This is a genomic window from Dehalococcoidia bacterium (assembly GCA_022449765.1).
Lineage (GTDB): Bacteria > Chloroflexota > Dehalococcoidia > Lucifugimonadales > Australimonadaceae > UBA2963.
In genome coordinates, this window is sequence record JAKUPZ010000005.1 from 1 (window position 1) to 57,671 (window position 57,671).

Annotated in this window: 55 protein-coding genes, 1 tRNA gene and 1 other RNA gene (1 of these 57 running past the window's edge); 30 read left to right on the plus strand and 27 right to left on the minus strand. The window is 42.8% G+C overall.

The features are described from left to right. A partial coding sequence (locus tag MK127_03200; protein MCH2531806.1) for an aromatic ring-hydroxylating dioxygenase subunit alpha occupies nucleotides 1-170 on the minus strand: 170 nt, incomplete at its 3' end. Between the two features lie 102 nt (nucleotides 171-272). Here MK127_03200 and MK127_03205 point away from each other — a divergent pair. Next, nucleotides 273-1,202, plus strand: a complete 930-nt coding sequence (locus tag MK127_03205) for an alpha/beta hydrolase (GenBank protein ID MCH2531807.1) — start codon at nucleotides 273-275, stop codon at nucleotides 1,200-1,202. Continuing rightward, on the plus strand, nucleotides 1,202-2,464 hold the full coding sequence (locus tag MK127_03210; protein ID MCH2531808.1) for an MFS transporter: 1,263 nt from the start codon (nucleotides 1,202-1,204) through the stop codon (nucleotides 2,462-2,464). The genes MK127_03205 and MK127_03210 overlap by 1 nt, the downstream gene beginning before the upstream one ends. Before the next feature lie 52 nt (nucleotides 2,465-2,516). Here MK127_03210 and MK127_03215 read toward each other — a convergent pair whose 3' ends face one another. Continuing rightward, on the minus strand, nucleotides 2,517-3,827 hold the full coding sequence (locus MK127_03215; GenBank protein MCH2531809.1) for a Rieske 2Fe-2S domain-containing protein: 1,311 nt from the start codon (nucleotides 3,825-3,827) through the stop codon (nucleotides 2,517-2,519). Nucleotides 3,828-3,924: 97 nt separating this feature from the next. Here MK127_03215 and MK127_03220 point away from each other — a divergent pair, with 97 nt between their 5' ends. Together MK127_03220 and MK127_03225 are read left to right on the plus strand one after the other, a co-directional pair. Then, nucleotides 3,925-4,437 (plus strand): hypothetical protein, encoded by a 513-nt coding sequence (locus tag MK127_03220; GenBank protein ID MCH2531810.1) that lies wholly within the window; start codon nucleotides 3,925-3,927, stop codon nucleotides 4,435-4,437. Further along, nucleotides 4,424-4,984, plus strand: coding sequence for a thiamine pyrophosphate-dependent enzyme (locus tag MK127_03225; protein MCH2531811.1), 561 nt, complete (start codon nucleotides 4,424-4,426; stop codon nucleotides 4,982-4,984). Before MK127_03220 ends, MK127_03225 begins: the two co-directional genes overlap by 14 nt. Before the next feature lie 55 nt (nucleotides 4,985-5,039). Here MK127_03225 and MK127_03230 read toward each other — a convergent pair whose 3' ends face one another. Both MK127_03230 and MK127_03235 read right to left on the minus strand, forming a co-directional pair. Then, on the minus strand, nucleotides 5,040-6,050 hold the full coding sequence (locus tag MK127_03230) for a glutamine synthetase beta-grasp domain-containing protein (GenBank protein MCH2531812.1): 1,011 nt from the start codon (nucleotides 6,048-6,050) through the stop codon (nucleotides 5,040-5,042). Between the two features lie 33 nt (nucleotides 6,051-6,083). Beyond that, entirely contained in the window at nucleotides 6,084-6,563 is a 480-nt protein-coding gene (locus MK127_03235; protein ID MCH2531813.1) for a peptidylprolyl isomerase, read from the minus strand. A 296-nt stretch (nucleotides 6,564-6,859) separates the two neighbouring features. Here MK127_03235 and MK127_03240 point away from each other — a divergent pair, with 296 nt between their 5' ends. Then, nucleotides 6,860-7,780 carry an LLM class flavin-dependent oxidoreductase gene (locus MK127_03240; protein ID MCH2531814.1) on the plus strand — a complete coding sequence of 307 codons (921 nt, stop codon included), beginning with the start codon at nucleotides 6,860-6,862 and terminating at the stop codon, nucleotides 7,778-7,780. Between the two features lie 4 nt (nucleotides 7,781-7,784). Here the strand turns inward: MK127_03240 and MK127_03245 are convergent, their stop codons facing one another. Beyond that, on the minus strand, nucleotides 7,785-8,579 hold the full coding sequence (locus tag MK127_03245) for an amidohydrolase family protein (protein MCH2531815.1): 795 nt from the start codon (nucleotides 8,577-8,579) through the stop codon (nucleotides 7,785-7,787). 126 nt (nucleotides 8,580-8,705) lie between these two features. Here MK127_03245 and rpiB point away from each other — a divergent pair, with 126 nt between their 5' ends. From rpiB to MK127_03275, 6 genes are all read left to right on the plus strand, one after another. Further along, nucleotides 8,706-9,170, plus strand: coding sequence for a ribose 5-phosphate isomerase B (rpiB, locus tag MK127_03250; protein MCH2531816.1), 465 nt, complete (start codon nucleotides 8,706-8,708; stop codon nucleotides 9,168-9,170). Then, entirely contained in the window at nucleotides 9,170-10,261 is a 1,092-nt protein-coding gene (tal, locus tag MK127_03255) for a transaldolase (GenBank protein ID MCH2531817.1), read from the plus strand. Before rpiB ends, tal begins: the two co-directional genes overlap by 1 nt. 29 nt (nucleotides 10,262-10,290) lie before the next feature. Continuing rightward, nucleotides 10,291-11,205, plus strand: coding sequence for a decarboxylating 6-phosphogluconate dehydrogenase (gene gnd / locus MK127_03260; GenBank protein MCH2531818.1), 915 nt, complete (start codon nucleotides 10,291-10,293; stop codon nucleotides 11,203-11,205). A 61-nt stretch (nucleotides 11,206-11,266) separates the two neighbouring features. Further along, a complete protein-coding gene (gene glmS / locus MK127_03265) occupies nucleotides 11,267-13,114 on the plus strand; it encodes a glutamine--fructose-6-phosphate transaminase (isomerizing) (GenBank protein ID MCH2531819.1) in 1,848 nt (615 codons plus the stop codon). Nucleotides 13,115-13,332: 218 nt separating this feature from the next. After that, the gene (locus tag MK127_03270; protein ID MCH2531820.1) at nucleotides 13,333-13,707 is read left to right on the plus strand and encodes a hypothetical protein; all 375 of its coding nucleotides are present in this window, start codon (nucleotides 13,333-13,335) and stop codon (nucleotides 13,705-13,707) included. Between the two features lie 12 nt (nucleotides 13,708-13,719). Beyond that, on the plus strand, nucleotides 13,720-14,082 hold the full coding sequence (locus MK127_03275; protein MCH2531821.1) for a DsrE family protein: 363 nt from the start codon (nucleotides 13,720-13,722) through the stop codon (nucleotides 14,080-14,082). Between the two features lie 12 nt (nucleotides 14,083-14,094). Here the strand turns inward: MK127_03275 and lgt are convergent, their stop codons facing one another. Further along, nucleotides 14,095-14,991 (minus strand): prolipoprotein diacylglyceryl transferase, encoded by an 897-nt coding sequence (lgt, locus tag MK127_03280; GenBank protein ID MCH2531822.1) that lies wholly within the window; start codon nucleotides 14,989-14,991, stop codon nucleotides 14,095-14,097. Between the two features lie 105 nt (nucleotides 14,992-15,096). Beyond that, a complete protein-coding gene (locus tag MK127_03285) occupies nucleotides 15,097-15,240 on the minus strand; it encodes a DUF5679 domain-containing protein (GenBank protein ID MCH2531823.1) in 144 nt (47 codons plus the stop codon). 147 nt (nucleotides 15,241-15,387) lie between these two features. On the opposite strand from MK127_03285, the gene MK127_03290 reads away from it, so the two are divergent. Genes MK127_03290 through MK127_03300 form a run of 3 tightly spaced genes read left to right on the plus strand, consistent with a single transcriptional unit; the run spans nucleotide 15,388 to nucleotide 18,489 of the window. Further along, complete coding sequence (locus MK127_03290; protein MCH2531824.1) at nucleotides 15,388-15,924, plus strand: deoxyuridine 5'-triphosphate nucleotidohydrolase; 537 nt, start codon at nucleotides 15,388-15,390, stop codon at nucleotides 15,922-15,924. After that, nucleotides 15,921-17,054: an FAD-dependent oxidoreductase gene (locus MK127_03295; protein MCH2531825.1), complete on the plus strand. Its 1,134-nt coding sequence runs from the start codon at nucleotides 15,921-15,923 to the stop codon at nucleotides 17,052-17,054. The genes MK127_03290 and MK127_03295 overlap by 4 nt, the downstream gene beginning before the upstream one ends. A gap of 1 nt (nucleotide 17,055) precedes the next feature. Further along, on the plus strand, nucleotides 17,056-18,489 hold the full coding sequence (locus MK127_03300; GenBank protein ID MCH2531826.1) for an amidase: 1,434 nt from the start codon (nucleotides 17,056-17,058) through the stop codon (nucleotides 18,487-18,489). Between the two features lie 32 nt (nucleotides 18,490-18,521). On the opposite strand, the gene phoU is transcribed toward MK127_03300, so the two are convergent. From phoU to MK127_03325, 5 genes are all read right to left on the minus strand, one after another. Next, complete coding sequence (phoU, locus tag MK127_03305) at nucleotides 18,522-19,220, minus strand: phosphate signaling complex protein PhoU (GenBank protein MCH2531827.1); 699 nt, start codon at nucleotides 19,218-19,220, stop codon at nucleotides 18,522-18,524. A 2-nt stretch (nucleotides 19,221-19,222) separates the two neighbouring features. Continuing rightward, on the minus strand, nucleotides 19,223-20,011 hold the full coding sequence (gene pstB, locus MK127_03310) for a phosphate ABC transporter ATP-binding protein PstB (protein MCH2531828.1): 789 nt from the start codon (nucleotides 20,009-20,011) through the stop codon (nucleotides 19,223-19,225). Beyond that, a complete protein-coding gene (gene pstA, locus MK127_03315) occupies nucleotides 20,008-20,901 on the minus strand; it encodes a phosphate ABC transporter permease PstA (GenBank protein MCH2531829.1) in 894 nt (297 codons plus the stop codon). Before pstA ends, pstB begins: the two co-directional genes overlap by 4 nt. Beyond that, a complete protein-coding gene (gene pstC / locus MK127_03320; GenBank protein ID MCH2531830.1) occupies nucleotides 20,901-21,827 on the minus strand; it encodes a phosphate ABC transporter permease subunit PstC in 927 nt (308 codons plus the stop codon). The genes pstA and pstC overlap by 1 nt, the downstream gene beginning before the upstream one ends. A gap of 182 nt (nucleotides 21,828-22,009) precedes the next feature. Continuing rightward, nucleotides 22,010-22,978, minus strand: coding sequence for a PstS family phosphate ABC transporter substrate-binding protein (locus tag MK127_03325; protein MCH2531831.1), 969 nt, complete (start codon nucleotides 22,976-22,978; stop codon nucleotides 22,010-22,012). Between the two features lie 223 nt (nucleotides 22,979-23,201). Between MK127_03325 and MK127_03330 the strand changes: the two genes are divergently transcribed. Both MK127_03330 and MK127_03335 read left to right on the plus strand, forming a co-directional pair. After that, a complete protein-coding gene (locus tag MK127_03330; GenBank protein MCH2531832.1) occupies nucleotides 23,202-23,888 on the plus strand; it encodes an ABC transporter ATP-binding protein in 687 nt (228 codons plus the stop codon). A 25-nt stretch (nucleotides 23,889-23,913) separates the two neighbouring features. Then, nucleotides 23,914-27,018, plus strand: a complete 3,105-nt coding sequence (locus MK127_03335) for an FtsX-like permease family protein (protein MCH2531833.1) — start codon at nucleotides 23,914-23,916, stop codon at nucleotides 27,016-27,018. Nucleotides 27,019-27,048: 30 nt separating this feature from the next. On the opposite strand, the gene rnpB is transcribed toward MK127_03335, so the two are convergent. From rnpB to MK127_03375, 8 genes are all read right to left on the minus strand, one after another. Then, nucleotides 27,049-27,414, minus strand: an RNA gene (gene rnpB / locus MK127_03340) — RNase P RNA component class A. 19 nt (nucleotides 27,415-27,433) lie between these two features. Beyond that, a complete protein-coding gene (locus MK127_03345; protein MCH2531834.1) occupies nucleotides 27,434-28,810 on the minus strand; it encodes a recombinase family protein in 1,377 nt (458 codons plus the stop codon). 6 nt (nucleotides 28,811-28,816) lie between these two features. Continuing rightward, complete coding sequence (locus MK127_03350; protein MCH2531835.1) at nucleotides 28,817-29,515, minus strand: hypothetical protein; 699 nt, start codon at nucleotides 29,513-29,515, stop codon at nucleotides 28,817-28,819. A gap of 62 nt (nucleotides 29,516-29,577) precedes the next feature. Beyond that, nucleotides 29,578-30,228 (minus strand): lipoyl(octanoyl) transferase LipB, encoded by a 651-nt coding sequence (lipB, locus tag MK127_03355; protein MCH2531836.1) that lies wholly within the window; start codon nucleotides 30,226-30,228, stop codon nucleotides 29,578-29,580. 14 nt (nucleotides 30,229-30,242) lie between these two features. Beyond that, nucleotides 30,243-31,418 (minus strand): phosphoribosylaminoimidazolecarboxamide formyltransferase, encoded by a 1,176-nt coding sequence (locus tag MK127_03360; GenBank protein MCH2531837.1) that lies wholly within the window; start codon nucleotides 31,416-31,418, stop codon nucleotides 30,243-30,245. Between the two features lie 15 nt (nucleotides 31,419-31,433). After that, entirely contained in the window at nucleotides 31,434-32,726 is a 1,293-nt protein-coding gene (locus MK127_03365; GenBank protein MCH2531838.1) for a 2-oxo acid dehydrogenase subunit E2, read from the minus strand. A gap of 1 nt (nucleotide 32,727) precedes the next feature. Next, nucleotides 32,728-33,711 (minus strand): alpha-ketoacid dehydrogenase subunit beta, encoded by a 984-nt coding sequence (locus MK127_03370; protein MCH2531839.1) that lies wholly within the window; start codon nucleotides 33,709-33,711, stop codon nucleotides 32,728-32,730. Between the two features lie 2 nt (nucleotides 33,712-33,713). Beyond that, nucleotides 33,714-34,724, minus strand: coding sequence for a thiamine pyrophosphate-dependent dehydrogenase E1 component subunit alpha (locus MK127_03375; protein ID MCH2531840.1), 1,011 nt, complete (start codon nucleotides 34,722-34,724; stop codon nucleotides 33,714-33,716). Nucleotides 34,725-34,808: 84 nt separating this feature from the next. Here MK127_03375 and thiI point away from each other — a divergent pair, with 84 nt between their 5' ends. The 7 genes from thiI to MK127_03410 all read left to right on the plus strand — a co-directional run bounded on the left by thiI (nucleotide 34,809) and on the right by MK127_03410 (nucleotide 44,090). Then, nucleotides 34,809-35,984 carry a tRNA 4-thiouridine(8) synthase ThiI gene (gene thiI, locus MK127_03380; GenBank protein MCH2531841.1) on the plus strand — a complete coding sequence of 392 codons (1,176 nt, stop codon included), beginning with the start codon at nucleotides 34,809-34,811 and terminating at the stop codon, nucleotides 35,982-35,984. A gap of 66 nt (nucleotides 35,985-36,050) precedes the next feature. Then, nucleotides 36,051-36,839, plus strand: a complete 789-nt coding sequence (locus MK127_03385) for a class II aldolase/adducin family protein (GenBank protein MCH2531842.1) — start codon at nucleotides 36,051-36,053, stop codon at nucleotides 36,837-36,839. Between the two features lie 13 nt (nucleotides 36,840-36,852). Beyond that, on the plus strand, nucleotides 36,853-37,641 hold the full coding sequence (locus tag MK127_03390) for an enoyl-CoA hydratase-related protein (GenBank protein MCH2531843.1): 789 nt from the start codon (nucleotides 36,853-36,855) through the stop codon (nucleotides 37,639-37,641). Beyond that, nucleotides 37,641-38,825, plus strand: coding sequence for a CoA transferase (locus MK127_03395; protein ID MCH2531844.1), 1,185 nt, complete (start codon nucleotides 37,641-37,643; stop codon nucleotides 38,823-38,825). The genes MK127_03390 and MK127_03395 overlap by 1 nt, the downstream gene beginning before the upstream one ends. 59 nt (nucleotides 38,826-38,884) lie before the next feature. Further along, the gene (locus MK127_03400) at nucleotides 38,885-41,116 is read left to right on the plus strand and encodes a xanthine dehydrogenase family protein molybdopterin-binding subunit (GenBank protein MCH2531845.1); all 2,232 of its coding nucleotides are present in this window, start codon (nucleotides 38,885-38,887) and stop codon (nucleotides 41,114-41,116) included. Nucleotides 41,117-41,134: 18 nt separating this feature from the next. Next, complete coding sequence (locus MK127_03405) at nucleotides 41,135-42,766, plus strand: formate--tetrahydrofolate ligase (protein ID MCH2531846.1); 1,632 nt, start codon at nucleotides 41,135-41,137, stop codon at nucleotides 42,764-42,766. A 37-nt stretch (nucleotides 42,767-42,803) separates the two neighbouring features. After that, nucleotides 42,804-44,090, plus strand: a complete 1,287-nt coding sequence (locus MK127_03410) for a Rieske 2Fe-2S domain-containing protein (protein MCH2531847.1) — start codon at nucleotides 42,804-42,806, stop codon at nucleotides 44,088-44,090. Here MK127_03410 and typA read toward each other — a convergent pair. The 6 genes from typA to MK127_03440 all read right to left on the minus strand — a co-directional run bounded on the left by typA (nucleotide 44,083) and on the right by MK127_03440 (nucleotide 49,981). After that, complete coding sequence (gene typA, locus MK127_03415) at nucleotides 44,083-45,918, minus strand: translational GTPase TypA (GenBank protein MCH2531848.1); 1,836 nt, start codon at nucleotides 45,916-45,918, stop codon at nucleotides 44,083-44,085. The genes MK127_03410 and typA overlap by 8 nt on opposite strands. Nucleotides 45,919-45,994: 76 nt before the next feature. Continuing rightward, nucleotides 45,995-46,996 (minus strand): hypothetical protein, encoded by a 1,002-nt coding sequence (locus MK127_03420; GenBank protein MCH2531849.1) that lies wholly within the window; start codon nucleotides 46,994-46,996, stop codon nucleotides 45,995-45,997. A gap of 35 nt (nucleotides 46,997-47,031) precedes the next feature. Continuing rightward, a complete protein-coding gene (locus MK127_03425) occupies nucleotides 47,032-48,129 on the minus strand; it encodes an ornithine cyclodeaminase family protein (protein MCH2531850.1) in 1,098 nt (365 codons plus the stop codon). Nucleotides 48,130-48,142: 13 nt separating this feature from the next. After that, nucleotides 48,143-48,877, minus strand: coding sequence for a dienelactone hydrolase family protein (locus tag MK127_03430; protein MCH2531851.1), 735 nt, complete (start codon nucleotides 48,875-48,877; stop codon nucleotides 48,143-48,145). A gap of 35 nt (nucleotides 48,878-48,912) precedes the next feature. Next, nucleotides 48,913-48,989 (minus strand) — tRNA-Ile (locus tag MK127_03435). A gap of 35 nt (nucleotides 48,990-49,024) precedes the next feature. Next, nucleotides 49,025-49,981, minus strand: coding sequence for a hypothetical protein (locus MK127_03440; protein ID MCH2531852.1), 957 nt, complete (start codon nucleotides 49,979-49,981; stop codon nucleotides 49,025-49,027). A gap of 163 nt (nucleotides 49,982-50,144) precedes the next feature. On the opposite strand from MK127_03440, the gene MK127_03445 reads away from it, so the two are divergent. From MK127_03445 to MK127_03460, 4 genes are all read left to right on the plus strand, one after another. Continuing rightward, entirely contained in the window at nucleotides 50,145-51,557 is a 1,413-nt protein-coding gene (locus MK127_03445; GenBank protein MCH2531853.1) for a class II fumarate hydratase, read from the plus strand. Continuing rightward, a complete protein-coding gene (locus MK127_03450) occupies nucleotides 51,550-52,089 on the plus strand; it encodes a GyrI-like domain-containing protein (GenBank protein ID MCH2531854.1) in 540 nt (179 codons plus the stop codon). Before MK127_03445 ends, MK127_03450 begins: the two co-directional genes overlap by 8 nt. A 4-nt stretch (nucleotides 52,090-52,093) precedes the next feature. Continuing rightward, nucleotides 52,094-53,134 carry a polyprenyl synthetase family protein gene (locus MK127_03455; GenBank protein MCH2531855.1) on the plus strand — a complete coding sequence of 347 codons (1,041 nt, stop codon included), beginning with the start codon at nucleotides 52,094-52,096 and terminating at the stop codon, nucleotides 53,132-53,134. Between the two features lie 112 nt (nucleotides 53,135-53,246). Continuing rightward, nucleotides 53,247-53,693 carry a secondary thiamine-phosphate synthase enzyme YjbQ gene (locus MK127_03460; GenBank protein MCH2531856.1) on the plus strand — a complete coding sequence of 149 codons (447 nt, stop codon included), beginning with the start codon at nucleotides 53,247-53,249 and terminating at the stop codon, nucleotides 53,691-53,693. 22 nt (nucleotides 53,694-53,715) lie between these two features. On the opposite strand, the gene MK127_03465 is transcribed toward MK127_03460, so the two are convergent. Further along, on the minus strand, nucleotides 53,716-54,852 hold the full coding sequence (locus tag MK127_03465; GenBank protein MCH2531857.1) for an amidohydrolase family protein: 1,137 nt from the start codon (nucleotides 54,850-54,852) through the stop codon (nucleotides 53,716-53,718). Between the two features lie 167 nt (nucleotides 54,853-55,019). Between MK127_03465 and sufB the strand changes: the two genes are divergently transcribed. The 3 genes in view from sufB to sufD are tightly spaced (at most 9 nt apart) and all read left to right on the plus strand, a layout consistent with a single transcriptional unit that may run on beyond the window. Continuing rightward, complete coding sequence (gene sufB, locus MK127_03470) at nucleotides 55,020-56,471, plus strand: Fe-S cluster assembly protein SufB (protein MCH2531858.1); 1,452 nt, start codon at nucleotides 55,020-55,022, stop codon at nucleotides 56,469-56,471. Next, complete coding sequence (sufC, locus tag MK127_03475; GenBank protein ID MCH2531859.1) at nucleotides 56,471-57,223, plus strand: Fe-S cluster assembly ATPase SufC; 753 nt, start codon at nucleotides 56,471-56,473, stop codon at nucleotides 57,221-57,223. The genes sufB and sufC overlap by 1 nt, the downstream gene beginning before the upstream one ends. Before the next feature lie 9 nt (nucleotides 57,224-57,232). Then, nucleotides 57,233-57,671: the 5' end (the start) of a Fe-S cluster assembly protein SufD gene (gene sufD / locus MK127_03480; GenBank protein ID MCH2531860.1), read on the plus strand. It continues 920 nt past the right edge of the window; the window shows 439 of its 1,359 coding nt (coding positions 1-439); the start codon lies at nucleotides 57,233-57,235; its stop codon lies beyond the right edge, outside the window.

Below are 57,671 nucleotides of genomic sequence, written 5' to 3' on the forward strand. Positions count from 1 at the left end.
TTATCCTTGTACAAAACTAGGTCTTCTCCGAGAAGCCTGACAGGCTTCGTAGGTTTTTCATCTAGTTCTGCTGCCGCAGCAATGGGATGCCAGTAACGACGCATGAGTTCACCCATTGGTGTTCCGGCGCCAACCCGAGCTAATTTCTCGTTTTCCTGAATACTAAGCATGATTGCCTCCATGCATATTTCTTAACGAAACAGTATGCTCGTGGTATCAAACGGTCAAGTACCGCAAGCGTATAATTAGGTAGTCTTTTTAAGGAGTTCGCTATGCCTTTAGACCCACAAGCAAAATTTTCACTAGAGCAACGAAAAGCAGCAGGAGTGCCAGGGCAACACGAAGTAAGTCCTGAAGAAGCAAGAAGGATGCAAGAGGCTGCGCCTCGTAAACCAGGCCCAGAAATTGGAAGTACCCAAGATAAAGAAATACCAGGAACCCATGGTCCTATTCCAATACGAATTTATACACCTGAAGGAACTGGTCCTTTTCCTATAACCATGTGGTTTCATGGTGGAGGATGGGTCATTGGAAACATAGAAACTAATGATTCTACGTGCAGGGCATTAGCAAAATCAGCTAGCTCCATCATTATTTCAGTTGACTATAAGTTAGCACCTGAGCACAAATTCCCCATCCCTTTTGATGATTGCTATGAGGCAACGTGCTGGGCTTTCAAAAATGCAGAAAGTTTCAATGGAGACTCTAGTAACTTAGCCGTAGCTGGGGCAAGCGCTGGGGGTAATTTAGCTACCGCTGTATCATTGAAAGCTAGAGATCAAAATGGACCAGTAATTAAACAACAGACCTTAGTTTACCCGGTGACTGACTACGATTTTTCTTACGAATCATATAGTGAGTGCAAGGAAGGTTACGGCCTAGAGTATGCAACCATGGTCTATTTCTGGAATTCTTATCTCTCAACGGAGCAAGACCAAGAAAATCCTTACGCTGTACCAATGAAGGCAGGAAACTTAAGTAATCTCCCGCCTGCGTTTGTACTTACTGTCGAGTTTGACCCTCTCCGAGATGAAGGAGAGGCATATGCCAATGCATTAAAACAATCGAATGTGCCAACAAAACTCACTAGGTACGATGGCATGATCCATGCATTTTTCAATGCAGGTATACCGTTCGATCAAACATGGGATGCAATTGCCGAAGTATGTGAAGAACTCAAGAAGGCATTTGGGACAACTTAGTGAAGGAAAACCCCAAAGGAATTCCTAAATATTGGCCGATCCAAAAAATCCATTACGGATGGGCTATAGTCGTTGCCTCATTTTTGTCTACCTTCGCGGAGGTTCCTGGATTCGGACCAGTACTTGGTGTCTTCATAAAACCGATTCAAGATGAACTAGGATGGTCTAGAGCAACTATCTCAACAGGGTTTCTAATCGGTAGTGTCACTGGTGCCTTGGCCAGTAGCGTAACTGGAAGGTTAATAGATCGTTATGGCCCAAGAGTAATTGTCTCTATTGCAGGGTTAGTAATTGCCATAGCCCTGATAGGACTTTCTCTTATGCAAGAAATTTGGCAATTTTGGGCTTTCTTTGGATTAGCCCGAGGCTCAGCTATTGCGGGTGTAGAAATTGGCACATCTGTAGCTGTCGCACAATGGTTTATACGCCAAAGAGGAAGAGCGCTAGCATTAAAATCTGTAGGCCAAAGATCTGGCCAAGCAGTTATACCTATAGTCATTTTCTTGATAATGGCTTGGTCTGACTGGAGAACCGCTTATCTCGCTCTTTCTGCATTTGCAGTCATATCCATTACTATCCCTGCTTATGCATTACTAAGGTCAAAACCAGAGAAATACGGGCTACAGCCTGATGGAGTGGAACTCCAATCGGCAAAATCGGAAAGTGGCACTCATGAAATTGAAGAGTCATGGACCTTGGCAGAAGCACGGAAAACCAAAGCTTTTTGGATGATCACCATATTCCTAATGTGCACGCCCTTTGTACAAGGTGCAACCAATTTGCATATGGTTGCGAACTTCCAAGACAAAGGCCTTCCTGATATACAAGCCGTTTCTATTGCTTCTATTTTTGCTGCTACTTCAGCCCTATCAATCGTTCCTATAGGCTTTGTACTTGAAAAAGTACATGTACGGATAGGCGCTATTGTACAAGCGGTGCTAGTTCTGATATCGATGCTGCTTTTATTAGTTGCAGATAGCTACCCTACTGCAATTCTATGGGCATTAATTTTTGGCGTAGGCGCTGGCATGCGTAACGTGGTAGAAGTACTACTGGTAGCCAATTATTTTGGCCGAGAGTCATTAGGAACCATCAAAGGATTTACTGCACCTTTTAGGGCAGTCAGCCCAATAGGTCCTGTTTTAGCTGGATTCATCCGTGACAAAACAGGAAGTTATGACCTTGCGTTTATAATTTTCGCGTCCGTGGCAATTTTAATGCTGGTATTAATGCTTGGCGCGAAACAGCCTTCAAAAAAATGAAAATGGACTGAGCCTTTGGCTAAAAGCTCAGTCCATTTCAATTAACTATCGTTTACTGGTTTAACGAAGCGTGGGATTCAGTCCAAGGCTTAGCACCTACCCAGGTACTTAAAACTTTCTCAATGCTTTCAACCATTTCATTCGACTCTCCCTGCTGAAGAGGCATATAACGCGTTGCCCAAGAAACATCTGATAATGCCTGCCATCTCTCCAAAGGTAAATCAATCCGTTCATTAACCTTAGGATCTCGTACAACTCCCATTGGATCAGCACCATCTGCAACTATTTCAGCCTGCTCCTTGAGAACTTTCCTATAGAGAATTATTCCTCTGTCAGATTCTCCAAGTTTCTCTTTTTCTCTTTCTGCATTCGATCCTTGAGTAATCCATGCTACGAAATCTTGGTGGTTAACCAAGTCTGGTATCAATTCACCATTAGGCTCATATAAATTCACATACCAATATGGAATTCTTTCTTGAATAGGAGGCTGCGACCCTTCAGCTGCACGATAAAAAAACCATGTTATGTGCATGGTGTTTTCATCATCCACTGGAACCCGGTATTGTAAATTGCAATTCACAACGCTGCCCACAAACAATATATTGGGGAAAAGCACAGGATGGCCAACCGACCAATCATGGTCTTCTTCGGTAGTACCTTCAACCACGCGGCGCTTAATTAATCCGTAGTCAAAAATATCAAATCCAATTTTATGATGCTTTCGGGGCACAGTAGGAAAAGTGTCAGCTTCAGCAAGACCCAATTTCACGGCCTTGTCCTGTTGCTGGCGCACACCCCAATAACCATGTAACCACTCAAGGTGTACAGGATCCATCGAATTCTCCATACACTGAAGCCAATTCACAGGAAGATTAACTAGCCCTATATCACACCAACCATCTTCCCATGCGAAAGTCTCCCATTTTGGCAACAACGGCGCAGGCTGGGGGCCTAGGTAGGCAAATAATAATCCGCCAAGTTCTTCGACAGGATATCCTGCGATTTTGACTTTTTCTTTGAATCGACCATCAGGCCGCACAGTTTCCTCAAAAGGCTGTTCGATACACTGACCTGTCTCGTCCATCATCCAGCCGTGGTACATACATCGAAGGCCATTGTCTTCAGGTATCCCGTAGGAAAGATCAACGCGCCGGTGAGGGCAAAAGCGTTCAATCAAGCCAATCGTGCCGGATTTATCTTTGTAAAGGACTAAATCTTCACCCAATATCCTGACTGGCTTGGTAGCCTTATCATCAAGTTCTGCAGCAGCAGCAATTGGGTGCCAATAACGGCGCATAAGTTCACCCATAGGCGTCCCTGGCATGATGCTCGTAAGAGCTTTATTTTCTTCTTGCGTCAGCATAGCTGCCTCCTTGTACGTCGCCATTTTAATGCAACTAAACGTTGCATTTCATTATCGGGGCTTACTATATTCTACATATGTTCTTTATAATCAGCCCATGCACTGGTCAGACATTACCATTAGTTCACTCAGATCGCATAGTATTTTTCATGCTACTTATGTTCCTGACGCTATAAATTGGAACATTCTGTCTAAACTTGAAAATGATGCTGATTTTAAAGTTATACCTGCCACCCGAGAAGAAGAGGCGATTGGTATCGCAGCAGGAATATATGCTGGCGGCCAAAAGTCCGCAATGTTCATGCAAAGTAGCGGGTTTGGAAATACCGTTAACGCATTAGCCCAACTTCTTGTTGCTTACAGAATACCGGTACCTCTATTTATAGGAATGCGGGGTGGCCTGGGAGAATTCAATGAGGTTCAAGTTCCTTCTGCTCGGCCAATCCCAGCCATTCTGGAGACGCTGAATATCCAGTACTATGCTCCTCTTAATGAACAAGATGTCGAGCAATATGTTAATGGTGCAATTGAACTAAGCTACGCTAGCAGGATGCCCGTAGCAATTCTCTGGTACTCCCAACTTGTAGGAGCAAAACGTGCTACGTCGTGACGGCTTAAAAATTATTCAAGAGCAAATTACTAATGAACCAGTAATTGCAAATCTTGGCCCCTCCACGTTTGATCTTCATTCATCCGGTGATCGAGATGCGAATCTCTATACCTGGGGAGCAATGGGGCTGGTCTCTTCGATCGGCCTAGGGGTAGCCATATCAGCACCCCAAACTAAGGTAATAGTCACCGATGGAGATGGTTCCCTGCTGATGAATTTAGGTTCACTTGCAACTATTGCTCGGCAGTCTCCCAAAAATCTAATTCACATAGTCTGGGATAATCAAATGTGGTACGAGACGGGAGGACAAGCTACGCATACATCTACAGGTACCAGCTTAGCAGGTATCGCAAAGGCTTCTGGCATAAAAAATGTGCTTGAAGTCTCTACGGCGGAAGAATTCAAGGCTGCTCTTACAATGGCATTAAATAATGAAGGGCCCTGGTTTATACATGCAGCGGTTGAAGAATTGAACGAGAAGCGTAATCGGCCTGAAGTTATGGTCGAGGAAAATTTGCTGCGATTTAGAAGAGTATTCCTAGGTTAAATCTATAAATCACATAATTAATAAAGGGGGGATTTAGGTCCCCCCTTTATTAATTTTACTTGCTTAATGCAGCCCCTACAGTCTCTACAATCAACCTAGTTACAGTATATGGATCCATATTGGCATTCGGTCGCCTATCCTCAATATAGCCTTTCCCGTCAACTTCAACTTGCCAAGGAATACGAACGGAAGCACCTCTGTTTGATAACCCGTACGAAAATTCCCTAAACGAAGCTGTTTCGTGTTGTCCCGTGAGTCGATGCTCAATACCGTAACCGTAATTCTCAATATGCAAATCGTGGCGAGTAGAAAGCGCCTCTGCGGCATCAATATTAGGCTGATACTCTGATCTCATAGCCTTTGTTGAGAAATTAGTGTGTGCCCCTGCCCCATTCCAGTCACCACGTACTGGTTTTGGGTCGAGAGTTGGACTAATGTCATATTCTTCTGCAATTCTGTATAGCAACCAACGAGCTATCCATAAGTGATCTGAAACCTCTAGAGCAGACAGTGGGCCTACTTGGAACTCCCACTGACCTGGCATAACTTCTGCATTGATGCCTGCTATACCTAACCCAGCATCCAGGCAAGCATCTAAATGATCTTCTACAACATCACGTCCAAAGATTTCATTGGAGCCTACTCCGCAGTAATAGCCCCCTTGAGGTTCTGGGTAACCGCCTTTTTCGGGAAACCCTAGCGGACGTACTCCATCCCCATCAAAAAAAGTGTATTCCTGTTCAATTCCAAACAGGAATTCCTGACTCGCGTATTTCTCTTGTGCCGCAGCACATGCAGCACGTGTGTTCGTTGGATGTGGCGACATATCTGTTAGTAATACTTCGCACATCACAAGAACATTGGGTTCACCGCGTATCGGATCAGGGCAGCTAAAAACTGGCCTTAAAACACAGTCAGATGCTTCACCAGGAGCTTGGTTCGTAGAAGATCCATCAAATCCCCAAATAGGCAAATCTGCTCCATCCTGGAGTATTTTTGTCTTCGATCGAATTTTTGCAGTTGGCTGTGTTCCGTCTATCCATATGTATTCGGCACGATAAGTCATTTTTCCCCCTCTTTAAGACGCTGTCTCATTTTACTAATTTTCTATAATTTCAATAGTGTGTATCTTGTCCCCGCTATTTGCAGCTGTTTGCGGGTCTCTTACGCTTATGCTCATCAACACATCAATGCCCTCTATAACTTCCCCGAAAACCGCGTGGCGATTGTCTAGGTGAGGAGTAGGACCGTGTGTAATAAAGAACTGTGAACCATTTGTGTTCGGCCCCGCATTTGCCATCGATAATATACCTGCTTTGTCGTGGCGCAGATCAGGATGGAATTCATCATTGAAGCGATACCCTGGACCTCCCATCCCAGAACCCGTAGGGTCGCCCCCTTGAGCCATAAAATTAGGAATTACCCTGTGGAAAGTGGTTTCATCATAAAACCCTTCCCTCGAAAGAAAGATAAAATTATTGACCGTATTCGGAACCTGAGCTGCAAACAATTTAATGCCAATATCACCTTTTTCAGTTTTAAATACTGCTGTATAGCTTTTGCTTGAATCTATAGCCATTGCTGGCGCACTATCATACTGTTTTGACATCTTAGCTCCGTCGTCTTTATTTTTTTCTAAAGGTGTAGCAGTCGGAGCAATAGTAGGTGTAGGAGTTGCTTCAGCTCCACATCCAGTCAATACTCCAGATATAATCATACAAACCACAGCAAGCTTACAGAGTAGTTTGAATTTCATAAGTGCGTACCTATTCATCTATTTCCTAATGAGGTTAAGTGGTAATGACTCGCTTCACAAGTGAAAAATCACCTATGTGCACAAATCGTAACAAAATCGTAACGAAGTAATAAAGAATAATGCAATTCGGATTACACCTACCAATACATAGAGCCGGCCAAGATAATCGAGGTGATTTCACCAATCATTTATCAAAAAAAGCCGAATGGGCTGAAAGTGTAGGCTTTCAATGCATTTCAGTGCTTGATCATCTGGCCCCATTTCACAAGGTAGGCAGTGCAGAAAGCCCAGTCCTAGATTGTTGGACCATACTCGGGGCATTAGCTGCATTTACTTCAAATACAAAATTGATGCCGCTAGTAAGTAATTCGTCAATCAGGCATCCAAGCATGATCGCAAAATCTTCAGCTAGTTTAGATATGCTCTCTGGTGGCCGAATGCAGCTGGGAATTGGAGCTGGTGGGTACAAACCGGAGTATGCTCAGCATGGATTTCCTTACCCAACAAAGCCTCAAAGATATGAGATTTTAAATGAGTCTATCCAAATAATCAGGCAACTCTGGTCCGGTCCTGACCAATATTTTCAAGGGTCCCATCATCAGCTTTCGGGGGCAACAATCTCTCCAAGGCCAATTACTTCGCCATTAATTCTTGTTGGGGGCAACAGCCTGGAGATAATGGATATTGCAGCCTCTAAAGCAGATGCAGTCAATATGGTCATGCCCAGCCTTGGAATTTTACAAAGGAATAAGCTTTATCTTGATCAAAAATCACATGGCTATCAAAGGCAGCCGTTGCAGCTAACAACATTGGAACGAGTAGTCATCGGGGAGACTGATAGCAAAATACACTCAAAATTAAATAAATTACTTCCCCCAAACACACATCCAGATCGTGGTTTAACCGGATCCATAGAAACTGTCTTAACTAAAATCGCCAATATGGAAAGGCACGGCGTAAGTTTCATCTATATATTCTTTGAAGAGGATGACGAAGAGTCTTACAATTTATTTCAAAGCAGAATTATTACTGAGTTTTAGGTTCTTATGCACCATAAAACGACTTCCCGTTTAATCTGAAAATTCTTGCAAATTGATCGTCAGTCAGCGGGCTAACGGCTTCCAAAAGGGCACTTAATACCGAACCGTAATCACCTATCTTAGGATCTAATGCGCTGTCTCCCCCGTAAACAACTCGTGAATACCCAAAAAGCCTCATTACGGGTTCGACAAATATTTTCAAATGCGCCGAACTCCAATTAGGAAGAGTATCCAGACTAAGAATTCCATTCAATTTCACATAGACATTCTTTGCAGTAGCTAAATTCATCATATACACACCCCACGGTTCTCTTTCGTTTCGAGCGATATATGGTGATCCAATATTCGTGAGCATAATTTTTAATTCGGGAATAAGCATTGCCAGTTCTTGGACCGAAGGGATTTGACGTGGCTCCAAAGACAAATCAAGGCTTAATCCATTTTCAGGTAGCAATTTTAAATTTTTTACGATCTCATCCCTAACAAGCCAATGGTTATCTTGGTGAGACCCAATTGGAAGGAATACTCCTTTAGTTTTCGCGTATTCCTTTAGAGTAGTAATAGATGATTTAAAGGATTTAGACTCTAAATCCACCCACACGGAAGCTGCAGATATATGGAGAGAATCTTCAGCAAATTTCAGTGCATTTTCTGTCGCTTGGAATTCTGGGGTTTCTTGGACCAAGACTAAACCCTCGATATTGAACTCCGACCGCAGTTTTTCAATGTCACTGCTTACTGGTTTGATATAGCTAAAATGTGAGTCAAAAACAGGAGATAAATTCATAAGCGTGCCCATAATACATTATCGCTGCATCCTTCTTAAATTATTTAGAAGTGGACTCAGCATTTCTATATAGATATGGTATCGTCAGAATGCTTCTAGCCTCCAGTTTCTTAGAATTCACACGAAGGAAGGTTGCGATTGAAAATAGCTATTGCTGCAGATCATGCGGGTTTCAATTTAAAAGCTGAAGTTATAAATATTATCCAAAATTTGGGACATCAAGTCGAAGACCTAGGTGCTCATAATTATGACCCTGACGATGACTATCCCGATTTTGCCAAACTGGTAGGCATAGCCGTAATGAACAAGTCTGCTGATCGTGGCATTATCGTCTGCGGTAGTGGAGTTGGGGCAAGTGTAGCTGCAAATAAAATATCCGGTATACGTGCTGCGGTATGCCACGATACCTATTCTGCACATCAAGGCGTCGAACATGATGATATGAACGTTCTTTGCCTGGGTGGCAGGATTATTGGGATTGAACTTGTGCATGAAATTTTGGAATCCTTCGTATCCGCTAAATTTTCTGGCGAGGAACGCCATTTACGTCGCCTAGGTAAAGTTATTGAACTTGAGAAAAATTCGAAGAGCAGCGATTCATAATGACAGTACTTATCCAAAATCTATCTCTGGGACAATCGACATGGATCGACTTTATACAGCGCTCCATGCTCCTATCCGGAGAATTCGAAGATTTAATTGCGAAAGGAGTTACTGGGCTTACTTCGAATCCTACAATATTTCAGAAAGCCATCACTACGAGCTCAGATTATGATTCTGACCTTAAGCACTATTCTCAATTGGAAAAAACACCATTCGAAATTTTTGAAGCACTTACTGTTCAAGATATACAAACTGCTGCAGATATTCTCTTACCCATATATCAAAAATCTAATTACAAAGATGGTTTTGTATCGTTAGAAGTTCGCCCCTCTCTATCACATGACACTGAGGGTACGGTAGCTGAAGCCAATCGATTATGGAGACTCATTGATCGACCTAATGCAATGATCAAGGTTCCAGCTACAAACGAAGGTATAAAAGCGCTAAAAATCTTAATTTCTCAGCAGATCAATATAAACGTAACTCTAATTTTTTCACTCAACGCATACACCAATGTAATGGATTCTTATATCGAAGGCTTACTAGAGTTAAACGCTGCTGGAAAGGATATATCTCGCGTTGCATCAGTAGCTTCTTTCTTTGTGAGCAGGGTAGATACTGCCATCGATTCACAGCTAGCAGAGCAATCCGAACTGCGAGGAAAGGCTGCTATTGCAAATGCAAAAGTTGCTTATCAAAAATTCGAAAAAAAGTTTCTTGAATCGGATTTCCAAAAATTAAGAACTCTAGGTGCGCAATATCAACGCCCTCTTTGGGCCAGTACGAGTACCAAAAATCCCCAATATCCCGACACTCTTTACGTTGATAATTTGGTCGGGCCTTACTCAGTCAATACTATGCCCCCAGAAACTTTGAATGCTGTTCTGGATCACGGAAAATCTGCAATAACAATTTCGGACGGAACTTCCGACGCAGATAAAACCTTACTGGAGTTATCAGAAAGTGGAATAAGTATGGAAAAAGCAACTGATAGGCTTTTAGCCGAAGGTATAACTGCTTTTTCGAAGTCCTTTGATGAAGTTATTCTAAGCATCAAAGAACGCTGCGAAGAATTCGCGGCCGCCAAGTAAATTGAACGACATCCCTGAGGAGGGCCAACATGGAAGTAGGAATGATTGGTCTAGGCCGTATGGGAGCAAATATGGCAATACGCCTAAGCAGAAACAATCACAATGTATATGCATATGACAGAGATCCTGATACGCGTTCCTCGCTGCAATCTAACTCCAAATCCATCACCATCGTTGATTCACTTGAAGATTTGGCCGCATCTCTAAATCCGCCTCGCTTTGTAGTCGTAATGGTTCCATCAGGCAACCCAACAGAAGCCACAATAGCCGCTCTCAGTGATGTATTAGCTGAAGGAGACGTAGTTATAGAGGGGGGGAATTCCAATTACAAGGATTCCATGCGTAGAGGGGCAAGCCTCAAACATCAAGGTATCAAAATGATAGATGCAGGGATTAGCGGAGGTGTCTGGGGCCTAGATCAAGGGTATTGCTTGATGGTTGGCGGTGATACAGAAGCAGTATCGGTAGCCGAACCTATTTTTCGATCGCTTGCACCTACTCATGATTCTGGGTTTGCGCATGTTGGTCAATTAGGTGCGGGTCATTTTACTAAAATGATTCATAATGCAATTGAATATGGCCTTATGCAAGCATACGCTGAAGGGTTTGAATTAATGAGCGCCAAGGATTTATTTGATTTAGACCTTGCTCAAATCGCGGAGGTTTGGCGACACGGCAGTGTCATTCGGTCTTGGCTTCTAGATCTTACTGCGACTGCACTACACGAAGAATCTGACCTAGGATCGATTGAACCTTGGGTCGAAGATTCTGGAGAAGGCCGTTGGGCCATTGAGGAGTCAGTTGATCTCGCTATTCCTGTTCCAGTAATGGCAATGGCGCTTCAAGCACGATTCCGATCACGCGATGAATCCCAATTCGGTTTTAAATTACTTGCAGCCATGCGTAATCAGTTTGGTGGACACTCTATACGTAGAAAAAAGTAAAGGCTTCAAATAGCTTCCCCATAGGCTCACTTGAAAAGCTTTCGACTGCTAAACTGTTGGCATGTGCGGAATTTTTGGATACTTAGGACCTCAAAACGCCTCCCCTATACTTATGGGAGGATTAGAGAGGCTTGCCTATAGAGGCTACGATAGTTCGGGGATAGTAATTGTAGATAATGATAATAACCTTAATGTGCTAAAAGCATCTGGGAAATTAGAAAATTTGCAAAATCTTTCTGCTACTAGTCCAATTGTCGGACAATGTGGAATAGGACACACTCGCTGGGCAACCCACGGAGAACCTACAGATAAAAATGCACACCCGCACCTTAGCCAGAAGAAGAATATCGCAGTTGTCCATAACGGGATCGTCGAAAATTTTAACGAATTAAAGAAATTTCTAATTGCTGCAGGCAGCCATTTCAATTCAGACACAGACACCGAAGTAATCCCTCTCCTTATTGAGGCTAATCTCGAACAAAGCTTTTCATTTGAAGAGGCCGTTCGTACTACTGTGAATCAATTACGAGGTGCGCATGCCATTGCATGTATATCTCAAAGTGAACCAGGGAAAATTGTAGTTGCCCGCAAAGGTAATGCTGGCGGGATCACCATAGGTCATGGAAATGGTGAAAGTTTTGTATCAAGTGATACATCTGCTCTTGTGCCTCTTACCACAAATGTTACCTATATTGAGTCCTCTGAGATGGCAGTTATAACTTCTACTGAATGCAGCATTAGTAGCCTCGATGGCAAAGCAATTGAGACAAAAACACATCAACTAGATATAGATTCATCAGCGATTGCAAAAGGCGGTTTTAAACATTTCATGCTGAAAGAAATAATGGAGCAACCTGAAGCCGCTACAAGCGTTCTCAGGGGACGCTTATCGTTTTCACCCGCCAAGATAGTACTGCCTTCGTTGCCATTTGCAACTAAAGATATTCAAAGTTTTTCTAGGGCAATTTTCCTAGGAATGGGTACTAGCGTTTACGCCGCACAGGTTGGAGCACGGTACCTTGAAAGCTTTGCTCGAATCCCCGCGTCAGTAGAAAACGCTGCTGAATTTCGTTATCGAGACGCAGTGCTTAACGAACAGTCGCTAGTGATTGCGATATCGCAATCGGGTGAAACGGCAGACACGCTAGAAGCCCTTAATGAAGCCAAATCGAAAGGTGCGCGTACTATTGCTATCACCAACGTCGAAGCAAGTGCAATTTCTCGTATCGCGGATGCAACCATTCTTATGCATGCAGGCCCTGAGATTGGAGTTGCTTCTACTAAGACGATGATTAACTCGATGGTTGTGATGTACTTATTGGCAAGCTGTTTCGCGCAAGAGCGAAAGGAAATTTCCATTGATGAATCAGAGGCGCATGTTCAGGAATTATCCCAGTTACCTGCCCTACTGGGAGATGCTATAGAAAACGCGCTTTGTACGGTTAAATCCGTAGCGAAAAAATATGCACAGTCAAAGCGATTTTTATTTATTGGCCGAGGACTGCTAGAGCCTATTGCACGTGAAGGCGCGATGAAACTAAAAGAGATTAGCTACATTCATGCTGAGGGAATGTCGGCAGCAGAAATAAAGCACGGACCCATCGCTCTCGTTGACGAAGAAACTCCTGTTATTGCGATAGCTCTCGACAATCCCCTGTACGAAAAAATGATTGTGAATATGTCTCAGGTACATGCACGCAAGGGCAGTGTGATCGCGATAGCAACTACACTGAAGTCAAGTATATTGAACGAAGCTGATGATGTGCTTTGGGTACCTCAATGCCCAGAATCGCTACAACCAATTATCGCTACAATTCCAGTTCAAATGCTGGCTTATGAAATCGCTGACTATTTAGGAAATGACATAGACCAGCCTAGGAATTTAGCAAAAAGCGTTACAGTCGAATAAATTATTCGGAGTGCTAACTATGCGATACCAAGTTCAGGACATCGACGGAAAGTTATTAGATTAAAATTAAGCGCGCTTCCGGAACATTCGGCGGCGGTCAAGATTTCCGGGCCGGAAATGAAGCAAATATATAAGTAGATTTTTCGTTTACAAATTTGAATTTAATGTGGAAAATTAATTCAAGTAATCCCACTAATCAAAAAGCTATGAGGCGAATAATGAAATTTAATTTAAATTTAAAAGATACTCATTTGGAAATTATAGACCAGCTAAAGGAAAAGCATTCGATTTCTTCAAGCGAAGAAATCGTAAAAAGGTATGTCAAATCTGCTCTTGAATTACAAAAGGATGATTTTATTTTTGATTCAAGAAGAGAAATTTGCATAGGGGGATGTTTTGCTTCTGAACCACAATTTGAAATTGATATGGATGACGATGACTTTGATAAATTAAGAAAAGTTTTCGAAAATTATCGTACTACTGAAAATTCAAGCGGTTTTTCTGAATACGCAACTGAAGCAGAAGAAGTTAGCAAAACAATACGATGCATTATCAATTTTGCTGAGAAGGAACCTGATTCAATTACAATTTAAGAATAGGGAAGCATGGCTAAATTATTCATTCATATTACTAGTGGGCCTGAATTACCAAATAAAGTTTCGTTAGGATTATTAGTTGCAGCCGCATCTGACAAAGAAAAACATGATGTAAAGGTTTTCTTTGCAGCTGATGGCGTGCATCTTTTAAATTGCAAGGAAAAAGGCCAAATAGTCGGTCTGGGAACAGGTGACATCAAGGATCACCTTGATGAGCTAAAGAACTCTCAGACAAAAATTTACGTTTCCAGGCTCTCTGCAAATGGACGCGGTTATGACGAAAGCTTACTTGAAGGCTACAACGCTGAGTTTGCCACGCCCGAGATGCTTGTGAATTTTTCTTTAGACGCAGATTCAGTACTCTGCTATTAATAGCTAATTTGCCTAATTCCTCTGTCGAGATCTCTTTTGAGAAGACCTTGAAGTCGCTGATGGAATTGAATCAACCTCGCTATTACCGCCTTTAGCATCCAAAAATGGAGCTCGCCTCCACCATATAAATGCCATAACTGCGGCACTAACAAGAACAACAGACACTATTTGAGCAGTCGGGATAGCACCAATTTTCCAATTGTTCAGGCGTAAGAATTCCAAAAGGAACCGTTCTGATGGGTACCAAATTAAATACAGGATAAACAAGTCTCCTTGTTTAAGCTTCTTACCAAATCGTATCCCAATCCAAACTAGGATGATTACGCCTAATAAGCTCAGAAGGGATTCGTACAGAAATAGCGGATGAAAATGAGTTTCTTCCAAGTACTGACCTGGCCTATATGCTGCATCAATAGGAATAGCCCACGGCAAATCCGTTGGACCACCAAAAAGCTCTTGGTTGAAGAAATTACCCCAGCGGCCAACCGCCTGTCCTAACAGGAATGAAGGTGCGCCTATATCAAGCCAGCGCAAAGTCTGTATTGGCTTTGATCCCGATTGCTTTGCTCGTCGGTTCACCCACCATACATACGCAACTAAAGCAATAATTGCTCCTATCAGAGCGCCAAAAATACCTATTCCTCCAGAACGAAAGGCGAAGATTCGAGAAACGTCTTGCCCGTAATAATTCCAATAATCAATTACGTGGTACGTACGTGCGCCAATCAAGGCAAATATCGCTCCCAAAATTGCAATATTTGTCACGTGCGTTGGGTCTTCACCGAATCTTTTTGCTAGCCTTTGTGCCAAAACCATGCCTAAGAGAAGTCCCGATAAAATCAGGAGCGAATAAAATCGTATCTCGAGTCCAAAGAGGATTACTCCTCTAAAAGTAATATCAAATTCCATAAAGCCTCATGAGCAAAATTTATTGGTAAATTTTAAACCAGATTCAGTCTGATAGGTAGAAGTATAAAAGAGTGGTCAAATGACCACTCTTTTAAGTAGGAAAACTTAAGCCGCTTTACCCAATCTGTACATCCTCGTACCGCATTGAGGGCATTTCCCTTCAGTGGCGGGGCGACCATTTTTCATATATACGGTCGTAGCCTCTGCAATATCACGTTCACTACGGCATTTCATGCAATAGCCTTTCATAGACACCCCCCTATAGATTTGTCTCCCGGTACGATGGGCCATATTAGATACCTAAATGGTTCAGGTCAAGCGAAAAATTTAAATGGATTTTTTGACAGGAGTAATAGGACTACCTATAGTCGTAGTATCCCAAACGCGAGGTAAAAAGTGGGCGTATTATCTTCAAAGCAGATTCGTAATTTGACTGAAGGGCCACAAACTCTTCTTTCAGATTACGTAAATTTAGATGAGCAGATCCAGCCGAACGGCGTAGATCTGACTCTAGGCTCAATCGCCAAACCAATCACGTCTGGAAGGATAGGTATCGACAACAACCAGAGGGTTTTATCCGAGCTTCAAGAGTTGAATTTCGATGAATCAGGCTATTTAAATCTACCCCAAGGTGTTTACATTGCTCGATTAAATGAAACAGTCGCGCTTCCAGAAAATCTGATGGCGATTGCTAAGCCCAGGTCCAGCCTTCTTAGAAATGGTGTCGCAGTCAATAATGCGGTTTGGGATGCTGGATACATAGGCAAATCTCAAGTTCAAATCGTGGTTCACCACCCAGAGGGGTTCGTGGTTGCCCAAAACGCACGAATAATACAAATGGTTTTCATGACTTTAGATGAAAGTGCTGAGTTCCTGTATTCGGGCCAGTATCAAGGAGAGGCAACCTCCGAATCCAAAGAGAATAGTAAATGAACTCAAATAAGCCTGCTGACGTAGTTGTAATTGGAGGAGGAGTAATAGGTTGCTCGATTGCCTATTTCCTTGCCTCAAAATATAAGCAAGAAGTAGTAATCATAGAACGCGATGCGGTAGCAAGCGGAGCTTCAGGAGGAGCCGCAGGGGAACTAGGTGCTGTAGGCCGGCATCGGTACCCTGCAAATTTCACAAAATTTCTTCTTGATGGCATAAAAATGCATGATGACTATGCAGATCAATTAATCAGTGAATCCGGAATTGATTATCTACTCTCAGATATACCAATGATACGACCGGCTTTTAATGAAAAAGAAGCATCAGAACTTCAAGAACAAGTTGTTTGGCAGCGCGAACTCGGATTAAGCGTTGATTGGCTAGATTACGAGCAAGTTCATAGCCTATCAAGTTGGCTCTCTCCAGAGGCAATTGGGGCAGCCTACACCGTGGAACGACAGCTCGAGGCTTACCCATTTGCCATAGCGATTGCGCAAGCGAGCGAAAAAAATGGAGTCAGTATAAGAAACGCCGAAGTCAAAGAAATTTTATATGAAAATAATCGCGCTAACGGAGTGAAGCTATCTAATGGGGATGAAATTTCTTGTGGAACAGTAGTGATTGCCAACGGTCCTTGGTCGCAATTTTCCAAGGAATGGCATGATTTAGAAATTCCTGTAATCCCACTGAGAGGGCAAATTGTGCATTCCGCAGCACCTGAAGGCATGAACATGCCTGTTCATGCAATATTCCATGAAACAGGATATGTGCTTCCAAAGCCTAGTGGCGATCTACTTATCGGAACAACTCAGGAGCGTGCAGGATTTGACCCCCACCCTACACTGGAAGCACAAAACAGTATTATGGAAGCCGTGATTCGGCTTGCTCCCGCCGTCATTGATGCACCGATCAAGGATTTAACAGCCTGCCTAAGGCCGTACTGTGAAGACGAGCTTCCCATAATCGGTGCAATTCCTAATAAGGATTCTTTGTTTATAGCTACAGGGCATGGGTACAAGGGAGTTACTTTAGCCTTAGTAACGGGGAGTAACGTCGCAGAATTAATAATTGAAGGATCATCCACTGTAAATTTGGCTGAATTCAGCCCTAGCAGGTTCCAGGGAGAAGCTTAATTTGCAAATTGATGATCTGATTTCTTGCACCGCTACCGAAATTGCTGCATTAATTCGCACAAAACAAGTTTCGCCTGTAGAGGTTACATCCTTCTATCTAAACAGAATTGAAGCTCTTAACCCTGAAATAAATGCCTTTATCACCCAGGTACCTGAAAATGCCATGACGCAAGCTCATCGGGCAGAATCAGCCATTATTTCAGGTGACCCCATTGGACCCCTGCATGGAGTTCCTATCGGGATAAAGGACCTTAATCCTACCAAGGATATCCTTACGACATATGGTTCAATCTTATTTGGGGAAAATATCCCAACATCTGACGATATTGTCGTGGAACGCATAAAAAGTAGCGGTGCGATTATTGTTGGTAAAACTAATACACCAGATTTTGGTTGGAAGGGCACCACCGAAAGCACCTTTTCAGGAGCAACAAGAAACCCTTGGGACACAAGCCGAACATCAGGTGGGTCTAGCGGAGGTTCTGCTGCTGCAGTGGCTGCTCGGATGGTTCCTATATCTAACGGGGGCGATGCAGGAGGATCTATTCGAATACCTGCCAGCTTCTGTGGGATATATGGGATTAAACCAAGCTTCGGGAGAGTACCTTACAATTATCAACCGCAAGGTAGCTGGTCGCCTTTAAGCCAAAATGGCCCTATGACCCTAAGCGTTCATGATGCAGCGGTGATGCTGAATGCCATTTCTGGACCAGATGGACGCGACCCCAGGTCCATCAATACTTTCCCTCCAGATTTTACTGCTTCAACTGAAAATATAGACATAAAAAACTTGAAAATTGCATGGGCCCCCAATATGGACGCTCAACCCGTCGACCCCCAAGTGCAAAAAATTTGCGGGGCCGCCATGAAATTGCTTGCTGGCCTAGGTGCAGATGTCGATGAAATCACACCAAGAATCAACACAAATGATGCAATTTGGGCATTCGCAACATTAATGCTTACCGATTTATCGGTGCGACTTGGGCCTATCATTGAATCTGGTCAAGGAGATTTCTTGCCTTCACCTTTGTCGAAATGGATAACTGAAGCGATAAGCTGGCCAGGAGCAAAATATTCTAGTTCGCTACATGAACTTGAATGGCATAAATCTTTATTCGACGATATTTTTTCAGACTACGACCTAATTGCAATGCCAACTATGGCAGTACCTGCATTTCCTATTGAAAAAAATCCAGACAGTATTGATGGTATTACGGTAGACCCTAATTGGGGGTTCACTCCATTTTGTATTCACGCAAATCTAACAGGGCGCCCTGCTGCAAATATTCCTTGCGGGTATACAGTGGAGGGCCTGCCTGTTGGCTTGATGTTAATGGGGCATATAAACGACGAAATTACAGTATTAAAAGCCTCTGCAGCTTTTGAATTAGCGCAACCATGGAAGGATTCAATCCCTTCAATTATCAGTCAATAGACTGATTGAATTAACCTTACTTTACGCAAATATTAATCTTTATATATTTTCCCTTTTTCTACAGTAGACCCCGTCACAAGATAAACTACTTGCTCTGCAATATTAGTTGCCCTATCTGCGATTCTCTCAAGGTCATGCGCTGCCCATAGTAGGTATGTGCCTCGCTGTATTGCCTTGGGCTCCTGGATCATGAGCATAAGCAATTCCCTGTAGACCTGGTCGTATAAAGCATCAACCTCGTCATCTGAGTTCAAAACCTCATAGGCCATATCGGTACTGCGCTTAACCAATGCATCTAACGACTTTCTCAGCATGGCTGATGACTTTTCAGCCATCCTTGGAATATCTACGAGCTTTTTCAATGGAGGCTCGTCATTCATCATTAGGCTTATCTTTGCAATACCTTCGGCATAGTCACCAATACGCTCCAATTCCATTGATATGTGAAGCGTAGTAATTAAAGTGCGTAAATCAGAGGCGACAGGCTGCTGAATTGCAATCATGTCAACAACAGTTTCTTCAAGGGCATTGCGTCTATTATCGATAATGTTATCTTCTTCGATCACCAGCTTTGAAGCTTCCAAGTCACGGTCTTTCAAAGCATCCACAGCTTTAACTATGGCTTTCTCTACCATGCTACCAAGGCCGACCAAATTCTCTTCTAATACTTGAAGGTCATGATCAAACCCTCCTCTAGCGGAACTTTTATTACCAAGCGGATTATTTACCATTTCTACCCAAACCTCCCAGTAATGTAGCCTTCTGTGCGTTCTTCCTTCGGATTTGTAAAGATTTCGTGCGTGGATCCAACTTCAACCAAATATCCTGATCTGTCCTCTCCCATTGTCATAAAAGCGGTCCAATCTGAGGATCTTGCAGCCTGCTGCATGTTATGAGTAACAACGATTATTGTATATTCGTGCGATAGTTCTCTCATCAATTCTTCTATTGCCAGAGTAGATATTGGATCAAGTGCAGAGGCAGGTTCGTCCATAAGAATAATGTCAGGTTCCACTGCTACAGCGCGTGCAATACAGAGGCGCTGTTGCTGGCCTCCCGAGAGCGCCAATCCACTACTTTTCAACCTATCTTTCACTTCGTCCCATAGTGCCGCTCGCTTCAGTGATCTTTCAACTGCTTCATCTAAGTCCCCAGTAAAACCGTTTATTCTTAGGCCAAAAGCAACGTTATCGTAAATCGATTTGGGAAATGGATTAGGCTTCTGAAAGACCATGCCTATTCTTAATCGAATTTCAGCAGGGTCGACACCAGGTGCGTAAATATTTTCGCCATTAAAAAGAATTTCTCCTTCAATGCGAGTTCCAGGAACAAGATCGTTCATACGATTGATGCAACGCAAAAGCGTGCTTTTGCCAGACCCTGAAGGTCCAATCAATGCAGTCACTGCATTCCTATGTACGTCAAGATTGATATCCCGTAACGCACGAAACGCGCCGTAATACATGTCTAAGTTCGAAATAGCGAGAGTTATATCGCTATTTTTTTCTTCTACTGTCGTCATTCTTCCGACCTTTTCTGTGTTTTGTTTCGCACGTATATTGCGACTGCGTTCATCGTTAATAATATAACCAAGAGAATAATAATCCCTGCAGCAGCAAGGCCCCTAAAGCCGGGCCGTGGATCAGCAACCCAATTGAAAATTTGTATAGGCATAACTGTAAATTGATCTAGTGGAGAGCTCGGTGTAAATGTTATATAGACCAAAGCGCTAATTGCGACCATCGGCGCAGCTTCTCCAATCGCTCTGGACATCGCAAGAATTGTACCCGTCATTATCCCTGGGGTAGCGTGGGGTACTACAATTTCCTTTACTGTTTGGAATTTCGTAGCACCAAGGCCATATGATGCTTCCCTATAAGTTTGAGGGACAGCCTTTATTGCTTCCCTTGAGGCAATAATAACGATTGGCATAACTAGCAATGACATCGTTAATGCACCAGCGACAATGATACGTCCCATCTGCAATATTTCCACGAACAAAGCAAGCCCCAACAAGCCGTAGACAATCGATGGAACGCCCGCCAAATTAGAGATATTGATTTCAATTATCCTCGTGAACCAATTTTTGGGAGCATATTCTTCCAGGTATATTGCTGCCCCTACCCCTACAGGAACAGTAAAAATGAAAGTTAGACCCATTATCCAAATAGAGCCAAATATTGCAGAGCGCATGCCCGCAATTTCAGGGAAGCGAGATGGGTAATCAGTTAAGAAATGCCAGCTTACCCATGGTAATCCTTGCAATAAAACTTGGATGAGCAATACAAGCAGGCCCGCAAGGCCTACAGCAATTGAAAGTACGAACCCAGTGTAAGCTAGTGCGCCAATACGCTTTCTTAGTACTAATCTCGGATTAAGCTTAGAGGTTATATTTGAGGATTCAGCTCGCATTAATATTCCTCTCTGAATCTTCGAACCAAGAAATGACCGGCGACATTCATTCCTAAAGTCATAAAGAAGAGCAGCAAGCCAACCGCAAATATTGTGTTGTACTCCAAAGAGCCATGCGGGGCCTCACCCAGCGCAAGTTGGACAATATATGCAGTCATTGCCTGAATGCTTTCTAACGGATTAAAAGTAAATCTAGGCGTAGCCCCTGCAGCAATAGTAACGAGCATGGTTTCACCTATAGCACGAGAAAAGCCGAGTATAAATGAAGCAACAATACCCGAAAAAGCTGCAGGAACAACCACTTTTCTCGCAACTTCCAATCTCGTAGCTCCTAATGCATAGGCCGCATACCTTAGAGACCTTGGAACCGCCATCATTGCGTCCTCACTAAGCGAAGAAACCATAGGAATTATCATTAACCCCATCACTAATCCAGCACTTAATGCATTAAAAACCAATAAATCTTCTTGGAATATTTTTAGTGGGATTTTTTGTAATTGCGGAGTTACAAAAGTCAGGGCGAAGTAGCCATAAACTACTGTAGGAATACCCGCTAAGACTTCAAGTACTGGTTTAATAGTTTTTCGTACTTTGTCATGTGCGTATTCAGCTAAAAATATTGCTATTGCCAATCCAATAGGAATAGCTACTGCAGCAGCAATAGTAGCTACAAGTATTGTGCCTCCTACCAGAGGGAGGACGCCATAATGCCTGTTGCCTTCTGCATCTTTCAGTATTGGGGACCAGTTAGTTCCGAAAAGAAAATCCCAAATAGGTACTTCCCTAAAGAAACCGAATGCCTGAGAAAGCAGGCTAATTACAATTCCAAATGTAGTCACAATCGAAAGGACTGCACAAGCTGCGAATAGCCAATACGCAAGGCTCCCTACAAAAGAGCCTTTTCGCCTATTTTGCGTTAACTTCAAATTTGTTCACGCATTCCAATCTGAGCAATTCATAATACTTCTATACGGGATTGTAGTGTCCAACAGAAGTCATTGCTCGTCTAGTACCTGGAGGCTAAATTTTTCATTACTACATTAACTTCACTACACATATAAGATCTGGCTTGCTAGCAAGGATCCACAAGCCTCTCCTCAAGAAAATTTTATAAACCTGCCTTTATCTTGTTCTCGGCATAAACATTCTGATCGGAAGCGACGTAGCCTACCTCGTTAGTCAATTTAGCCCCTTCATCCAAGTAAAACTCCACAAATTTCTTCATTTCTGGTCGAGCCATGCTTGCCTTGTTGACATATATGTAAAGCGGTCGTGAAAGAGGGGAATATGAACCATCTTCAATCGATTCGGGTGCTACTTCTACGCAACCTTTCCCGTTGTCTATAGCCAATGCCTTTAGGTTTGCAGCATTGGGCTGGTAATAAGCATACCCGAAGTAACCAAGGCCGCCTTTGTCTCCTGAAACGCCCTGCACAAGAACATTGTCATCTGCAGATGCAGTATAGTCAGCCCGAGACATTTGAGCCTCGCCGTTAACTTCTTCTGTGAAGTAATCAAATGTGCCAGAGTCCGTGTCTGGCCCGTAAAGCCGAAGCTTCTGGTCTGGAAATCCAGCACGAACGTCTTTCCAATTGTTAATGGTGGAGCCAGGTTTCCATATAGCATTCAGTTCTGTGATTGTTAGGCAATCAACGAAAGAATTGTTCTTATTAACAATAACTGTAAGCCCGTCAGTACCGAGGCGCATTTCTATATACTCAACATTATTTGCTTTAGCCTCTGCAGCTTCTTTGTCTTTAATTGGTCGCGAAGCATCTGAAATATCGGTCTCACCTACGGTGAATCGCTTAAATCCACCACCAGTACCAGAAACACCGACATTGACCTGCACACCTGGTTGTACCTTGCGGAACTCTTCAGCAACTGCCTGGCTCACAGGAAATACGGTCGAAGATCCATCAATTTCAATAGTACCGCTAAGTTGAATTTCATTTCCGGTGTTACCAGTTACAGGCGCTGTGGTAGTGCCATCAGAACCGCAAGCCACTAAAGCTATTGTTATTGCGGTAACAGTTAAAAGCATGCCACCTGAGGCGCAAAATCGAGCAAAAGTCATTGAGTCTCCTATTTTAAATTTGAGCATCATTCAATAAGGATGATATGCAAAAACGTGAAATTTTAGAAATAAATTAAGTTGGTTGCAAAAAATATTGACCATTTATTTCAATGTTAAAATTGTACCGGATAATCAATTTAATTTAGAATAAAAAACACACTCATTTTTCAAAAAGTTTTTGTTCATTCGACCGACACAACTGCTTTATAAATCGGGAAAGTTAATGAATTCAATAATAGAAGCAAAAGGTGTAACCAAGGTATATCAAACTGGTGACATCCAAGTTAATGCGTTAAATCATGTAGACCTTAGTATAGGAAAAGGTCAAATGGTTGCGGTGATGGGGCCATCAGGTTCAGGTAAAACCACGCTACTTAACATTTTTTCAGGTATCGACGATTTGACTGAAGGCGAAGTCATCATTGACGGACAACCTATACACTCCATGTCTGACAAAGAAAAAACTCGGTACCGAGCTGAAAATATGGGTTTCGTATTTCAGGCATATAATCTCCTTCCCGTTTTAACTGGCGCAGAAAATGTTGAGCTTCCACTTCTGCTTGCCGGTAAAAAGCCCTCAGTCGCAAGAAAACGAGCCCTGGAGGTTCTTGATTTAGTTGAGCTCTCCGATCAGGCCAATAAGCGTCCTTCCCAAATGTCAGGTGGTCAGCAGCAACGAATCACAGTTGCACGAGCATTAGTGAATAATCCTGCAATTGTATGGGCTGACGAACCAACGGGGGCGCTTGATAGCGAAACAGGAGGGCTTATTATCGATTTGCTTTGCCGACTTAATGAGCAAACACAACAGACTTTCGTACTGGTAACACACGATGCAGTAGTAGGATCGAGAGCCCAGAGAATGATATTGATGCGAGATGGTCAAATTGAATCCGATGAAACCAAATAACCACAAGGGCCATCAATAACCATTCATGGAAACTTTATTTACTATCCCCATACCTACTTTGACTTATTCATTAAGCGGGGTTTTTTTCCTAGCAATGCTTGCAACAGGAGCCTTGGCTCTCAGAAGGCCTGTTGTATTCAAAATGGCTATCCGAAATATACCCCGACGTAAAGCGCAAACCTCGCTAATTGTATTGGGACTGATGCTCGCGACTTTGCTTTTTTCCGCATCATTTGCAACAGGCGATACTTTAGCCCATTCAATAAGAGTACTAACTCTTGAATATATAGGGCCAGTAGATGAAATCATTACGTCTACAAACCGAGAGGAATCCGGAGAAGCTTCTTACATAGACGACAGTATTTTCCAGAAGATTCAGGATGCTTCTGCCGATGCCAAAATTGATGGACTAACACCACTTATATATTTGACTGCGCCTGTTGTTTCGGAAAGAACGCAGCGCAATGAATCAAGAATGGTTATACAAGGGTTTGATCCCGCAACACTTACCAATTTCGATAAATATTTTGACTCGCAAGATCAAGAATTGCTCATCGAGGATTTACGAGATGACGAAGTCTATATAAGCAAAGATGCTGCAAGTAATTTAAAAGTAAATTCAAGTGATTCGCTCTCAATTTACTTCTCAGAAGTACCAACTACTGTAACAATTAAAGGCATCTACGAAGATGGAAGCAACGCCACAGAGAGCACCTCAACTACCATTTTTCAGTTAAATTCACTTCAGGGAATCTTAAATAAACCTGGGCAGATTAATGCAATATTTGTTTCTAATGACGGAGGATTGATTCCTGAAGACGGAACAACCTCAAATGTCGTCCAGGCATTAAATCCTATTGCGGAAAAAGACGGCTTGGCAATTGACGAAATTAAGAAAGATTCACTGAAAATTGCAGATGAGGCAGGAAGCGGCTTTGCCAGTATTTTCTTGTTATTTGGATCATTCTCAATTATCGCGGGGATATTATTAATTTCTCTAATTTTTGTGATGTTAGCTGCCGAGCGCAAACGTGAATTAGGTATAGCCAGGGCTATTGGCGCCCAGCGTGATCACATTATTAAATTGTTTACCTTTGAAGGCGCTGTCTATTCACTTGCGGCAGCAGCCATAGGGAGTGCACTTGGTATCATCGTAGGGCTTGTAATGGTACGCATTCTTGGCTTCGCGTTAAATGCGCAAGATCAATTCGAATTTGACCTTTACTTTTCTTTCAGCTGGCAAACTGTCATTCTTTCCTACACTCTTGGAATGGTTGTTACCTATTTAGTTGTAATTGTTTCAGCTACTAGGGTAAGTGCATTAAATATAGTACGAGCTGTTCGCGACATTCCTGAGCCGAAAAATGAATCAAGCAACTTACGAGGAAAATGGAAATATTTTATCGAAGCGTTCCCTCAAATCGTCAAGTCTCTTATTCGGTTAAGGTTACTCACCTCGTTGAGATTATTATTCAATAGTTTTAAATTACTATTACTGCTGTTATTTTCACTGTTTCTAACCGGGTATTTAGCAATTCCCCTTGGCCTTTTATTAACTATTACTACCGGGATAGGCCAAGAGCAGCTTTCAGGATTCCTCATCGGGTTATCACTAATAATTATAGGCGTGCCCTTAGTTTTGAAGCACGCCCTCCGCCTGAATGAGCGAGTGGCATACACTGGCGCAGGTCTTCTATTGGTGGTTTTATGGATCGTCCCATGGGACTGGGAATCTTTTGGGTTACCAAATTTCGACGGGGGCATAGAGTTATTTATTCTGTCTGGAGTAATGCTAGTGATTGGTGCAGTCTGGGCGGTTATTTACAACACGCAAGTACTCGTATATGCATCATCAATCATTGCAAGAGGAAGTTCGCTTTCGCCAATTGCTAAAACTGCTACTGCCTACCCTGCAGCTAATCGATTACGAACGGGCATGACCATAGCAATGTTTTCCCTGGTAATTTTTACGCTAATCGTCGTCGGATTCATCAGTTCTGGATTTAGTTCAGCATTTGAAGATACCCGAAAAGTCAGCGGAGGCTTCGATATCACTGCAAGTACAAGCTTTGTGAATCCAATCAATGATATTAACGCCGCAATCGACCAGTCCTCATCCCTAAATGCCGATGATTTCACGGTTATAGGTGCAACGGGTGGATTTCCTATTAAAGTTAAACAGGCGGATACGGATCAGGAACTTACAGAATGGTTTATCACTTCTATTGATGATAATTATGCACGAACTATTTCCTACGATTTCTCAATAAAGTCAGAAACTTACGACAGCTCCAGAGAAATTTGGAATGCATTAGTTAATGAGGAAAACGTGGTAGTAGTTAATTCCAATCTAATACCCCGTAATGGAGGGGGTCCGTTCGGAGAGGCTCCTGAATTTCAGCTTGAAGGAATTCAGGGAGATGATGATGAGTTACCTCAAATTTTTCTCGAAATTTTTGATTCTAATGAAAGTAAAAACCTAAAGCTCAAAGTAATAGGCGTGATTGAGGACCAGGCGGTTTTTTCTCGAACAATGATTACTGGTCATCAAACCATTCAGAAGCTTACAGACATCAAGTTGCCGTACTTAAGTTATGAATTTGTTCTATCTAATCCCGATAATGCCCTCGAAATTGCCAGCAAATTAGAAGACGCCTTTATTCGCAATGGCCTTACGGCAAATTCATACAAAAAAATAATTGACGATGAAAATACTATCAGTGTTGCTTTCAACCGACTTATTCAAGGATTCATGGGCCTTGGCTTAGTCGTAGGAATTGCGGCATTAGGTGTAATTGCAGCAAGGTCTGTTGTGGAACGGCGCGTTCAAATCGGCGTACTCCGTGCTATAGGCTTCAGTCGAGGTATGGTGCAGCTTTCGTTTCTTCTAGAGTCGTCTTTCATTGCGATTCTGGGCATATTGATAGGGCTAGGATTAGGATTTGGCCTTGCTTATGGAATAATCAATGAAATTCAAGAAGGTTTCCAAAGCGTGCAATATAAAATTCCTTGGGCTACCGTGATTATTGTTGTTGCAGTCGCATATGGAGCTTCCTTGCTCACCACATTCCTTCCTGCTCGCCAAGCATCGAGAATTTATCCAGCTGAAGCCTTAAGACAAGACGAATAATTAACAGTGGCACCGAAATCGGTGCCACTGTTGCTAAGGTTGCCTATAAGCCGGATTCTGTTTCCTATTGGAAGGTGATCATCTATCTTGCCTTATTGTTACCAATAAGGTCATGCGGCCTACCCGGGAACTCGGAGGGCATCCGATATTCTTTTGAATTGTTCCCCTATTTGGCCTTGCTCCAGGAGGGGTTTTCCAGCATCTCAACTCACGCTAAGACCTGGTGCGCTCTTACCGCACCGTTTCAACCTTACCTGTGACACGAAGTCCATCGGCGGATTAGTTTCTGTGGCACTTTCCGTCGCCTTGCAACGCCTGGGTATTACCCAGCTCCCTGCCCTATGGAGTCCGGACTTTCCTCTACGCAATAAACGCAGCGATCACCCGGCATCCTTAACGTCGACATTTTACACTCTTATGCAAGTACTAATTCTGGAAGGCCATCTAGAACTTTGACCTTATTCACGAGTAGTTTGATCAATTCCCTCTTCTGTTGATCATTAAGGGATCCCCATTCATTAAGGAATTTTTGACCATTTGACTTCATGATTGTATCCCTAGAATTTTCATGTGATGTGGAGTTTATTCGGTCATTGATTACTTTTTTTGCATTACTTAATTGCAGCATCCCGTTACGAAGCTGCGACAAAGTTAAGCTTCCACTAGCTGCACGCTGTACCCCTTCAATTAAGCGTTTATCTAATGCTTTTAACTGAGTGTGGGAACGAGCTTTTTGATCAGCAACCCATGTGCCTGACTCGTCCGCAATCCCTTCATCTCCACTCAGTAGTTTCTCATGTAGTATTAAGATAGCTTGTTCCTCTAAAACGTCTGCCTTTACCGTCCGGTAATCACATTGATTACGATTAATACGAGACTGACATTGATAGTAGCGATATTCTCGAACTGATCGTTCGCCGTCTTTACGTCTCCAGTTTTGCTTTCTCGTAACTCCCATCATTCGTTGCTCACAATGAGCGCAAAAAACAATCCCAGACAAAAGATAAGGGGGCGCTTTTGAATTTCCTCTACCATGACTTAATCTCTGCATCTTATCCTGAACATTACGGAATTCTTCAGGTGTTACTATCGGTTGATAGCTGCCGGGGATTCTTAGTCCAAACCTGCGGTATGTACCGATGTAAGCTGTGTTTCGCAAGATATCCCTTATGGTCACCATGCTCCATCTATTTCCGGTCCTAGTACGAATTCCTTCGTCATTCAGTGCAGACGCAATGGTTCGAACTCCGCCATCTGGGGAAGAAAGGTATTTTTTAAATATTAATTCTATTACTTTTGCCTGTTCTGGAACTAACCGAAAAGAACCATCCGCACCTATTCGGTAGCCGTAGGGAGGTTTACCTAAGCCCAAACCTTTAGCAGCCTTGGCCTTCATCCCTTCTTTAATTTTTTCACGCCTTAATGCTGCAGCATTGGATCCACGCAGAGCATTTTGTAAAGGATCAGGAAATTCATTATCGGCACAGATAACCTCACATGAAATCGCATCCAACTCCAGTATTTTTCCTACCTGCTCTTCTAAAGTTTTCCCTAAGTGGCTCGAACCAGGAATTACTATTAAATACCCAGCTCGACTTTCATGAATAAACTCAATCATGCGAGACCATGCTGAGTTGGAACCTCCACTACCTGAGTCAATATATACCCCATAATCTGAATGCTGATTAGAGTGGCAATAGGAAAGATAGGAACGCTTCAGGTCTTCAGACGAATTAGCATGGACTGCCTTGCTGTGAGTGGAGTCTAAATTGAAATAGCCTAATGAACGCATAATAGATCAACTAACCAATATTCTTCCGCAATTGGGGCATTTTTGTATCAGTAATGATGCCCGTACCTCTTGCTGTAATTTCATTGGTAACCCTACTTTGCAAAAATTGCATAAGCCGTTTTCCATTTTTGCTACTGGAGTGTCTGGGCGTAGCCGCCGAACCTGCTCATATAAATTAATCTCGATGCTTGGAATAGCGGTGGAAACAGAGTTACGTAAAGATTGTTCTTTCGAAACATCATCTTCGATGGTTGCTTTTTCAGACAAAAGTGCTGTCTGCTTTTCATTCCATTCTGTTTCTATAAATTTTAATTTCTTCCCGTACGTATCATTTGAATTTTGAAGGCTATCAATTTCTTCAAGTATCACTAAAAGTGAATTTTCTGCATCGTTCTGATGCCCCTTAAGCATCGTAATTTCTGCCTGTAAGTCTTGTAATTCCCTCGAGTTAACTACCGTACCACTGTATAGCTTTTTCTCAGTTTGAGTAACTTTCAGGGATACTCCATCAACGACTGCATCAATATCAATTTGTTCTGATTTTTTTTGAGAAATTTTTTCTTGAAGTTCTAGGATTCTTTGCTTTAACGCTCGTATTATCCTGTCGTCACCCAACAAAACGCTTATATCTTGCAGTCGATTCGTATGGTTATCGATTTGCATATCGATTGCCTGCAATTCTAATAACTGACGTACTGAGATCATTTTATCCCTTCCCACTGGGGACCGATTCTACGAACCGAAACCTAAGCAGTCAATAAAAGAAATTAACTCCATGTCCATTCAATTGCTAATTCTTCACCTAACTTCAAAGCAAAATTATGAGCGACATCAATGATACTAGGAGTAGCATTGAATTCATTCATGGATGTAGTTCGGCCGTTCTCTATGCCACAAGCGATAATGGGGGCATACGCATCTAGGCTCGTAGTTATATTCAAAGCGAAACCATGAGTCGTGATTCCGTTTGCAATTTTGATTCCAATTGCAGCTATTTTCCCTTTGGTAGTCCAAACGCCTGTTAATTTCTCATGCCGAAAAGCTTCAATGCCATAATCAATTAGCGTATTTATCAAAGTAGTCTCTAAAACGTATACGTAACGCCTAGGTCCTAAATTCAATCGTTTTAAATCAATAATCGGATACCCCGTTAACTGACCTGGACCATGGTAGGTAATAAGACCACCGCGATCTGTCTCAATCAATGGAGCACCTAGTTCAGCTAAAATATGGTCATGATTAACCCTCCTCCCCGTTGTGTAAACTGGAGAGTGGGCCAAAAAAATTAAAGTGTCTTTGATTAACTGTTTACTACGCTTTGCGTGTAATTCCTGTTGAAAATCCCAAGCGGCAATATAATCAATATCTTCCCCAAGCCATTGGGCGTCACCTTGGAAAATTACATTATTTTCGAGCATATCCACTTGATATATCAATGATGAAATAATCGAGTACCTGAAAGAGACATGGTCATACCGTAGTTGTCACAAGCTTTAACTACATCTTCATCTCTTACTGAACCACCAGGCTGAACAACAAACTGGACACCGCTCATATATGCTCGATCAATATTATCTCGAAATGGGATAAATGCGTCAGAAGCCATTGCAACCCCAGAAATAGTATCTAACCATTTACGCTTTGCGTCGGGCGACAGCCTTGTTGGCGCATTATTGAATGACTGCTTCCAAATTAAATCTTCCTCTGGGGATAAATCGTCTCGTAGGAAGCCGTCTATAGCATTATCTTTTTCTGGTCGGCCAAGCCTTTCAACAAAATCCAAATTGAGGGTGTTGGGATGTTGCCTTAAATACCAGATATCAGCTTTACTCCCTGCTAATCTCGTACAATGTATTCGTGATTGTTGGCCAGCACCGTTACCGATAACCTGGCCATCGTAAGCAAAGCAGATAGAGTTTGACTGTGTGAATTTCAGAGTAATTAGTGCAACAATAAGATCTCTTTGAGCCGAATCGGGAAGGATTTTGTTAGCGGTAACGACATTTTGGATCTGTTCGTGCCAATTTTTTGTTATATTTCGCCCTTGCTTTAACTTTACTCCAAATATTGTTCTCGTCTCCTCGTCGTCCGGAATGTAATTCTCATCTACTTCAAGCATGCAATATCTGCCGTTTTGTTTTTGCGATAATATTTCGTACGCTTGGTCACTGAAGCCTGGCGCTATCACTCCGTCAGACACCTCTCGCCTAATTAATTTTGCAGTGGATTCATCGACTTCATCAGAAAGTGCAATCCAATCACCAAAAGAGGAAACACGATCTGCACCACGAGCCCTCGCGTATGCAATAGCCAATGGTGAAAGATCTAAATTCTCGACAAAATAGGCTTTCGCAAGTTGCTCACTAAGAGGGACTGCTATAGCAGCCCCTGCGGGGCTTACATGTTTGAACGAAGTTGCTGCTGGCATACCAGTAGCTTTTTTCAGCTCCTTAACTAACTGCCAGGAATTTAAGGCATCAAGCAAATTAATGAAGCCCGGTGAACCATTTTTCACCTGAAAAGGGAGCGAACCAGATTCCATATATGCACTTGCCGGTACTTGATGAGGGTTCATACCATAGCGCAATACGAGTTCATTTTTTTGCATGTTACTTTTACTTTCCTAAATTTTTATCGTTAACTCTGAAATGTTCTCCACCAAGCTTTTAATCTCGTCCAAAAATGCGCTGGCTTCTGCACCATCGCAGACCCGATGGTCAAATGAAATACACATATTCATAATTGAACGAACCCCTATCACGTCTCCGGTCAATACAACTGGGCGTTTCACGATTGCTTCAGTAGTCAAAATTGCAGATTGGGGATGATTAATTATTGGCACCGACGCAATAGATCCCAATGCTCCAGTGTTGTTTAATGTAAAAGTTCCGCCCTGAACATCACTCAGGGCTAGGCTTCCAGACTTCGCGCTTTTTATTAGCCGGTTTAATTCCATTGCAATTTCACGAATGTTGAGATCATCAGCATTGTGTATAACAGGAACGATTAAGCCTTCATCTGTAGAGATAGCGATCCCTAAATTAACTCTCTTGTTGATCACTATTTCGTCTTTGTCCCACCTACCATTCAAGCGCGGGTTAGACTTCAATGCACTGCATACAAGTTGAATCCAAAATGGCATAAATGTTAATGACACTTTATTTTCAGATTCAAACTGGCCTCTTAATTTGGATCGCAGCTCAACCAAGCCTGTTACGTCCAGTTCAACCATCGACCACGCTGAAGGTATTTCGGATGCAGACCTAGACATATGATCTGCAATAGAGCGGCGAATAGCGCTTATGTGTATTTTTGAGGTCTCAGGCTCTTCATTTTGATTAGGCAAACCCAGTGCTGTTTCCTTCTCAGAAATATAGTCCTCTATGTCTTTTTTTGTAACTCTCCCACCAATACCGGAGCCAATTAAATTTGCTACATCAATATTATTTTGCATTGCAATTTTAGCGACCAAAGGGGAAATCACTTTTTTACGATCCTGCGCTGAAGCAACCTCCTGATACGTATGAGGTAACTGATGTTCGGGCTGCATCGATTCTTGCAGAGCATCCCGACGACCTTCACCCCCTTCACCGGAACCTGTCGGCCCTACGCTGCGAACGCTATCCATAAATTCAAATTTTGAAGGCGGGGTTTTTTCATCATCCTGCGTGATGGCATTCTGGTCTTCTATCTCGCAGATTGGGCTACCCATAGGAACTACTTCGCCTTCTTCTACCAGTGCCTTTATAAAAACACCTGCAAAAGGCGATGGTATTTCCATGCTAACCTTGTCTGTAACTACCTCTACTATAGGATCATAACGGTCAACCCATTGCCCTGGTGATACAAGCCATTTACCTATAACGCCTTCCGTTACAGATTCTCCAACTTGAGGTAAATCCACGGTAGTAATCATTTTAATAAGAAAGAAGCTCCCTTAATTTGGTCTCTATTTTTTCAGAAGTTGGCATGTAGACTGATTCCAAGGTAGGAGCAAACGGCATTGCGGGAATTTCAGGACCAGTACAGCGCATTATAGGAGCATCCAAGCTTTCAAATGAGTGTTCTGAAATCAATGCACTAACTTCCGATCCTACCGAAACAGCAGCGTTATCCTCTTGAACAATAAGAACTCTATTAGTTTTTTGGACTGACGTAATAATTGTTTCAATATCTATGGGGCGGACTGTTCTCAGATCAATAATCTCAATTTTTATTCCATCTTTAGCCAAAATTTCTGCGGCTTGGAGAGAGTAATGTAAAGTCAGACCATAAGTGACAATTGTTGCATGCTCACCTTCTAGTTTTACATCAGCCGACCCTATAGGAATAACATAATCTTCATCGGGAACTTCACCGCGAACCGAGCGATATGTTCTCTTATGTTCCAGCACTATAACCGGGTCATCATCTCTAATAGCAGATTTCAGCAAGCCTTTTGCGTCATAAGGCGTTGCAGGAATTACCACTTTCAACCCCGGCGTATGCGCAAAAAATGATTCGACGCTTTGAGAGTGATACAAGCCTCCGCGTACATGCCCTCCATAGGGAGAGCGAACAACCATAGGAACGTTCAGTTTCCCTTTTGTTCCATACCTCACTCGAGCTGCTTCACCGACTAATTGGTTAATTGTAGGCCAAATAAAGTCCGCAAACTGTATTTCTGCAATCGGCCGTAGCCCGTGCATCGCAGACCCTACTGCTATTCCTGCAATAGAGGCTTCTGCAAGGGGGGTATCCAATACTCTCGCTGAACCAAATTCTTCAATAAAGCCCTTAGTTGCAAGGAAAACTCCTCCCCTTTTGCCAACATCTTCGCCCATAACAAAAACTGATGAGTCGCGACGCATTTCTTCTAGCATCGCCTCCCTTACAGCTTCAATTAAAGTAATGGTTGCCATGATTAACTATCCTGCACAACGCCCGAGTAAACGTCATGGTCGCTAGGAAAATCTGCGCTATCGGCTCGGTCAGTTGCCGAATCAATTTCTCGTTTAGCGTCGGTATGCAATTCATTGTCCTTCGCAGGAGATAAAATCCCCTCTTCTTCTAACAATTGCTTAAGTTTTTTCAAGGGGTCGCGTAGTTTTGCTTGCGCAATTTCATCCTGGTCCCGATAAACACTATCGTCGTCATCACTGGTGTGTGGCAGGTACCTTTCTAAGTCAAATTCCACAAGAGTAGGGCCTCCACCATTTTGCGCCAACGAAACAGCTTCAGAAGCTACTCGGTATGACGCAGCAACGTCAGTTCCATCTACTGTAAAACCGGGCATACCATACCCTTCGGCGCGGAGCGAAATGCGACTTATAGCCATTTGGGAAGACTGTGGTACGGAAATGGCATATTTGTTATTTTCGACAAAGAAAACAATAGGCAATTTATGGATAGAAGCAAAATTCATAGCTTCATGAACTTCACCCTGGCTGGTAGTTCCATCTCCAAAATAGCAAGCTACGACAGTCTGCTCATCTTGCATTTTTGATGCAAGAGCCCACCCTACTGCATGCGGAACGTGCGTCCCTATAACATTTGACTGATTAATAATTCTTAATTCTGGAGATGCCCCATGCTGGGGAAATTGACGTGCTCCAGATAGCGGCTCTCCATCTTTTGCTAAAAATCCTCTAATTGATTGTTCAGGAGTAAGTCCAAGTGCAGTTGTGACTGCCAAATCACGATAATATGTAAAACACATGAAATCGGTAGCGTATTTCCGAAGTGCCCATACAGACGCTAGTTGAGCAGCCTCGTGTCCTTGGCATGAAGCAACAATGGCTGCCTTGCCCTGGCGGTTCATCATCCACACTCTCTCATCAAGCGTACGGACCAAAACCATTGCAGCATAGATATCTAATAAATCTTCTTTAGTAAGATCACCAATGTTATTTTTCAAAGATTTAGCATTCGTCATAGAACCTGATTATCAGTCAGACTAAAAAGATTCGCTAGAGCCCTTCAAAGCCAATTGTTCGCTACAATAGGGTCGGAGTTCAAATTGAGTAAATCTACTGACATCTTAATCCGCTTCCACGAGATAGGGCTTAAAGGAAAAAATCAGCCTCTTTTTGTCAGGCATCTCGCAGAAAATCTCAGAAGAGTAACTGCAGGGTTAGGCGTAGAGGAAGTTCAGTCTGTTCGAATGTTGATTAAGCTCAAGCTTTCTGAGAATGCGGATTGTGAGCAGGTGATAAAAGCTGCCCAAACTGTTTTTGGTGCTGTCAAAATATCGCCAGCCATAAGAGTCGCATCTGAATATCAAGCGATCACAGAAGCCGCGATTAATTTAGCGAACCTGAAGCCTTTCTCAAGCTTCAGGATATCTGCGAACAGAGCAGATAAAAAATTCCACATGAACTCTAGTGAGCTAAATGCAAGCATAGGTCAACTAATCGCAACTAAATTTAAAGCGAAGGTAGATTTATCAAACCCTGAGCTCAATATCCATATTGAAATTCAAAAAAATGATTCCTTCGTTTACTCCGAAGATTATCGCGGAGCTGGAGGGTTACCTGTAGGTACGGCAGGCAAAGTTGCTGTTCTGATGTCCGGCGGTATCGATTCTCCTGTAGCAGCATGGAGAATGCTAAAAAGAGGATGTAAGGCAGTACTAGTTCATTTCCATTCATTCCCGCTGGTAGAAGGTCGTTCCAGAGAGAAAGCTCAAGAGCTAGCCAGGGTTTTAAATCTATATCAATATGATACTAAATTGTTTTTGGTTCCTTTTGCAGAAATTCAAAAAAGAATACTCTTAGAGGTTCCTGGACCCTTAAGAGTCGTTGCCTACCGAAGGCTAATGATTCAAATTACGGAAGCTATTGCAAAAATCGAGGGAGCTAAGGCATTGGTAACTGGTGAGAGCGTAGGACAAGTAGGGTCACAAACCCTACAGAACATCTCGACTGTCTCGGAACCAGCTACTTTACCTATATTCAGGCCGTTAATTGGAATGGATAAAATAGAAATCATCGACCAAGCGAAAGCTATAGAAACTTACAGCATTTCCATTTTGCCTGATGAGGACTGTTGCACGCTTTTTGTTCCTAAATCACCCTCAACTGCAGTCAAACCATATGAAATAGTCGAATACGAAAAAAAATTACCTATTAAAGAGCTTATAAGTAACGCTCTTCATGAAAGCGAATTGTTTGAATATCACCTGCCAAGTAGTTAATTTCCAGCTCAGTTTGACTTAGCAGGGCCTCAATGGTAGAAGCCTTTGCACAAGGGGAGGTGAAAAATGTCGCGAGAATTAGACGAAATCAAAAGAGAGGTGGCAATAGCCAATCGAGTGTTAGCTGATATGGGGCTTGCGACTCATATTCTTGCTTCCTTGGGCCACGCTAGTCTTCGCGTTCCCAATCAGCCTAATCTTTTTGTAGTCAAAGGCCGCGGGTATGAAACTGATGCTCTGCATGTCGCGAAACCAGAAGAGATGATAGTGGTAGATACTGACGGTGAGTATATTGATGGGCCGAAAGGCACTTCACAATGCTATGAAGTGAAAATGCACTCTTGTATATACCGAGAGCGACCTGAGGTTATGTCAATTGTTCACACCCACCCAAGGTATACCAACGTACTTGGGTTAAACGATGTCAAACTTAAGCCAATGTCCAACGAAGGTCATCAGTTGGTGCGAAATGAAATTCCTGTATTCCCTCATTCCAAATTGATTATTACGGAAGAAGATGGAATGGAAGTTGTCAGTGCCATGGGGGAAAATAGCGTAATGCTCCTGCAGGGGCACGGCGCGGTAACTACAGGCAGCAACCTGGAAGCATCAGTGATGAATATGCTTCATCTTGAAGAGCAATCAAAGCTCAATTGGTATGCACTCTGCGCATTCGGACCGAATTACAAGGGCATATCTGATGAAAGTATGGATGAATTCGCAAGGGGCTTTTCTGAAATGCGTAATGCACCACATTTAGCATCCCCGCTTAGCAAGATGCCAACTTTACATGTTGGGGGTGTATGGAAGTATTACACAGATTTAGCAGCCCAAGTATTGGACAAAAGCAATTAATTGAAAGGCGATTATGGGTTCTTCTATAGAAATAAATACTGATAATTCAATAGGTACTATCACCTTGAATAGGCCTGATCAGCTCAACGCTATTAATTTTGAAATGTGGGGTGAATTAAAAGCTGCGGCCGAACAATTATCTGGAGATCCAAACGTCCGTATTGTGATATTAAGAGGCGCTGGGGACAAAGCGTTTTCATCGGGTGCAGATATAAAGGATTTCCCTGCTCATAGGAGCTCAAGCTCATTAGCGCGAGAATATGCAAAATCTTTTGAAGGCGCTTTGGATGCAGTCGAATCGATGCCAAAGCCGACAATTTCAATGATTAATGGAATTTGCATAGGTGGTGGCTGTGAACTCTCTATGGCTACTGACCTACGGATCGCATCTACTTCAAGTGTTTTTGCGGTGCCCGTAGCAAAAATTGGAGTACTGGTTGGATATAACGAAATGCGCCGATTAGTTCAATTGGTTGGACGTGGTCACGCCTCAAATCTCCTCTTAACCGCACGAAAAATTGATGGCTATGAAGCATTACGCATTGGCCTAATCACTGATCTTGTAAACCAGGAAAATCTTGTAGATTTTACTTACAAATTGGCTCTAGATATTGCAAGCTATGCACCCCTAACTCAGTCAGGCCATAAAAAAATAATGCACACGGTATTGAACAATCCTTCGCTTTCTGCTTTGTCAGAAAAGGAAAAAATTTTGCCACTATCGATATTTGACACTTCGGATGGGATGGAAGGTTACCGAGCGTTTGTAGAGAAAAGATCTCCCAAATTTGAGGGGGAATAATGACTTCTCCAATGCCGCTAGAGGGGCTAAGGGTACTTGACTGTACTCAAGTAATGGCTGGTCCCTACGCCACTTTATTGTTGGCAGATATGGGGGCAGAAGTAATTAAAATCGAGAAGCCCTCAGGTGACGATTCACGAAAAATGGGACCTCCTTTCATTAATGGAGAATCCGCTGCGTTTCTAGGCATTAATCGTAATAAAAAAAGCGTGGTATTGAATTTGAAAAGCAAGCTCGGACAAAATGCTTTCAAAAAAATTGCGCAAGAAGTAGACGTTGTTGCAGAAAATTTCAAACCTGGAGTTATGAAAAAACTAGGCCTAGGAGCTGATGATCTAAGGGCAAATCACCCTGAATTAATTTATCTCTCGATATCAGGATTTGGGCAAACAGGTCCTTACAATGACCGCCCTGGTTATGATTTACTTGCGCAAGGGATGTCAGGAATCATGAGTACGACGGGCTACCCTGATTCTCCTCCGGTTAAAGTCAGTATCCCAATTGCAGACTTAAGTGCCGGAATGTATGCCGCGTACGGAGTGCTATCTGCATATATCCATCGACTCAAAACTGGTGAAGGTCAAGTCATTGATACTTCTTTACTAGAATCTGCAATAGCGCTAACAGTATGGGAATCAGCAGAGTACTGGGGAAGTAATTCCGTCCCTGAGCCTAAAGGATCCGCACACCGCTTAGTAGCTCCTTACCAGGCAATAGCAAGCTTGGACGGTTTTTTTAATATAGGAATTGCTAATCAAACTAATTATGAAAGATTTTGCTCCGCTATTAATCGACAAGATTTACTTGAGAACCCTGATTATATTGATAATCCAAGCAGGCTCATCCATTATCAAAAACTTACAACGCAAATTGAATTAACAACAAGAGAAAAAACCTCAAGTGAGTGGTTACAAATCCTAAATGCCCATGGAGTGCCCGCAGGGCCGATCTACTCGATGGATGAAGTTTTTAACGATCCACAGGTGGTTCACAGACAAATGGTCAAAGAACTAGATCATCCAATTGCAGGCCAAATAAAAAATTTAGGAATTCCTGTAAAACTTTCAAAAACCTCTGGGTCAATCCGCATGCCTGCACCTACTTTGGGCCAGCATACTGAAGTAGTGTTAAGAGAATTCGGCTTTCCTGCGGAACTAATCCAAAAAATCGCAGTAGATATTTAAGCAAAAACACTATTTCCTTGCTATGGTAATGGAATCAATTGACGCTGAATGGAGATTTCATGGATTCACAAAAACACGTAATAGGAATGCCTGTACCCCGGATTGATGGAAGGGACAAAGTTACAGGATCCGCAAATTATGGAGCTGATTTTGAAATTCCAGGGCTACTTTGGGCAAAAACTTTGCGCAGCCCCTACCCTCACGCTTTGATTAAAAATATTGATACATCCGAAGCTGAGAATTTAGCTGGGGTGCACGCAGTAATCACAGGAAAAGATATACCTGACGATATGAAGTGGGGCCGTCGAATTGTTGATGTGCCTGTCCTAGCCCAAGGCGAAGTTAAGTTCGTTGGGGAGCAACTTGCTGCAGTAGTAGCGGATGACGAAGAAATTGCTCAACGAGCTTTAGATCTAATTGAAGTAATTTATGAAGAATTGCCTGCAGTCACTGATCCAGTTGAGGCAATGAAGAATGAAATACTGGTTAATCCCAGTATGAATGAATTTTCTGGCTTACTTTATGAAGTTGATGAACCAACAAACGTTGTAGTCCATTGGGAATGGGCTAACGGAGATATTGAGAAAGGAATGTCAGAGGCTGACCTAGTTATTGAAAACACTTTTACTACACCTTCTCAACATCAGAGTTATATGGAAGCACATAATTCAACAGTTCAGGTGCATTCTGATGGGACTGCGGAAGTATGGACTCCAGGAAAAGCCCCATACGCGGTACGTAGGCAAATATCAGGGCCTCTTGGTGTAGAGCCGGAAAGTATCGTTTTTCACCCTGTCACTATTGGAGGAGATTTCGGAGGAAAAGGCTCTCCAATGAATGTGGCATTAGGATATTTATTGTCACAAAAAGTCGGAGGTAGACCAGTAAGAATGGTTTTCGACTATAGCGAAGAATTTTTAGCAGCCAATCCTCGTCATTATTCAATACTTACAATGCGAACAGGTGTAAAAAATGACGGGTCAATAACCGCCCACGACGTAAATATCGTTTTCGATAGCGGGGCTTATGCTGGGTTTAAACCTGCTGGGCATCTAGGCGGTGCTAAGGCCGCTGGAGGACCGTATCGAACTTTAAATGCCAGAGTCATTGAAGATATGGTCTACACCCATAATACTCCTTGCGGTCATATGCGCGGCCCTGGTGAGCCTCAAGCAGTTTTCGCATTAGAATCCCATATAGATGAGATAGCAAAAGCAATCAATATGGATCCCGTCGAGTTCCGCCTTATGAATTTAGTCGGAGACGGTGAACCAACTGCATTAGGTGACGTTTTTGTAGAGAACAAGGCTTCAGACGCGTTGAAAGCAGCTATCGATGCTTCAGGCTACTCCTCACCTAAATCGAAAGGTGTCGGTCGCGGCGTTTCCGTAGGTGAACGCCCTCCAGGTGGAGGCAGGATCAATTCTCAAATTTCACTTGAGTCTGATGGCTCAGTAGTAATTACTACCCCGCTATTTGAGCAGGGTGCAGGTGCTTATACGGTACTCCAACAAGTTGTTGCAGAAGATATGGGGCTACCTGCAGATGCAGTGAGAATTGAAATTGCAGACACCGGTTTATTTGATATGGATCAAGGTGTAGGTGGCAGCAGGGTTACCAACCTTGGGACTATTGCAACGCATGAAGCAATGGAAAAAGCACAAGGCGAACTGTTTAAATTAGCTGCAGAGTTACAGAACTGGCCAGAAGATAAATTGGTGGTTCAGGGGCAAATGCTCATCAGGACGGATACGGGAGAATCGCAGCCATGGAGCAATTTAATTGCTCGAGTTGGAGCACCAGTGGTAGGTAGAGGTGTTGCTTCTGGTGGAGAAGAAAACGCTGTCACCGGGTATTGCGCGCAAGTCGCTGAGGTAATTATCGATGATGAAACAGGCCAAATCACTCTTACTAAGTTAACTACTGCGCACGATACAGGCACGATTATTAATCCCATCGGCCATCAAGGGCAAATCAATGGTGGAGCCATGATGGGTATAGGATTTGGGTTGCAGGAGGAACTCGTAAAAGAAAACGGATACATATCTACACTTTCTTTTGCAGATTACAAAATACCTAATATTGCAGATATCCCTGAGCTTCGTACTGTCATACTTGATACGCCTGCACAAGGGGTAGGTCCGTATAACATAAAAGCAATAGGAGAAAGCCCCAATGCACCTACAGCGGCAGCCATCACTAATGCTATAGCTGACGCAGTAGGTACCAGAATCAAAGACCTTCCAGCTACAGCTGAAAAGGTTTACCTTGCATTGAACGAAAACAAATAGAAATTAGTGAGGCAGTTAGTGGCAGATTCTCTCAGGCCAATTACCGAAGTGGCTCGCTCACTCGGCATAGCACCTAAGTACCTAACAGCTTATGGCGATACCAAGGCAAAGGTATCATTAGACTCGATTACCTCCGATCCCAAGGGCAAATTGGTAGTAGTTACCGGTGTAAGCCCTACTCCAGCAGGAGAAGGTAAAACAACAACCGCAATTGGTTTAACCCAAGGCCTTGCCAAAATAGGCAAAAATTCGGCAGTAACAATTCGAGAGCCATCTCTTGGGCCAATATTTGGAATCAAAGGCGGAGGTACAGGCGGAGGTAACGCCAAAGTATTACCTGAAGAAGAAATTAATATACATTTTACTGGAGATGCGCATGCAGTAAGCAGTGCGCACAATTTACTTTGCGCACTTACTGAAAATCAAATTCAAAGACGGAAAATTGAAGGCGTCACAGCAGAAAGCATATCTTGGCGACGAGTTACTGACGTCGAGGACAGGTCTTTACGCTCAGTTACAGTCGGGCTTGGAGGGAGCATAAACGCACCCCTTCGACAAACAGGGTTCGACATAGTGACATCGTCTGAAATAATGGCAATTTTGGCTCTTTCTACTAGTTACGATGATTTACGCAACAAATTAGGGAAAATTACAGTTGCTACTGATCGGCTTGGTTCGCTTGTGACCGCAGATGATGTAAATGCTGTTGGATCTATGATGGCGCTCTTGAAAAATGCATTACTACCTAATTTAGTACAGACTTCAGAGGGGCAGGCTGCTTTTGTACACACTGGGCCGTTTGGCAACATTGCACACGGGTGTAGTTCAATAATTGCTGATCAAGTCGCACTAAGCTATGCAGATTTTGTTGTCACTGAAGCTGGTTTTGGAGCCGACCTTGGGTTTGAGAAGTTCATGCACATCAAATGCCGTAATAGTGACTTAAAACCTTCAGCTGCAGTACTTGTAGGTACTGTTCGTGCTATGAAATCACACGGAGGGATACCTCTTAATTCCCTAGATCGCCCTGACCCTCTTGCAGTTCGTATCGGTGCTTCGAACCTTGAACACATGATAGGAATAGTTAAGTCATTCGGACTCCCTGTAGTAGTCGCAATCAATAAATTTCCTACTGACACACCTGAAGAAATAGTGATAATGCAAGATGTTGCAATTGATGCGGGAGCTTCTGCAGCTGTCATTTGTAATGGATTCCAGCATGGAGGCGAAGGTGCCATAGACCTTGCGGAGGCTGTGGTGAGAGCTTCCGAAGAACAAATTGATGAAATCTCCTATTTATATCCCGTGAATTCCACTATCACTGGAAAAGTGCGTACGCTCGCAGAAAAAATATATGGTGCAGCAGACGTAAAATGGGAAGCAAGGGCAATAAAACAAGCAGATTATTTCGAATCTCAAGGTTTGGGTAATCTGCCAATATGCATGGCCAAAACTCCTTTATCGATTTCTCACGATCCTCAATTAAAAAATCGACCCTCCGGCTACACTTTTGAAATTTCCGATATACGTGCATCTACTGGAGCAGGGTTTTTATATCCGATTGCCGGTACGATTATGACATTACCAGGTTTGCCAAATAACCCAAGGTCTCTCGATCTTGATAATGAGGGTATAATCACAGGACTGTAGGCTTTTGCGGTGGATCATAATCCAGTAAAGAGGGGCTATGTTAAGCACTGAAATCAATGAAAAATTGACCCAAGTTGGTAAGGGAACACCTATGGGTGAACTAATGCGGCAGTATTGGCACCCAGTAAGTGCAGCTGTAGATTTACAAGAAAAGCCTACCAAGCCAGTAAGAATTCTCGGAGAAGATCTCGTTCTTTATAAAGATGGCTCAGGGAAAATTGGGCTTATTGAGAGATATTGCCCACATAGGCGTGTAGATCTCTCATACGGCATCCCCGAGCAGAGCGGCCTGCGATGCATGTACCATGGATGGCAATTTAATGAATACGGGCAGTGCATAGAGCAACCATTTGAGGAAACTGTCCGCCCTGATGGAAGATTTAAAGAGAAAGTACAGATAGCAAGTTACCCTGTAGAAGAACTTGGAGGGCTCCTATGGGCTTATTTAGGACCTTCGCCAGCTCCTTTACTGCCAAGATGGGATTTGTTTGTATGGGACGGAGTCCTCAAAGATATTGGTACTACAATCCTCCCGTGTAATTGGCTACAGTGTATGGAAAATTCATTAGACCCTGTGCACTTGGAATGGCTTCATGTCTATTGGGGAAATTATCAATTAAAAGATGCTGGCTTTGACAGAGAATTACCTACTACTGTACACACTAAAATTAAATTTGATCAATTTGAGCACGGGATAATTAAAAGACGAACCTACACTAATACCACAGAGGATGATCCCGAATGGACAATTGGCCACCCCATAATATTCCCTAATTGGTTAAGAGTAGGAACAGGGTTCCAAATGAGGGTGCCTATCGACGATACGCACACCATGCATGTTCACTACAATGTCTACGCCCCTCCTAAAGGCGTAGAAGCGCCGAAACAAGATTCAATTCCTCATTATGAAGTTCCTCTTCGGGATGAAGAAGGAAAATTCCCTGTTGACTTCACTATTGGCCAAGACCAAATGGCTTGGGTCACACAGGGTGCTATAGCTAAGAGGGAGCTTGAAAAATTAGGTGAATCTGACAGGGGAATTATTCTATACAGGAAAATGCTCGTCGATGAAATGGATAAGGTTGCAAATGGAATGGAACCTCTCAATGTTTTTCGAGATCCCAGTAAAAATCAAATAATCGAATTGTTCCAAGAACATGACCCCGCCATACGAATGACACCACCACGCGAACCATTGCCAGGAATGATTGACCCTATAACAGGTGATATCTCAGCTGCGCCAACTGGTCGACATGCTCCTGTAGGGCTGAAAGCACGGTCTATCTATAAAAAAGCCGCGCTTGATAAAGGGATTCTTATCTAGCCTTAGCTTTGTTTCTCAAAACTCTGTAGCGTTCGTCAGGGTCGAGAATGCGTTTGCGCATTCGGATGTTTTTTGGTGTAATTTCGATAAGCTCGTCTTCATTGATAAAGCCAAGCGCTTCTTCCAGGCTGAACTGAATTGCCGGTGCTAATCGCTCCACAATTTCTTGGGTTGCAGAGCGCATATTTGTAATTTTTCGTTCCTTACAAATATTGAAGTCCATATCGCGATCCCTGTTGTGTCTACCAACAATCATCCCTTTGTAGACTGGAGTTTGAGGCTCTACGAAAGTCTCTGCTCTTTCCTGTGCATTTTGCAAACCGTAGGTCACCGCAAACCCGGTTTCTGAGCAGACAAGAGCCCCCGAGCGAATTGATTTTATATCCCCAGAAACAGGTTCCATACCTAGGAACTCGGTATTCATTAAGCCGTTACCCCTTGTCGCACGGAGGAAGAAGCTTTGAAACCCAATGAGTCCTCTGGTGGGCAAGCGAAAATTTAATCGTATATTACCGGATCCGTCATTTTGCATATCAGTCATGATTGCAAGCCTATTAGAGAGATCTTCTGTCACTATCCCAATGTAATCATCACGAGTTTCCAAATGAAGCATTTCATATGGCTCATGCAATACTTTGTCGATAATTTTAGTGACTGCTTCAGGCCGAGAAACCTGAAATTCTATACCTTCTCTCCTCATTTTTTCTATAAGAACTGAAAGGTGTAGCTCTCCTCGACCGCTAACGAGAAACTCATCAGCGCTTTCAGTTCTTTCCACCCGTAAAGCTACGTTAGTTTGTAATTCACGTTGTAGCCGATCCCACAGCATGCGTGATGTCGCATATTGTCCATCGCGACCCGAAAAGGGTGATGTGTTTACCGCAAATGTCATTCGGACTGTAGGCTCTTCTACTTTCATCCTGGCTAGTGGCTCAGGGTTATCTGGAGAAGCAACAGTGTCACCAATTTGGACGTCTTTTAATCCCGAAATTGCAATTATTTCACCTGCAGATGCACTCTCAATATCTTTTCGCGCCAAATCTCGAAACGTAAATAAACGCTCTGCTTTAAATGTCGTAACTCGATCACCTGATGAAATCAAAGCTATCTGTTGGTTTTTTTTGATAGATCCGCGGGAGACCCGGCCGACGACAATCTGGCCTAAATAATTATCATAATCCAGAGCAGCAACGAGTAATTGAAATGCGCCTTCGGCGTCCACATAAGGAGACGGCATTCGGTGAATTATCGTTTCAAATAAAGGTGCCATGTCCTGGGGGCTATCTTCTCTATCAATTAATGTGTATTGATCTCTAGCAGATGCATAGAGTACAGGGAAATCTAATTGATTTACGTCGGTAGCAAGTTCAAGAAAAAGATCTTGAACAGCAGAAAGTACAGAGTCTGGGTCGGCGGTATCTCTATCAATTTTATTAATGACCACAATTGGCCTCAATCCTTGCTGCAATGCTATGCGTAATACATAACGAGTTTGTGGCATCGGGCCTTCCACTGCATCCACCACCAAGAGGCAACCATCAGCCATATTAACTACCCGCTCTACCTCTCCGCTAAAATCAGCATGGCCAGGTGTATCAATTATGTTAATGGTCACATTCCCGTATTGTATTCCCGTATTCTTAGCGAGGATTGTTATCCCTCTCTCCCTCTCTTGAGGATCTGAATCCATGATTAAATTTTCAACTTGCTGATCAGGTCGGAATACATGGCTGTAATGAAGCATCGCATCGACCAAGCTGGTTTTACCATGATCAACATGGGCAACAATCGCAATATTTCTCAAATGAGTTTGATTAGTTTCAGTCATTTCACAGCTCTCAAACGTAAGTGACGCCCTCTCATTGGACATAGAAGGCGTCTTTAATTATCTATGCACTAACTTTTTAGGGATTTTCCCAATAAGCAAATGATACTCCACATGGTGAAGCATATACAGGAATATAATCAACCACTGTACCAGGAATTCCGTCTACCATTGAAGCCGCGGCCACCCAATTCCGTGTTTCTCCTGTACCAGATCCCAGACCTAGGTACATACCTGTGCCCCCATCAACCCATTTGCCATTTCCGTATGCTTCGGGAGGATTCTCGCTTTCTCGATCAAAATGATCAGCAAGCCCCTTCGCATCGCCAGATTGAATGTTGTCTAAAACCCCAGAATCAAAGTCTTCATTGAGCCAGCCTTCAGGGTTACCTGGGGTATGCCAGAGCCCTCCAGATCCTAAAACTGCTACACGTAAATCTTTATCAAAGTCTTCAATTATTGCCCGAACTGATCGTCCTATTTGGTATACGCGATTTGCAGTTGGCTGAGGCCCATAAAAGCAATTTATATAAAAAGGAAGAATTGGTACATCGTACTTTGGCAATATGTAGCTCATCGGGCGCAAGAAAGCATGGCCGACACCGTGTTCTTTATTATGCTCCTCCAGCATGAAGGAAACATCAAATTCATTTTTTACTAAATTCTTCAGCAAATGCTTTGCTAATTCAGGGTGACCATTTACTTTTGCCCAAGTTTCCGGAGTTTTTTCAACCCAGTCTCCTCGTTGGCCCGGAACAATCCCAGTACGAGGGAAAACTTTATATCCTTCAAAATTTTCACCCGCAAAAATTGCAAATGGTGGAAATAGCGAAAAATCAAATTGCTCAATTTGGTCGTCACCGAAGACCAAAATTACATCCGGCTTGGCTGCCTCTAATTTGTCCCTTAGTACACCAAAAGCAGCTTGGGCACGTGCATATTGCTGTACATTTTCCTCATCCGTAGTCCAAGGGTTTTTCTCAGAGTTTGGACGAAGTCTCCGAATTTCATTCCACAGCATAGGATCAGTCCACAAAAAAGGAGTATGTGAACAAGTTTCTACTAATACAATTTTTGCCATATAAATTCCTACCTAGTCTAATTATCTACATCAAATCAAGCGGAAGGGAAAAAGCCTTTTGCATACCAATCAGTCAAATCGCTACCAAACCAATCAGTAGGAATCTCGTGGCCAAGGCCCATTTTCTTAGCGTTTCGGTAAATTAACGCACCCGCAGCAGCCATTTGAATGCCCATTCCGGTACTGTTTTTATAATAGACGATATCGTCTGGCTTATGATCAACCGATGCGCTACCACATACAATTTCCCCAAGGGTAATAATTTTATCCCACGAAATAACTCCCTTTTCTATTGGGTCAAGCAGCTCCAGCTGGCCATTTGCATAAACACTTTCACGATCATTTATACAAATAAGAGAACTCCTTTGGAAAGTTAATTCATCGACCTCAGTCTTTTTGAAATTGGGGTCACTATTCTGGAGTGAGATGACAAACTGGCCGGGTTCAAGCCAATTCCCATCAAATACAGGTTTTCCTGATATGTATCCCGCATTAGTAGCACAACAAACGATATCCATATCAAGCATTGCAAGTTGCGGATTGTCTACAGGCTCAATATCAATTTCCAACGACTGAGACATTTCTTTTGCAAATTGCTCTCTATGCTCTTTTGTTGGACTGTAAATTTTCACTTTTTTAATAGGTCTAACTTTTACCAGAGCTTCCAAATCCGTCCGTGCCAATTTACCGCTACCAAACATTCCGATAGTAGAAGCTTGAGGTGCAGCTAAGTATTTAGCTGCAACGCCAGAAGTTGCACCTACACGTATTCCTGAAAGAAAAAATTCTTGAATAAATGCCAAAGGCTGCCCTGTCTGCATATCAATTAAGCAGATAAACCCCCAATTACGGTTATCATATTTTGCCGATTGAGAACCTTGTGCATTAGGCTGAGTTCCTCGAGCGCTTCCACCAATGCGAATGGCAGCAGTATCGTAGCTCGGAGTTGTTCCTATATGAATATTCGAACCATAAATCATATTAGGGTTTGTTGTTTTACTAATGTACCGTACTCTGGGAATATTAACTGCCGTATTAGCACCATAATCACGGAAAGCTGTTTCCATTGATTCAATGCAATCTTCCATAGGATGCGCAAGCGCTACATCTTGATCCGTCAGTATTAAAGTCATACTTGCTCCTAATTTAGGCGTTTTTATTCACAAGAAAGCTGTTGAACCATTCAATAGCCTTACCCCATGCATGAAGCGCCGCATCTCTTCTATAAGCAGGTCTTTCTTCGCAGTTAAATCCATGGCTGGCTCCCGGGTAAACATGAAATTCAAATTTTTTCTGATGCTTGGTTAATTCCATTGCCATTTTATCGACCTCTTCTGTAGTAGGGTTTTGGTCATCCTCCCCAAATAGCCCTAGCAAAGGAGCATTTATATAGGCCGTTTGATCAAATGGAGATACCCCATCTCCAAAAGGAACAAAACATCGACCTCCATAAAAATCGACCGCTGCTGCCACGCTATCGAGATTAGCTGCTGCTAAGTAAGCAATTCTCCCTCCTACACAAAACCCAATTATTCCAACTTTATCGCTGATCACATCATCTTGATTAGCGATAAAGTTTTCGGTATGTCGCAAATCATTCAATATATTTTCATCATCAAGCCTACCTAATCTTTCCAGCGCAAGATCTGTCTCTTCGAACACCCCAATGGTTCCTAAGCCTTCGCGGTGAAATAAAGAAGGCGCAATAGCATAGAAACCAGCACTAGCTAATTTATTAGCTATGGATTGTATGTATGCATTAACACCCCAGATTTCCTGCACCACAATTACTGGATGATACGGACCACCAGTCGCTGGCTTTGCGATATAAGCCTCCATGGGGCTTTCATTAACCAGTATTTGAGTCCATGAAGCTGGCATCATATACCTCTACATATTTATGTTTTTTCATAGAATGGTGGGCCGGACAGGACTCGAACCTGTGACCAGGCGATTATGAGTCGCCCGCTCTGACCAACTGAGCTACCGGCCCTTATGAGTAAAGAATATTATAAACCGAAGGAAAGTTTAAGATTCTGATGCTGTTTCTGCGGGCATATGACGCAATTCAGCTGAAACTCGATCAGCCGTAACTCCTGAACTTTCCAGTAGCTGCCCTGCTACGTCTTCTGAGTGCTCAACTAGAGACTGTAATAAATGCCCGGTGCCTACTGCTCGCTGCCCTGAGCTTCTAGCAACTCTAGCTGCTCTTTCTATAACGCGCTGGCATCGACGAGTCATTCCGGTAGTACCTGTGTAAAGTGATCCTCGACGACCAATTACACTTTCAATTTCGCGTTTTATCAACGAAGGATCAGCTCCAAGGTCAATTAGAATTACTGAAGACTGAAAACGAGCATCTTTAAGCAAGCCTAATAAAAGATGTTCCGTACCCATATACGAGTGTTCAAATCTCTGAGCTTCCTCCTGCATATAAGACAAAGCTTTCCAAGCGTTAGGTGTGAAACGTCCTGGCAACCCTCTTACAGCGGACGAAGGTGTATCTCCACTTTGTACCGCTGCCCTTGTGGGTTGTTCAACTAAGGGTGTCAGGTATCTTCGAAGATCAATACTTCCTAGGAATAATGCACCTAACGACGTTGCAAGAATCATTCGTGCAGGAACACCCATCAAAAATTCCGGAAAACCCCAAAAAGGCAGAGTTCCAAATCTTTGCATAGGAACTGCTAAAAGGCACAACATTGGTAATGCAACAATCGCATAAACTAGCCATGCGAATCTGCTGAAGTACCTACTTTGCCTGACACCTACAATCATTACGGCACCCGACAATATGGCAAATACTGATGTCAGTAGGCTCGCGATGTACGCATTCCTTGGATTAAAAGCACTTGGTAGAGGACCATGACCCAAATAGCCATCTGTCCTATCGGCAAACCATGTTGCAGCCAAGACTACTACCCAAACTACCACTGAAACTAAAACTGCATATAGTATTTGCCAAGATTGAGTTTTTTCAGGCATAACCAATCCCCACGATTATTCGCTGATTTCCATCACTCTACTATCGATTTTGATATGGCGGAATGTGTTTAAACAACGTGTTAGCACAACTTGATGTATATAATCATGCTTATAAAAGCTACTTCTCTAGCTCAATAGGCATCTAAATTAGGAGTATTGACCAATGACCGGTACCAAGAACACTAGAATCGAAAAGGATACTATGGGTGAAATGGAGGTTCCCGCCGAAGCATACTGGGGAGCTTCAACTCAACGAGCTGTCCTCAATTTTCCGATTAGTAACATCCGCTATCCTTCCGATTTCATCAAAATGCTGGGTAGAATAAAAAGGGCAGCAGCCAATGCAAATAAGGATTTAGGTCTACTCGACCCCGAAATTGCTGAAGCAATTAACGCCGCCTCAACTGAAGTCGTCGAAGGTAAATGGGACGCGCATTTTGTTGTAGATTTATTTCAAACAGGATCTGGAACCTCTACAAACACCAATGCAAATGAAGTGATTGCCAGGCGAGCACGTGAGTTATCCGGCGCATTAAATGTCCATCCCAATGATCATGTCAACATGGCCCAATCCTCCAATGATGTGATACCTAGTGCAACCCATTTAACAGCAGCAAAAGCCATAAAAGATGACTTAATTCCTGCACTTCAAAGTGCAGGCAAAACTCTTGAAGCAAAATCCGTAGAATTCTGGGATATCATTAAAACTGGCCGCACTCATTTACAAGATGCAACGCCAATTCGCCTAGGTCAAGAATTCGAAGGGTACGCGAGCCAATTGGCATTGAGTATCGAGCGCTTAAATCCTCACCTAGAAGCATTAAGTGATATTGCCTTGGGTGGTACTGCTGTAGGTACGGGTATAAATGCTCATGAAAATTTTGCTAAAATTGCCTGCGAAAAACTTGCAGGTGAGCTCGGGCTACCTGTAAAAGAAACTGCTCATCATTTTCAAGCACAAGGTACGCAAGATGCATTGGTAGCAGCTAGTGGAGCTATCAGGTCTGTTGCAATTTCATTGCAAAAGATTGCAAATGATCTACGCTGGTTATCATCAGGGCCACGTGCGGGAATTGCGGAAATAGAATTACCTACAGTCCAGCCTGGTTCGTCCATAATGCCAGGAAAAGTCAATCCTGTAATACCCGAATCTGTAGTGCAAGTAGTATGCCAAGTACTTGGTAATGATGCAGCCATATCAGCTGCTTCTCAAGGTGGCTACCTTGAGCTAAACACCTATTGGCCAGTAGCTGCCTATAATCTGCACCAGTCAATTACCTTACTTGGTTCCGCTACCAGCAATTTTGACATTCAATGCCTTCAAGGCATAAAAGCCACGGAAAAAGGCCCTAGCATGGTTGAACAAGGTCTTATGATGGCCACTGGGTTAACTCCAGCAATTGGCTACGATAAAGCAACCGCTATTGCTAAAATCGCTGCCTCTGAAGGACTAACTATTCGCGAGGTTGCAAAAAGAGAAACAGATTTGAACGACGAGCAGTTAGCAGATTTATTGAATCCTTCAAGAATGACCGCTCCTGGAATCGTTGAAGGGGCATCAGGCGGTGGTGGATAAAAGAATTTTTAGGAGGCCTAGTATTAATTTCGAAATTAAAATAAAAGATTACGAGCCGCAAAAAATCGCTAGCATACGTGCTAAAACGACATTAGATAAGGTACCGTCAAAAGTTGTGCAATTGTTAGATGAAACCTCTGACTATCTAGATTCAATTGATGTAAGCAAAACGGGTTCTCCTTTTAGCATTTACTATGAAGTTGGGAGCTTTTTAGTAGATTTAGAAGTAGGCTACCCTGTCAGTGAAGATATCGAGGGGAATGAAAGGGTAAAGCAAAATTTGATTCCTGGTGGCAAATGTGCGGTAGCAGAATTCATAGGGCCGCATCAAGACATAGTAAATGCGCATCGTGCAGTACATGCATGGATGCATGAGAATGAAATCAAAGCTTCCGGCGAACCAGCTCGAGAAGTTTTCTTAACTGATTTAAGAGAAATAGAAATTAATGGTGAATGCGTTGCTCAATCAGTTTGGCCTGTGATTCATGAATCGCGCGCAGAAAAACGCCGCCAGAAAAGAACTACTCAATAAAATTATGTCTGCGGCTTCTGACAAATATCTTTCTGAACTTGAATCTCGCTACCTCCCAAGGGTCCAAGCTTACTTAAGCGATGCTGTAGGCACGCAAACAGAAATAAGCCCATTGCTGCGTTATCACATGGGATGGACTAATTTGAAAGGAGTGGCCGAGGCAGGTCCTGCAGGTAAATCACTTAGGCCCATTCTGTGCCTAGTAGCTTGCGAAATGGCAGGTGGCGAATGGAGCACAGCCATCCCTGCTGCAGCTGCATTGGAACTTATTCACAATTTTTCACTCATACATGACGACATCCAGGATGGTGATTTTACACGCAGATCAAGACCAACTCTTTGGTCAGAATGGGGCGTAGCTAAAGCCGTCAATGCCGGAAATACAATGAGAGTGATTGCTGATAAAGCAATGCTTGAACTTAAACAAGGCGAAGGAGATAGTGGTACTGCTATTAAGGCAGCTCTTGAAGGTACTTTAAGATGCCTCGACATGATCGAAGGGCAGTATATGGATATGTCATTCGAGGGTTCTACCCGAGTTAGCGTTGCAAACTATTTGGATATGGTTGGTAGAAAAACCGGCGCGCTGATCGAGAGCGCTATGTACATTGGGGCCTTAATTGCAACAGGCAACAAACAAACTGCATCTGAATTTGGAAAATGTGGCCGGAACCTCGGCGTAGCCTTCCAAATTCGTGATGATTATTTAGGTGTGTGGGGCAATCCTCAAAATACTGGTAAGCCTGTAGGTTCAGATATAAAAAGAAAGAAAAAATCTCTGCCTACTGTATATATGTTCAATCAGGCCTCCAAAAATGATCTTAAATGGTTAGAAACTGCCTACTCTCAAAAAGACTTAAATGAAAGCCAGGTTCGCAAAGTTTTAGAGATTATGAACAGCTTGGATGGAGCAGAGTACGTCCAATACCAAGCTAACATTCAAGCGGAAAAAACAAAATTAAGAATCGACAAACTTAATGTCTCTAAAGAATCCAAGTCGCAATTATCCGAAATTAATGAATATTTTGTGAATAGGAAAAAATAAACACCCATATAAAAATTCCAGATAGTGTGTGAAATTACTCACTTTATCGTAGACTTAATAAGCAGAAGGCAGAAATAACTGCCAATGATATTCAGAGGAGAATTTACGGCGAATGAACGCCACAGTTACAAAAGTCAGCATCACCACTACCAAGGCTCCTGAATTTATTGATATCACAGAACATGTAATTGCTCATGTGGAAAACTCTGGGGTACGAGATGGCTTGGTAAGCATATATTCCATTCATACTACATGTGCAATAAAAATCAATGAAAACGAACCTCTTCTGATTAATGACATGGAAAGTTTCTTAAAACGAATTGCGCCAGATGATATTTACTACGCCCATAATGACTTCAGTATTAGAACTGTTCATATGACCGAAGATGAAGAGCCTAATGGTCATTCACATTGTGCTCATTTGCTCTTGTCCACAAGCGAAACTATTCCCGTTGTGAACGGAGATCTCATACTGGGTACGTACCAAAGTGTATTTCTCGTTGAGCTTGATCCCAGATCAAGGAACCGCGAAGTTATTATCAGTTCTGTAGGCTCATAAATAGATAAAGTGCACTCTGCCCTTAGTCTTTTATCCCGTACAAACGAATGCAATTGTCCCATAGAATTTTTCGTCTAACGTCTGCTTTAATGTCAAGATCAAAAAACTCGTTCATTGAATCTGGAAATGCACTATCAGGGTGCGGATAGTCGGTAGATATAACAGTGAATTTCCCATTAGTTGCATTAACCCAGGGCAGTGCTAAGTGCTCATCAGCCTCCATAGAAATCATACATTGTCTGTAGAAATACTCGCTAGGCTTTAGAATCAACGGACTATCAGTATATTTTTGCTGCTGGTCATCAATTCTATAAAGAAACCAGCTCAACCAAGAACAATTAGCTTCGAGAAAGGCGAACCTCAGTTGAGGGTGCCTTTCCATAACTCCGCTAAGGATAAGTCCTCCCATAGCTCCCATTATCTGAGATGGAAAACTAATTGCATGTGTGAGCGTCCGGCCTGCAGGATGACGAAGATATTTCCTGCTAATGTCCTCACGACCCGGAGCTGTGGAAGTGCCATGCAAGCACACTGCAACATTCAATTTTTCTAGTGCATCCCAAAGAGGTTCCAGTTCGGAATCGTAAAGTAAGCGGCCGTTGACTGGTTCAGGGTGTAATGTTACCCCTACAAATCCTAGCTCTAGAACTGCTCTTCTGGCTTCTTCAATTGCCATATCCACGGCCTGTAAAGGGAGAAGAGCAATTCCTTTCAGCCGGGATGGAGAAACTTGACAATAATCGTACATCCAATTGTTATAAGCTCGGCATAAAGCAGTTGCATATTCAGGTTCTAAGTCGTCCAAACCCAGAATCCAAGTTCCCCCGTTGGTGCGGAATAAAGCTGCTATATCTACACCTTCCAAGTCCATCGCAGCCAATGTTGTAATAGGATCAAATTTGTTATCAAAAGCATGGACGTGAAACTCGGTACTTTGCTTTTTTTGCTTCAATCCTTTATTGGCTTCGAGGAACTCCGGCCATTCGTTCCATATAGGGAATTGAACTCCATCAATTACCCAAGTATCTACACCCGTTAGGTCACTTCGTTGCATAACAGGCATTCGTGAGCGGTATTCTCCTTCCAAATAATCCTGAAAAAGATTAGCTGGTTCTACGACATGTATATCACTGTCAAAAATTTTAAATCCGTTTTTCATATATTTATTTTTAGAACATATAAAAATTTAGTCAATAGAATGAGCGTTTTTTACCTGAATATCCTTGACACAGCTACGTAGTAGCTCTAGCCTATTGTTGACCAATCCTATCGACAATTAAACAATACTACTCTTCGTAGTCATCTTGCATGGTGCAATGGGAGAATATGGCTAATCGCTCAGTAAATGAAATAGCTGAACAATCTTACAATTACGGCTGGTCTACAGAAATTGAAGAAGAGTCCGCTCCCTTCGGACTCAATGAAGATATCGTAAAGTGGATATCCCACAAGAAAAAAGAGCCTGAATGGCTTCTTGAATGGCGATTAAAAGCATTTAAGCATTTCGAGAAACTCCTCAAAAATGAACAATTGCCCAAATGGGCGAACATTAGCCATCCGCCTATCGACTTCCAAGCATATAGGTACTACGTAGCACCTAAGCCAAAATTAGAACTAGGCAGCCTCGATGAAGTAGACGCTGAAATCTTGCGTACGTACGAAAAGTTAGGAATTCCTCTAGAAGAGCAAAAAAGGCTTTCAGGAGTCGCGGTAGATGCCATTTTTGACAGTGTTAGTGTTGCTACAACGGCTAAAGATACACTGGCCAAATATGGCGTAATTTTTTCATCTGTTTCAGAAGCAGTCAAAGAGTACCCAGAATTAATAAAGAAATATCTTGGGTCAGTAGTGCCTTATTCAGACAATTTTTACACCGCCCTTAACTCAGCAGTGTTTTCCGATGGGTCTTTCGTTTATATACCAAAAGGAGTGAGGTGTCCTTTAGAGTTATCCACCTATTTCCGAATCAATGCTGAAGGATCTGGTCAATTTGAGCGTACATTAATTATTGCAGATGATTCTTCTTACGTAAGTTATTTGGAAGGATGCTCCGCTCCAATGCGCGATGAAAATCAATTGCATGCTGCAGTCGTAGAACTAGTTGCTCTAGACAATGCTGAGATAAAGTACTCCACTATCCAGAATTGGTACCCCGGAGACGAGAATGGAAAAGGTGGTATATACAACTTCGTAACAAAACGAGGAAAGTGTGCGGGCGCATTTTCTAAAATTTCGTGGACCCAAGTAGAAACCGGTTCTTCCATCACATGGAAGTACCCTAGTGTCATTCTCCAAGGAGACAATTCAGTAGGGGAGTTTTATTCAGTTGCGCTCACAAAAGGACGCCAGCAAGCAGACACAGGTACAAAAATGACTCATATCGGTAAAAATACCTCTAGTCGAATTATTTCAAAAGGCATCTCTGCAGGCAACGGGAATAATACTTACCGAGGTTTAGTTAAGGTCCTTCCCAATGCAATTAATTCCACTAATTTTACGCAATGTGACTCATTACTCATTGGCGATCAATGTGGAGCTCACACTATTCCATACCTAGAAATCGAGAATCCTGCTTCAAGTGTTCAACATGAAGCATCTACGACAAAAGTCAGCGAAGAGCAAATATTTTACTGTCAACAAAGAGGCCTTCGCCCCGAAGATGCACAATCTGTAATCGTGAATGGCTTTGTGAGAGATGTAGTACGTAGATTACCTTTAGAATTTGCAGTAGAAGCAAATAGGCTTTTAGAAATAAATTTGGAAGGCACAGTAGGTTAATGCTAGAAATTAATAACTTGCATGCACAAGTCGGGGGAACCCCGATTCTACAGGGTGTTACTCTGAGTATCAAAGAAGGCGAAACTCACGCTCTGATGGGCCCCAACGGTTCAGGGAAAAGTACGCTGGCATACATTCTCGCAGGGAAACCAGGCTATGAAGTAACCCAGGGTACGATTTCATTTGATGGCGACGACTTGGTCAAATTAGCTCCTGAGGAACGAGCACGCAAGGGTTTATTTTTGTCTTTCCAACATCCTATCGAGATACCAGGGGTTCGACTGGACCATTTTTTACGAGCTGGCTACAACGAGCTGATGAAAAGTAAAGAAGCCGAAGAATTAGACCCGCTCCAGTTTGATCGCCTAATCCGCACTAGAGCAAAATCAATTGATATGGATACTAATTTAATTAAACGCTCGGTGAATGAAGGTTTTTCTGGTGGTGAAAGAAAGCGGAATGAAGTTCTACAAATGGCGGTGCTAGAACCCAGGCTTCGGATTTTGGACGAAATCGATTCCGGGCTAGATGTAGATGCGTTAAGAGAAGTATCAGAAGGTATTAATCAATTAGGCACATCCCATTCATCAACATTAGTAGTAACGCATTACGAGCGAATATTAACTTATCTAAATCCTGATTTTGTGCATATCCTAATCAACGGGAAAATAGTTCACTCAGGAGATAAGACACTTGCGAAAGAAATTGAAGCTCATGGCTATGACTGGCTAAACCCTGAACAGGATTCATAATCTCCAGCAATGCCTCTAAATTCTCTTCCCACAATCACTCAGCAATTTGAATCTTTCGACACTGGACGAGGGACGTCCCAACCTGCTTGGGTCCGTAATTACCGTAAAGATGCATTTGCAGAATTTAGAGCAACGGGGTTCCCCACTGCTCGCAAAAATAACGAATTATGGAAATATACAAATGTTTCTCCCATTGCTTCGACAGAATATAAATTCCCTGCTACCGAAGCGAATAAAATACTAGAAACAGAAAATTATGACTTGCCTTGCCCTCGCGTATACCAAATTGTTTTCGTAGACGGTAAGTACGCACCTCTTCTCTCCAGTCAACCATCCAGAAACGTTACTGATGAAGCTGGCGTAATTACTGCATATGCCGAAAATCCGATTGTAGGAAGACTGGCAGACGGCATCGAGAACCAAAACCCTCTAGTTAAAAAAAGCTTAG

Bases quoted from the DNA above. Each gene is read 5' to 3' on its own strand.
- MK127_03285 (MCH2531823.1), bottom strand. From the start codon at position 15,240: ATGAAAGGCTATTGCATGAAATGCCGTAGTGAACGTGATATTGCAGAG.
- MK127_03395 (MCH2531844.1), top strand. From the start codon at position 37,641: ATGACTTCTCCAATGCCGCTAGAGGGGCTAAGGGTACTTGACTGTACT.
- lipB (MCH2531836.1), bottom strand. From the start codon at position 30,228: ATGCTCGAAAATAATGTAATTTTCCAAGGTGACGCCCAATGGCTTGGG.
- MK127_03420 (MCH2531849.1), bottom strand. From the start codon at position 46,996: ATGGCAAAAATTGTATTAGTAGAAACTTGTTCACATACTCCTTTTTTG.
- MK127_03465 (MCH2531857.1), bottom strand. From the start codon at position 54,852: ATGAAAAACGGATTTAAAATTTTTGACAGTGATATACATGTCGTAGAA.
- pstA (MCH2531829.1), bottom strand. From the start codon at position 20,901: ATGCGAGCTGAATCCTCAAATATAACCTCTAAGCTTAATCCGAGATTA.
- MK127_03455 (MCH2531855.1), top strand. From the start codon at position 52,094: ATGTCTGCGGCTTCTGACAAATATCTTTCTGAACTTGAATCTCGCTAC.
- sufC (MCH2531859.1), top strand. From the start codon at position 56,471: ATGCTAGAAATTAATAACTTGCATGCACAAGTCGGGGGAACCCCGATT.
- MK127_03410 (MCH2531847.1), top strand. From the start codon at position 42,804: ATGTTAAGCACTGAAATCAATGAAAAATTGACCCAAGTTGGTAAGGGA.
- phoU (MCH2531827.1), bottom strand. From the start codon at position 19,220: ATGGTAAATAATCCGCTTGGTAATAAAAGTTCCGCTAGAGGAGGGTTT.
- sufB (MCH2531858.1), top strand. From the start codon at position 55,020: ATGGCTAATCGCTCAGTAAATGAAATAGCTGAACAATCTTACAATTAC.
- MK127_03385 (MCH2531842.1), top strand. From the start codon at position 36,051: ATGTCGCGAGAATTAGACGAAATCAAAAGAGAGGTGGCAATAGCCAAT.
- MK127_03430 (MCH2531851.1), bottom strand. From the start codon at position 48,877: ATGCCAGCTTCATGGACTCAAATACTGGTTAATGAAAGCCCCATGGAG.
- MK127_03215 (MCH2531809.1), bottom strand. From the start codon at position 3,827: ATGCTGACGCAAGAAGAAAATAAAGCTCTTACGAGCATCATGCCAGGG.
- lgt (MCH2531822.1), bottom strand. From the start codon at position 14,991: ATGGAATTTGATATTACTTTTAGAGGAGTAATCCTCTTTGGACTCGAG.
- MK127_03240 (MCH2531814.1), top strand. From the start codon at position 6,860: ATGCAATTCGGATTACACCTACCAATACATAGAGCCGGCCAAGATAAT.
- MK127_03365 (MCH2531838.1), bottom strand. From the start codon at position 32,726: ATGATTACTACCGTGGATTTACCTCAAGTTGGAGAATCTGTAACGGAA.
- MK127_03235 (MCH2531813.1), bottom strand. From the start codon at position 6,563: ATGGCTATAGATTCAAGCAAAAGCTATACAGCAGTATTTAAAACTGAA.
- MK127_03335 (MCH2531833.1), top strand. From the start codon at position 23,914: ATGGAAACTTTATTTACTATCCCCATACCTACTTTGACTTATTCATTA.
- tal (MCH2531817.1), top strand. From the start codon at position 9,170: ATGACAGTACTTATCCAAAATCTATCTCTGGGACAATCGACATGGATC.
- typA (MCH2531848.1), bottom strand. From the start codon at position 45,918: ATGACTGAAACTAATCAAACTCATTTGAGAAATATTGCGATTGTTGCC.
- MK127_03350 (MCH2531835.1), bottom strand. From the start codon at position 29,515: ATGATCTCAGTACGTCAGTTATTAGAATTGCAGGCAATCGATATGCAA.
- MK127_03460 (MCH2531856.1), top strand. From the start codon at position 53,247: ATGAACGCCACAGTTACAAAAGTCAGCATCACCACTACCAAGGCTCCT.
- MK127_03445 (MCH2531853.1), top strand. From the start codon at position 50,145: ATGACCGGTACCAAGAACACTAGAATCGAAAAGGATACTATGGGTGAA.
- MK127_03270 (MCH2531820.1), top strand. From the start codon at position 13,333: ATGAAATTTAATTTAAATTTAAAAGATACTCATTTGGAAATTATAGAC.
- MK127_03220 (MCH2531810.1), top strand. From the start codon at position 3,925: ATGCACTGGTCAGACATTACCATTAGTTCACTCAGATCGCATAGTATT.
- MK127_03360 (MCH2531837.1), bottom strand. From the start codon at position 31,418: ATGCAAAAAAATGAACTCGTATTGCGCTATGGTATGAACCCTCATCAA.
- pstB (MCH2531828.1), bottom strand. From the start codon at position 20,011: ATGACGACAGTAGAAGAAAAAAATAGCGATATAACTCTCGCTATTTCG.
- MK127_03330 (MCH2531832.1), top strand. From the start codon at position 23,202: ATGAATTCAATAATAGAAGCAAAAGGTGTAACCAAGGTATATCAAACT.
- MK127_03275 (MCH2531821.1), top strand. From the start codon at position 13,720: ATGGCTAAATTATTCATTCATATTACTAGTGGGCCTGAATTACCAAAT.
- MK127_03230 (MCH2531812.1), bottom strand. From the start codon at position 6,050: ATGACTTATCGTGCCGAATACATATGGATAGACGGAACACAGCCAACT.
- MK127_03400 (MCH2531845.1), top strand. From the start codon at position 38,885: ATGGATTCACAAAAACACGTAATAGGAATGCCTGTACCCCGGATTGAT.
- MK127_03375 (MCH2531840.1), bottom strand. From the start codon at position 34,724: ATGACGAATGCTAAATCTTTGAAAAATAACATTGGTGATCTTACTAAA.
- MK127_03325 (MCH2531831.1), bottom strand. From the start codon at position 22,978: ATGACTTTTGCTCGATTTTGCGCCTCAGGTGGCATGCTTTTAACTGTT.
- MK127_03345 (MCH2531834.1), bottom strand. From the start codon at position 28,810: ATGCGTTCATTAGGCTATTTCAATTTAGACTCCACTCACAGCAAGGCA.
- MK127_03425 (MCH2531850.1), bottom strand. From the start codon at position 48,129: ATGACTTTAATACTGACGGATCAAGATGTAGCGCTTGCGCATCCTATG.
- gnd (MCH2531818.1), top strand. From the start codon at position 10,291: ATGGAAGTAGGAATGATTGGTCTAGGCCGTATGGGAGCAAATATGGCA.
- MK127_03390 (MCH2531843.1), top strand. From the start codon at position 36,853: ATGGGTTCTTCTATAGAAATAAATACTGATAATTCAATAGGTACTATC.
- glmS (MCH2531819.1), top strand. From the start codon at position 11,267: ATGTGCGGAATTTTTGGATACTTAGGACCTCAAAACGCCTCCCCTATA.
- MK127_03440 (MCH2531852.1), bottom strand. From the start codon at position 49,981: ATGCCTGAAAAAACTCAATCTTGGCAAATACTATATGCAGTTTTAGTT.
- MK127_03205 (MCH2531807.1), top strand. From the start codon at position 273: ATGCCTTTAGACCCACAAGCAAAATTTTCACTAGAGCAACGAAAAGCA.
- MK127_03245 (MCH2531815.1), bottom strand. From the start codon at position 8,579: ATGGGCACGCTTATGAATTTATCTCCTGTTTTTGACTCACATTTTAGC.
- MK127_03370 (MCH2531839.1), bottom strand. From the start codon at position 33,711: ATGGCAACCATTACTTTAATTGAAGCTGTAAGGGAGGCGATGCTAGAA.
- MK127_03295 (MCH2531825.1), top strand. From the start codon at position 15,921: ATGAACTCAAATAAGCCTGCTGACGTAGTTGTAATTGGAGGAGGAGTA.